This is a genomic window from Pseudomonas kilonensis (assembly GCF_001269885.1).
GTDB classification, from domain to species: Bacteria; Pseudomonadota; Gammaproteobacteria; order Pseudomonadales; family Pseudomonadaceae; genus Aquipseudomonas; species Aquipseudomonas kilonensis.
Genome location: NZ_LHVH01000028.1, coordinates 1 through 56,912, shown reverse-complemented (window position 1 = coordinate 56,912; position 56,912 = coordinate 1). Strand labels below are relative to the sequence as shown.

The window sequence follows — 56,912 nt, the reverse complement described above, 5'->3', positions numbered from 1 at the left end:
ACATGCGCCGGCCACACCGGGGCGCGGTCTTCGCCGATGGCCGGCACGCAGGCCTGGCCGTCGAGCCGCTGCAAGGCCGCCCGGGCGCAGATCCGCCCGGCCAGGAATTCTGCCTGGCGCTTGGCGACCGAGCGCTGGATGCTCGCCGGGGGCTCGATGGCACTGCTTGAGAAGTCGGCGTTCACCAGCAACAACGGGTCGAAGCGGGTGCTCAGCAGCACCGTATCGGGCAGGGCATCGGGCAAGAGCCAATGTTCATCCAAAGGCGAGCAGCAGGCGGGCAGGGTAGGGAGTGTGTTCATGCCGGGCATTTTGCCGGGTTGGCCTGAGGCTGGGTAGTGGGGGGCGTGTGTAGGGAGCAGAAGCCGGCTTTTGTGGCGAGGGAGCTTGCTGTGGGAGCAAGGCTTGCCCGCGATGAAGGCGATGTGGTCTTCCAGAAATCGAGTCGCCTGGGTCGCGAGCAAGCTTTGCTCCCACAATCCCCTCGCCACAGGGGGATGTACTAGAAGATTTTCTTGAAGAACTTCTGCATATCCGCCCACGACTTTTCATCGGCTTCCTTGTTGTAGCCAATGTCCGGCCCGCCATGTTCGCCGTGGCTCAAGCGGTCGGCCTCGGGGTTGCTGAAGCCGTGCTTGGCACCCTCGAGGTTGACGAATTTATAGTCGGCGCCGGCCTTGTCCATCTCGCTCTTGAACGCGGTGACGTTGTCCTGGGTGACCATGCTGTCCAGGGCGCCATGCTCGACCAGTATCTTGGCCTTGACGCTGCCCGGCGTTGCCGGGGTGTTGGTCACCAGCGCACCGTGGAAACTCACCACGCCGGCCAGCGGCACACCCTGGCGCGCCGCATCGAGCACCACCTTGCCGCCGAAGCAGTAGCCGATGGCAGCGAGTTTGTCCGGATCGGTCTGAGGCTGTTTCTTCAGCAGGTCGAGACCGGCCTGGAAGCGGGCACTGGCCGCCTTGCCGTCCTTGAGCGCCGCCTGCATGAAGGCCATGGCGTCCTTGGGGTGTTCGGTGTTCTTGCCGTCGCCGTACATGTCGATGGCCAGGGCGCTATAGCCCAGGCCGGCGAGGTCACGGGCACGGCGCTTGGCGTAGTCGTTCAGCCCCCACCATTCATGCACCACCACCACGCCTGGGCGCGGGCCTTTGACGGCGTCGTCATACGCGTAATAGCCGATCAGCTGGGTGCCGTCGGCACTGGTGTAGGGGAGTTCCTGGGTCTGGATGGCGGCGTGGCTCACGCCGCTCATGGCCAGAAGTACAACAGCAAGCAGCCTGCGCATGACGGATCTCCTTATAAAAGTGGTCCGCACAGATTAGCCGATTCATTCAGCGCAGGTTCAGAGAACGTTCAAGGGGTGTTCAGGGACGGCTGGTTAAGGTGACCACGACTTCACAAAACATCCACGCTGCAAAGGAACTTGACCATGACTGCTATGAAAAAACTGCTGTTGGCTTTCACCGTGCTGGGCGCCAGCGCCATGGCCCACGCCGATGACAACTTCGCCAGCCTGACCCTCGGCCAGACCAGCGACAAGGTGAAGAAATCCGACGCCTTGGACAGCGCCCTGAACCACCCGAACGCCGACGGCATCATCGGCAAGGACACCACGTATGGCCTGCGACTGGGCAAGCAAAACGACCAGGGCCGCTACTACGCTACCTACGACAATGTCTCGGGCAGCCACAACGGCATCAAGTTGCGCCAGGAAAACCTGCTGGGCAGCTACGATGTGTTCTATCCGGTCACCAGCAGCACCAAACTGTTCGGTGGCGGTACGGCGGGCCTGACCAAGCTGACCCAGGATTCTCCTGGCTTCAGCCGCGACAGCGACATCGGCTACGCCGTGGGCTTGCAAGGGGGCGTGCTGCAACAAATTTCGCAAAACACCTCGGTTGAACTGGGTTACCGTTACCTGCGCAGCAACGCCAGCACCGAGATGAGCCCGCACGGTGGCGACAAGGTCGGCTCGCTGGACCTGACCAGCAGCGCCCAGACGTACCTGTCCGCGAACTACACGTTCTAAGCGGTCGATGGTGAGCGTATCCAGCCGGATCGGTCGAAGACGATCCGGCGCCTTTCGTTGAGGTGCGCCGCACTGGATTGTTTGATTTGCCTGGGGAGAGGCTCCATGAAATTACTGGTCGTCGAAGACGAAGCGCTGTTGCGTCACCACCTGCAAACCCGCCTCACCGACAGCGGCCATGTGGTGCAGGCCGTGGCCAATGCCGAAGAGGCCTTGTACCAGGTCCGGGAATTCAACCATGACCTGGCGGTGATCGACCTGGGCCTGCCGGGCATCAGCGGGCTGGAGCTGATCCGCCGGCTGCGCTCACAGGACAAGACGTTTCCGATCCTGATCCTCACCGCCCGCGGCAACTGGCAGGACAAGGTCGAAGGCTTGGCCGCCGGTGCCGATGACTACGTGGTCAAGCCGTTCCAGTTCGAAGAGCTGGAGGCCCGGTTGAACGCCTTGTTGCGTCGTTCCAGCGGCTTTACCCAGTCGACCATCGTCGCCGGCCCGTTGCTGCTCGACCTCAATCGCAAGCAGGCGTCCCTCGATGAGGAACCGCTGGCGTTGACCGCCTACGAATACCGCATCCTCGAATACCTCATGCGCCATCACCAGCAAGTGGTGGCCAAGGACCGCTTGATGGAGCAGCTTTACCCCGATGACGACGAGCGTGATCCCAATGTCATCGAAGTGCTGGTCGGGCGCCTGCGCCGTAAGCTGGAAGCCCCGGCCGGCTTCAAACCCATCGACACCGTGCGTGGCCTGGGCTACCTGTTCAACGAGCGCTGCCAGTGATTCGTTCGCTTCGCCTGCGGCTGATGCTGGCTGCCATGACCCTGGCGGTGCTGTTCATGCTGGCCTTGTTGCCGGCCATGCAAGGCGCGTTCAGCCTGGCGTTGCAGGAATCCATCGAGCAACGCCTGGCTTCGGACGTGACCACGCTGATTTCCGCCGCCCGAGTGGAAAACAACCGCTTGAAGATGCCGGCGCAATTGCCCGATGAGCGTTTCAACCTCGCCGATGCCCGCCTGCTGGGCTACATCTATGATCGCGAGGGGCGATTGGTCTGGCGGTCGAAGGCCACCCAGGAAGAAAACATCAACTACACGCCGCGCTATGACGGCCAGGGCAACCAGTTCGCGCGCATTCGCGAAAACGACGGCCAGGAGTTTTTTGTCTATGACGTCGAGATCAAGTTGCTCGGCGGTCAGAGCGCGGCGTTCAGCATCGTCACCCTGCAACCGGTGCGCGACTACGAAGTGACCCTGCAGGGGCTGCGGGACAATCTCTACCTGGGCTTTGGCGCGGCCCTTTTGGTGTTGCTGGCGCTGTTGTGGATCGGCCTGACCTGGGGGCTTCGGGCGCTGCGGCGCCTGAGCCAGGAGCTCGACGAAATCGAAAGTGGCGCCCGGGAAAGCCTGAGCACCGAGCATCCCCGGGAACTGCTGCGCCTGACCGGTTCCCTCAACCGTTTGCTGTACAGCGAGCGCGAGCAGCGCAGTCGTTATCGCGACTCCCTCGATGACCTGGCCCACAGCTTGAAGACCCCGCTGGCGGTGTTGCAGGGCGTCAGCGAGGACATGGCCCGGCGCCCCGAGGACCGTGGACAGGCCTGGGTGCTGCAATCCCAGATCGAGCGCATGAGTCAGCAGATCGGTTACCAGTTGCAGCGCGCCAGTCTGCGCAAAAGCGGGCTGGTACGCCATCAGGTGCCCTTGCGCCCGGTGCTGCAAAGCCTGTGCGACACCTTGGACAAGGTCTATCGCGACAAACGGGTCAATGTCAGTTTCGATTTGCCGGAGCACTGCCAGGTGCCGATCGAACAGGGTGCCTTGCTGGAGATGCTCGGCAACCTGCTGGAGAACGCCTATCGGCTGTGCCTGGGCGAGTTGCGCATCAGTGTGCACCAGACCCTCGGCGGCACGGAGTTGAGTGTCGAGGACGACGGGCCGGGCGTGCCACCGGATCAACGTGCGCGGATTCTCCAGCGGGGCGAGCGACTGGATCGCCAGCATCCGGGGCAGGGCATCGGCCTGGCGGTGGTGAAAGACATCATCGATAGCTACGGCGCCAAGTTGACCCTGGGGGACTCAGAGTTGGGCGGGGCGGCGTTCCGGATTCATTTTCCGGTGGTCTGACTGGAATATTTTTCGGTATGTGTTTGCGGGCCTTTGTGGCGAGGGGATTTATCCCCGCTGGGCCGCGAAGCGGCCCCCTGCATCCTGTCTGACACACCACCTCCACCCCTTTGGGGCTACTGCGTAGCCCAGCGGGGATAAATCCCCTCGCCACAGGGATAGCACACCTCAGAAGTTGGATGTCACCACTCAGCTCTCCAACTCCCGATAAGCCCCCGGCGTCAGCCCCGTCCACTTCTTGAACGCCCGGTGAAACGCCGACGGCTCTGAGAACCCCAACTGCTCGGCAATCTGCTGCAACGACAAGTCCGCACGCCCCAAGTGGTAGATGGCGATATCCCGCCGCAGCTGATCCTTGAGTTCCTGGAAGCTGGTGCCTTCCTCCCGCAAGTGCCGGCGCAAGGTCTGCGGGCTGATGTGCAAATGGGCGGCGACGGTGTCCAGGTCGGGCCAGCGCGCGGTGTCGCGGCTGAGCAAGCGGCGCAGCTGGCTGCTCAGGCTGTGGCCATCGTCCGGGCGCGACAGCAGGTCGGCGGGGGAGCGTTCGAGGAAATGCTTGAGGGTGCGTTCGTCCTGCAGCGGTGGCATATCCAGGTAACGGCTGTGGAACAACAGGCTGCTGCTGCGCGCTTCGAACATCAGCGGACAGGGAAACAGTAGGTCGTATTCGGCACCGTGGGCGGGTTTGGCGTAGCCGAAGGTCGCCTGTTCCAGGCCGATACGCTGGCCGATCAGCCAACTGGCGAGGCGATGCCAGACCACCAGCAGGCTTTCAGTCAGGAAGTGATCCGGGTCCCGCAGCGTCGAATCGTCCAGCACCAGCCGCACTCGCTCGCCTTCGGCTTCCAGGGTCAGGCGCGGGGCGTCGGCGAACAAACTGTAGAACAGCAAGCCGCGTTGAAGGGCCTTGCCCAGGGTCCGACAGTGGATCAACGCGTGACACATCATGGCAAACGTCCCGGGTTTACTCGCCGCCCTGCCGAACCCCAGGTATTCGTCCCCCAATGCAAGCCACAGCGCCTGCAACAGGCGGGCGAACTGCTCGGGCGCAATCCGCGCGCGCGGCTCATCCAACAGCTCGGGGCTGATGCCCAGCTGTTGCAGCAGAGGAACATAGTCGAAGCCTTGCCGACGCGCGCCGCCCAGGGCTGCGCGGGCGAAGTGGCTGGCGATCGTGCGTTGACGCATGGCTGAAGTCCGTCCGTTTAGCGGGCGATGGTAGCAGGGCACTGCAGCCCGACAAGGCGGATATCCGCCAAATCCCGGAGTGATAAACGCCCCGTGGGCGGAAATCCGCCATATTCCACGTCGGTGTTTAACCCGTGAATAGTTCCAGGACCCTTCTGCAACAGTGCTTGTAGGGTTTTTCTGAAAAATGGCACGAGCCTTGCGATACAGCACACAGGTCTGCCGCGTGCAGCCGACAAAAAACAAATCCCTCCAGTGCAGGAGGGTTCGCAATTGAGGTGCCGTGGACGACAGGTGGATGTCGTCAAACGGGACTCTTGAGGAAGGTTTGCCATGACGACTCGTCAGCCACTGTACAAATCCCTGTATTTCCAGGTGATCGTAGCCATTGCCATCGGTATTTTGCTCGGCCACTTCTACCCGCAGACCGGTGTTGCCCTCAAGCCATTCGGCGACGGGTTCATCAAACTGATCAAAATGGTCATCGCCCCCATCATCTTCTGTACCGTCGTCAGCGGCATCGGCGGCATGCAGAACATGAAGTCGGTCGGCAAGACTGGCGGCTACGCGCTGCTGTACTTTGAAATCGTTTCCACCATCGCCCTGCTGATCGGCCTGGTCGTGGTCAACGTCGTGCAGCCGGGCGTCGGCATGCACATCGACGTGGCAACCCTGGACACCAGCAAGATCGCCGGTTTCATCAATGCCGGTAAAGACCAGAGCATCATCGCCTTCGTCCTCAACGTGATCCCGAACACCATTGTCGGTGCGTTCGCCAACGGCGACATCCTGCAGGTGCTGATGTTCTCGGTGCTCTTCGGTTTCGCCTTGCATCGCCTGGGCGCCTACGGCAAGCCGGTACTGGACTTCATCGATCGCTTCGCCCACGTCATGTTCATCATCATCAACATGATCATGAAACTGGCGCCTATCGGTGCGTTCGGTGCCATGGCCTTCACCATCGGCGCCTACGGTGTCGGTTCGCTGGTGCAGTTGGGCCAGTTGATGATCTGCTTCTACATCACCTGCGTGGTGTTCGTGCTGGTGGTCCTGGGCGCCATCTGCCGTGCCCACGGCTTCAGCGTCGTCAAGCTGATCCGCTACATCCGTGAAGAACTGCTGATCGTGCTGGGTACTTCCTCGTCGGAATCGGCCCTGCCTCGCATGCTGATCAAGATGGAACGCCTGGGTGCCAAGAAGTCGGTCGTAGGCCTGGTGATCCCGACTGGCTACTCGTTCAACCTCGACGGTACTTCGATCTACCTGACCATGGCCGCGGTGTTCATCGCCCAGGCCACCGACACCCCGATGGACCTGACTCACCAGATCACCCTGCTGCTGGTGCTGCTGCTGTCGTCCAAAGGTGCTGCTGGCGTGACCGGTAGTGGTTTCATCGTACTGGCGGCCACCCTGTCGGCCGTGGGCACCTTGCCGGTGGCCGGCCTGGCACTGATCCTGGGTATCGACCGCTTCATGTCCGAAGCCCGCGCCCTGACCAACCTGGTGGGCAACGCCGTCGCCACGATCGTGGTGGCCAAGTGGGTCAAGGAACTGGACGAAGACCAGTTGCAGACCGAGCTGGCTTCCGGTGGTCGTGGTATCTCCGATGTCCGTGAAGATGACGAGCAGATTGCGGCGGCGCAGATTGCAGCGGCTGAATCCTCTGCTCCAGGCGCTGTGAAGTAATCTTCAGGCTGTAATGAAAAACCCGCTTCGGCGGGTTTTTTTTGCACTCAATTTCAAGACGGACATGCTTTTTGTGGCGAGGGGATGTATCCCACACTTTGTGGGAGCAAGGCTTGCCCGCGATGCAGGCGATGCGGTCTTTCAGAAGTCGAGGCGCCTGTTTCGCGAGCAAGCTTTGCTCCCACAGCCCAGCCTCGCCACAAAGGATCTGCGCCAGCCTTGAGCGCAATCGTCATTCGAAGTGACACCTGCGGTAATTGCCCCACCCCCCATCCCTGCCTAGTCTTCAACCATCACCCTCTTGGAGATCGCTCATGCAAGGCCCACTGGCATCGCTCAAGGTTCTGGACTTCTCGACCCTGCTGCCCGGGCCGTTCGCCTCGCTGTTGCTGGCGGACATGGGGGCCGAGGTGTTGCGCATCGAGTCGCCGACCCGCCAGGACCTGCTGCGGGTACTGCCGCCCCATGACCAGGGGGTATCGGCCAGCCACGCCTACCTCAACCGCAACAAACGCAGCCTGGCCCTGGACCTCAAGCAGCCGGAAGCGTTGGCGGTGGTCACGCAGCTGCTGGCGGACTACGACATCCTGCTGGAACAGTTCCGCCCCGGCGTGATGGCGCGACTGGGCCTGGGTTACGAGGCCTTGAAGGCGATCAATCCGCGGCTGATCTATGTGTCGATCACCGGCTACGGCCAGACCGGGCCCTACAAGGACCGCGCCGGTCACGACATCAATTACCTGGCCCTGGCGGGGCTGGCCAGCCACACCGGTCGTGCCGACAGCGGTCCGTTGCCGCTGGGGATCCAGGCGGCGGACATCGCCGGTGGTTCGTTGCACGGGGTGATCGGGCTGTTGGCGGCGGTCATCGCCCGTCAGCAAACCGGGCAGGGTCAGCACCTGGACGTGAGCATGACTGACTGTGTGTTCAGCCTCAACGCCATGGCCGGTGCCGGTTACCTGGCCTGCGGTGTCGAGCCGGGTTGGGAAAAGCAGATGCTCAACGGCGGCAGCTTCTATGACTATTACCGCACCCGCGATGGTCGCTGGATGTCGGTGGGCAGCCTGGAACCGGTGTTCATGCAGGCGTTGTGCGGGGCCTTGGGGCGTCCGGAGCTGGCGGCCCAGGGGTTGTCCCCCAAGCCTGAACAACAACACGCTCTTAAGCAGGCACTGCAGGCCGAGTTCGAGAAACATGACTTTGACGAGCTGTGCAGGGTGTTTGCCGGGATCGATGCGTGCGTCGAGCCGGTGCTGAGCCTGGAGGAGGCTTTGCGGCATCCGCAGTTGCAGGCTCGAGAGCTGGTGACACAGGTGCCCCGGGGCGATGGTTCGAGCCAGGCGCAGATAGCTTGCCCGTTGAGATTTTCCGAAGGGTTGCCCGAGCCACGGCATATTGGCGCGGGGGTGGGGGCGCATACGGATCAGGTGTTGGGGGCGTTGGGGTTTAGTGCGCAGCGGATCGCTCAATTGCGGGATGCCAAGGTGATTTTGTAGTGCCCTTTGGGGCCTCTTCGCGAGCAAGCCCGCTCCCACAGGGATTTGTTAACACCGAAGATCCAGTGTGGGAGCGGGCTTGCTCGCGAAGGGGCCAGCCCAGTTACCACAAAAACCTGCTATTCCACCCTGGTCTCCCCACTGAACACCAAGGTATTACGGCAACTACGGCACAAATACCGCCGCCCCTGGCGCACCAGGCTGTGGCGCTGGGCCGAGAACGGGAAGTCGCTGCCGTCGCAGGGGCATTTGTAGATGTAGCGGGTCACGCTGCGGCGTTTGATTTCGTAGGTGTGGCAGCGGTTGGGCGGCAGTTCGTAGACCCCGCGCATGATCAGTTGCCATTCTTCGCCATGGGGCTGGATGCGTTCGCCAAACAGTTGATGGGCGATCAGGTGCGCGACTTCATGGGCGACGGTCTGCTTGAGGAAGTCTTCGGCGTTTTCCCGGTACAACTGTGGATTGAAGCGCAGCAGGTTTTCATGCAGGTGCGCGACACCAGCCTTCTGGCCACGCAATTTGAAGCTGACCACCGGGCGTTTGAAAGGACGTTTGAAAAAGGATTCGGCTTGTTGGTAACACTCTTCGACGCGGGTATTGAGTTGCTCGAGCATGCTTTACGGGTCTCCAGAAGCCCGAGTATGCCGCAAGCGTCGGCCGTTGCGAATCGTCCAGGCGCTCAGTGGTCGTTTCGCGCGGCTCAAACACAGGAAGGCCGCCTTGCGGCGGCCTGTGTCGGCAGATCCTGCTTTTTTATTGGAGGGTACTATCGGGACGGTTTCAATCCTTCAACTGGTATAGACCGGGCCGACGCCCAGCCCCCAGACGATGACCGTGAACGCCATGATGGCCACCAGCACCACGAGGCCGACGGCGAGTACCGAACTGGAAAACAGAAAACCTTCGTCCTGGGGAATGTTCATGAACGTCGGCAGGCCCACATACAGCAGGTAGACCGTGTAGCAGATCGCCGCCGTGCCGACGATCATTCCCAGCCACATGTGCGGGTAGAGCGCCGCCAGGCCGCCGATGAACAAAGGTGTCGCGGTGTAGGTGGCGAATGCGACGCAGCGGGCCAGGCTCGGGTTGGCGTCGTAGGTACGGGCCATCCAGTGGATGAAGGCGCCCATCACTGCCACCCCGCCCAACATGGCCAGGTACGACATGACGGTCATCCACAGCGCACTTTCCTGGGTGAGCATGACCGGCGGACGATTGCCGATGACCCATCCCACCTGCGTGGTGCCGATGAATGCCGATACCGCGGGAATAGCCGCCAGGATCAGCGTGTGGGTGAGGTACATGTGGCTGATGCTTTCCTCCTGATCGCCACGGATTTCTTTCCATTCTTGATCAGGGTGGGTAAAGAGCCCCACGACATGATGGATCATAGTCAGTCACTCCTTTGTTATTGCCATCGCCCCCCAACGGAGCGCCTACGGGCCAAATGGCCGGGTAAGTGAAGGTCTGTAAGTGTGTGCGACCTTATGTCGCAGTATAGAAAGGAGTCACCCCGAGGGGGATGGGGGGCTTAGAGCAAATCGCGCTGTCGGCCGTGGTGCTAATCGCCGATGGGTCTGTACACAACCCTTGGCAAAGAAATTCACCTTGTAGCGAGGCGATTGTGGGAGCAAGGCTTGCCCGCGATGGAAGCGATGCGGTCTTTCAGAAACCGAGGCGTCTGTTTCGCGAGCAAGCTTTGCTCCCACAAACCCTGACCACAACAGTGGTGCATCAACTCTTCGCCGAAAGCCGGTTTTTGCGTAAAATGCCGGCCTTTCGTCACACCTCACGGATTTCGCGTCATGGGCACTCTTACGGTCAACCAGAACAAACTGCAAAAGCGCCTGCGCCGCCTGGCCGGTGAGGCGGTCGCCGATTTCAACATGATCGAGGACGGCGACAAGGTCATGGTCTGCCTGTCCGGCGGCAAGGACAGCTACACCTTGCTCGATGTGCTGATGCATCTGCAGAAAGTTGCGCCGATCAAGTTCGACATCGTCGCGGTGAACATGGACCAGAAGCAGCCCGGGTTCCCCGAGCATGTGCTGCCGGCCTACCTTGAGTCGCTCGGCGTGGAATATCACATCGTCGAGAAAGACACCTATTCGGTGGTCAAGGAACTGATCCCCGAAGGCAAGACCACCTGTTCGCTGTGCTCACGCCTGCGGCGCGGAACGCTCTACACCTTCGCCGATGAGATCGGCGCAACCAAGATGGCCCTGGGGCACCACCGCGACGATATCGTCGAGACCTTCTTCCTGAACATGTTCTACAACGGCTCGCTCAAGGCCATGCCGCCCAAGCTGCGCGCCGATGACGGGCGCAACGTGGTGATCCGCCCGCTGGCCTATTGCAACGAGAAAGACATCCAGGCCTATTCGGATTTCAAGCAGTTCCCGATCATCCCCTGCAACCTGTGCGGCTCCCAGGAAAACCTGCAACGCCAGGTGGTCAAGGAGATGCTCCAGGAATGGGAACGCAAGACCCCGGGTCGTACCGAGAGCATTTTCCGCGGCTTGCAGAATGTCATTCCGTCGCAACTGGCGGACCGCAACCTGTTCGACTTCACCAACCTGCGCATCGACGAAAACGCCACGCCGCGGTTCGTCAATGTGGTGAACCTCTGACTCTACCGATAGTTATTACGGCGCTTTCAAGCGCCGTTTTCATTTTTAACCCCCAGGAGAGGGCATGCGCGATTACAAGTGGCTGCACGAGTACTGTCTGAACCGCTTCGGTTCGGCGGCTGAGCTGGAAGCCCACCTGCCGGTGCCCAAGACTGCGGCGCAACTGCGCAAGATCGGCGACGACCGTTACCTCTCGACCATGGCGCTGCGGGTGTTCCGCGCCGGGCTCAAGCACAGCCTGGTGGACGCCAAGTGGCCGGCCTTTGAAGAGGTGTTCTTCAAGTTCGACCCGGAGAAAGTCGTGCTGATGAGCGCCGAGCACCTGGAGCGGTTGATGCAGGACGCGCGGATCATCCGCCACCTGGGCAAGCTCAAGAGCGTGCCGCGCAACGCGCAGCTGATATTGGACGTGGCCCATGAAAAGGGCAGCTTCGGCGCGCTGGTCGCCGACTGGCCGGTGACCGACATCGTCGGCCTGTGGACCTACCTGAAAAAGCACGGCCATCAACTGGGCGGCCTCTCAGCGCCGCGCTTTTTGCGGATGATGGGCAAGGACACCTTCGTGCCCAGCTATGACGTCGTGGCCGCGCTCAATGCTCAGGAGATCATCGACAAGGTCCCCACCAGCCTGCGGGACCTGGCGACGGTGCAAAATGCCTTCAACCAGTGGCATGAAGAGAGTGGGGGGCGGCCGATGTCGCAGATTTCGATGATGCTGGCTTACACCGTTAATCATTGAAACCGTGGTGAATTCATCGCGAGCAAGCCCGCTCCCACACTGGATTTGTGAACGCCGAAAATCCAGTGTGGGAGCGAGCTTGCTCGCGATAGCGGCCTATCAGGCAATGGCGGGTTCACCTTCTCCCGCCAACCGCCGATTCAACTGAAACCGCCAACGCACATACAGCAACGCCGAGCAGAACACGGCCACGCTCGCCGCCATTTCCAGCACGCCGAACAGTTGCCGGTTCGGGTCATAGGCCGCCAGCGCGCCCTTGATAAAATACAAATTCACCACGAAGCACATCCACGAGTGTCCGCGGGCGCTGCCGGTGAGCATGCCGGGGGCGAGTAGCAGCAGCGGCACCAGTTCGATCAGCAGAATCACCCAGGGGCGCGCGCCGTGCAGATCGGCGATCAGCAGGTAGTACGCGCTGAGCAACCCCACCAGGCCGAAAAAGCACAGCAGGCTGAGGACGCGGGCGAGGCGTACGCGCGGTTCCAGCCATTGGATGGAAGGCAGGATCTTCGGCTTCTTAGCCACGGCCGTTCTCCAGCAACAGGGCGGTTTTCGCCAGGCGCAAACCCAAGGCGCGGCACAGGGCGACCTCATGTTCGTTCAAGCCGCTTTTGCCGTCGGCCCCGGCGTGATGGCTCGGGCCGTAGGGCGTACCGCCGCCCTGGGTGTCGATCAAGGCCGATTCACTGTAGGGCAGGCCGGTGATCAGCATGCCGTGGTGCAGCAGCGGCAGCATCATCGACAGCAGGGTGGTTTCCTGGCCGCCGTGCAGGCTCGCGGTGGAGGTGAATACCCCGGCCGGTTTGCCCACCAGCGCGCCGGTCAGCCACAGGTTGCTGGTGCCGTCGAGAAAGTACTTGAGCGGCGCGGCCATGTTGCCGAACCGGGTCGGGCTGCCCAAGGCCAGGCCGGCACAGTTCTTCAGGTCATCGAGGCTGGCGTAGAGTGGGCCTTGCTCCGGGATGTCCGGGGAAACCGCTTCGCACTCGGCAGAAATCGCCGGGACCGTACGCAACCTGGCTTCCAGCCCGGCCTGCTCGACACCACGGGCGATCTGCCGGGCCATTTCGTTGGTGGAGCCGCTGCGGCTGTAATACAACACCAGGATGTACGGCGTGGTCACGGCAGGATCTCCAGGATTTTCTCCGGCGGACGGCCGATCATGGCCTTTTCCCCGGCTTCCAGAATCGGCCGTTCCATGAGCTTCGGGTGGGCGGCGATGGCGGCGATCAACTGGGCCTGGCTGAGGCTTTCGTCGGCCAGGTTCAAGTCTTTGTATTCGTCCTCGCCGGTGCGCAGCAATTGCCGGGCGGTGATGCCGAGCTTGCCCAGCAGGCGTTCCAGGTGCGCGGCGTCGAGCGGGGTTTCCAGGTAGCGGACCACGGTGGGCGTCAGGCCACGGGCCTCCAACAGTTCCAGCGCACCGCGGGATTTCGAGCAGCGCGGGTTGTGATAAAGCGTCAGATCGGTCATGAGCGGGTCGCATCTTGCGTAAGGTGGCGGCTATTCTACTGTGCCGCGAAGTCCCTAGCACCTTAGACAGGCGACGGGTCGCAGCAGCGTTCACATTCAGACAAGGATTGGCACATGGCAAGGCGATTGACGGCGGCACTGACATTCATCGGCATTTTGTTGCTCTCCGGTTGTGGGAACGACTACGGCGTGGACCAGAACGGCCAGGCCATTGCCTCGCAGCGGTTGGACAAACAATGGGTGGTGCTCAACTACTGGGCCGAATGGTGTGCGCCGTGCCGTACCGAAATCCCGGAATTCAATGCCTTGGCCGAACAGCTCAAGGGCCGCAACATCGGTGTGTTCGGGGTCAACTTCGACCAGGTACAGGGCGAAGAACTCAAGAGTGCCAGCGACAAGATGGGGATTCGCTTCACGGTGCTGGCCCGGGATCCGGCCGAGATCTTCGACCTGCCTCGCAGCGAAGGGCTACCGGTGACGTACATCATCGATAACCAAGGCAAGGTGCGCGAGCAGTTGCTGGGGGAGCAGACGGCGGCGGGGGTGATGGCCAAGCTTGAGGCGTTGCAGGCGCTGTAGGAGCTGTGATCGTTCCCACGCTCTGCGTGGGAATGCAGCCCGGGACGCTCTGCGTCCCAAAAGCGGAACGCGGAGCGTCCCCAGAGGCGTTCCCACGCGGAGCATGGGAACGATCAAGTGGGGCCGGTGCTCAGCCCTCTTCCAGCCACCAACGCAGCGGCTTGCCCTGGGCCGGCCAGAAGCGCATTTGGTCGATGGGCGAGATGTCCCAGCGTTCGACCTTTTCCAGGGCCTGCAAGAAGCGCGTTTCTTGCTCCATCACCGCCGGGGCACAGCGTTTGCGCGTGCTGCCGATCTTGCCGAAGCTCAAGCGGTGGCCCTCCTGGGTGTAGGGCGCGAACCAGTGGTTGCAGCCGCCGTTGCCATAGGCACGACCGTCATCCCCAAGGGTGATGGTCAGGTGGCTGTAGTCCATCAATGGTCGTTCACCGATCCACTCCAGGATGTAGCTGCGGTTGTGTTGCAACTGCACAGGTTCAGCGGCACACCCCATCAGGCTCATGCCGATCGACGCGGACAGGGCCAGACGTTTCATCAGGCGGCTTCCTGGCATTTCGGGCATAGGTGTTTTTCACCCACGGTGGTCCAGCCCAGTTCGGCGATCCGTGCGGTGGCGGCCGGTTTCTGGGCCTTGACGCCGAGCTTGGCATCAACGGCGAATTCGAAGCTCAATTCTTTGGCGCAGCTATCGCAGTTGACCTGCCAAGTGTGGATCGCCAGTTCGCCGAACACCGGACCGGTGGCCATGGCGGTCCATTGGCCCATGGGCTTGAGCAGGTGCCGCACGGTGTCCACGGTCAGGCGCATGGACAAGTCCTTGCTGCCCTTGAGCGTGACGAGCAACACATCATTGGCCTGGATCGAACCGCCATTGCCGGTGACCTGGTAGCGGCCCGGCGCCAGCGCGCGGACTTCGGTCAAGGTGTGCTGGGGGTTCATCAGGGTGTAGCGGAAATCGTGTTCGGCCATGGGTCCTCCAAATAGGCGCGACATGCTAGCACGGGGCATGGGTTGGGATGGTCAACCACGAATCTTGCCGACGAAACTCCATCCCTAATGTGGGAGCGGGCTTGCTCGCGAAGGCGGTGTGTCAGCAACACATAGGCTAACTGAAACACCGCCTTCGCGAGCAAGCCCGCTCCCACAGGGGGGACTGGGAGGATCAGCTGTCTACCAGGTTTTGCGGCGTGCCGGCCGCCCAGGCGGCGATGTTGTCCAGGGTGGTCATGGCAATCGCTGCCAACGCTTCATGGGTCAGGAACGCCTGGTGGGCGGTGACAATCACATTGGGAAAGGTCAACAGCCGTGCCAGCACGTCATCCTGCAAGGGCAGGTCGGAGCGGTCCTTGAAAAACAACTGGGCCTCTTCCTCGTAGACATCCAGGCCCAGGTAGCCCAACTGGCCGCTTTTCAGCGCCTCGATCAAGGCCGGTGTGTCCACCAGGCCGCCGCGTCCGGTGTTGATCAGCATGGCGCCGCGTTGCATCGCGGCAAGCGATTGAGCGTTGATCAGATGCCGGCTCTGTTCGTTCAGCGGGCAATGCAGGCTGATGATCTGCGCTTGCGCGAGCAGATCGGCCAAGGGCAGGTAGCGGGCGCCCAAGGCTTCGACCTGCGGGTTGGGGTAGGGGTCGTAGGCCAGCAACTGGCAGCCGAAGCCGGCCATGATCCGCGCGAAGGTAGCACCGATCTGCCCGGTGCCGATCACTCCGACGGTCTTGCCCACCAAGTCGAACCCGGTTAGCCCATGGAGGCTGAAATTGCCGTCCCGGGTGCGGTTGTAGGCGCGGTGCAGGCAGCGATTGAGGGCCATGATCAACGCCACGGCATGTTCGGCCACGGCATGGGGCGAGTAGGCCGGCACCCGGACGACGCTCAAGCCCAGGCGATGGGCGGCGAGCAGGTCGACATGGTTGTAGCCGGCCGAACGCAGGGCGATCAGCCGTGTGCCGCCTTCGGCCAGCCGCTCCAGCACCGGGGCACTGAGGTCATCGTTGATGAAGGCGCACACCACTTCATGCCGTTCGGCCAGGGCCACGGTGTCGAGGTTCAGGCGGGCGGGCTGGAATTGCAATTGAAGGCCCGCGGGCGTCGGGGCCTGGGTGAAACTGTCGCGGTCGTAGGTCTGGCTGCTGAAAAAAATCACGCGCATGGCGGCCTCCTGGCAGAAAAAACTAGCCTGTAGGAGCTGTCGAGCGAAGCGAGGCTGCGATCTTTACGCTGACAATTGAGTCGCAAGCGAAAGATCAAAAGATCAAAAGATCGCAGCCTCGCTTCGCTCGGCAGCTCCTACGGTCCGGGGTCGGAGCATGGATTTTCAGCGATTCCGGTTCCAAGGGTATTGCCCTGGATCAGGCGCTGATACGCGCCTCGCTCGCCAGGCGGTTGATGGCCCGCTCCAATTCTTCCAGGGCGGCGGCGGCCTTGGGATCCTGTTGCTTGAGCAGGGTTTCGCTGCGCTGGCAGGCCGCCCGCAATTGCGGTACGCCGCAGTAGCGGGTGGCGCCGTGCAGGCGGTGGACGCGTTCAATCAGCGCGTTGTGATCGTTGGCCTCGCAGGCCTGGCGGATCGCTTCGCGGTCGGCTTCCAGGGACGCCAGCAGCATCGCCAGCATGTCCGCCGCCAGGTCGGCCTTGCCGGCGGCCAGGCGCAGGCCTTCTTCGTGATCGAGCACCAGCAGTTCGCTGCTGCCCTGGGCGTCGCCGCCGCGCTCCGGCGATTGGTTGCGCAGGGCCAGGCCGGTCCATTTGAGCACCACCTGGGCCAGTTGCCGCTCGCTGATGGGTTTGGTCAGGTAATCATCCATGCCACTTTGCAGCAGGGCGCGCTTTTCGTTGGCCATGGCGTGGGCGGTGAGGGCGACGATCGGCAGCGGCGTGCAGTGCCGCTCGCTTTCCCACTGGCGGATCGCCTCGGTGCTCTGGCGCCCGTCCATGCCGGGCATCTGCACGTCCATCAAGACTAGGTCGAAGGTTTCCTTCTGTACGGCCTTGACCGCCGCATAGCCGCTTTCCACCGCCAGCACCTTGGCGCCCATGTCTTCGAGCAGGGTCTGCACCAGCAACAGGTTGGCCGGGTTGTCGTCCACGCACAGCACTTTCGGGGCGCGGCTGGAAACCGGTTCATGGGGTTCGCTGCGGGTCGGGCGTGGGTTGACCAGGTCGGAAAGCGAGCGGCGCAACTTGCGGGTGCAAGCGGGTTTGGCCTGCAACTGACTGTGAGGGTTGGGCACCGAGAGATGGTACAGGGTCTGTTCGGTGGTGGGGCACAGCACGAGCACTTTGCAGCCCAGGTGCTCAAGGTCCCAGATGTGTTGGTTGAGGCGCTCCGGTGGCATGTCGTTGCTGGTGATGCCCAGCACGGCCAGGTCGATGGCCTGATCGGTCTGGTGGGCGACGGTGATGCCGTTGGTCAGGCTTTCCAGGGTGTTGAACGGCGTCACTTGCAGGCCGCAGTCTTCGAGCTGGTGCTGCAACGCCTGGCGGGCCAGTTCGTGGTTCTCCAGCACCGCCACGCGCCGGCCCAGCAGCGGCGGGCCTGGCAGGTCTTCGGCATCGTCACGGGTCTTGGGCAGGCGCAGGCTGATCCAGAACTCCGAACCTTCGCCCGGTGTGCTGTCGACGCCGATTTCCCCGCCCATCTGTTCCACCAGGCGCTTGGAAATCACCAGGCCCAGCCCGGTGCCACCCGGTTGCCGCGACAGCGAGTTGTCGGCCTGGCTGAACGCCTGGAACAGCGCTCGCACATCCTGGTTGGACAGGCCGATACCCGTGTCCTGGATGCTGATGCGCAACTGCACGCTGTCTTCGTGCTCGTCTTCGAGCATGGCCCGGGCGACGATGGTGCCCTCGCGGGTGAACTTGATGGCGTTGCTCACCAGGTTGGTGAGGATCTGCTTGAGGCGCAGCGGATCGCCCACCAGCGACAACGGCGTGTCCCGGTAGACCAGGCTCACCAGTTCCAGCTGCTTGGCGTGGGCGGCGGGGGCGAGGATGGTCAGGGTGTCCTGCAGCAGGTCGCGCAGGTTGAACGGAATGTTGTCGAGCACCAGCTTGCCGGCCTCGATCTTCGAAAAGTCGAGGATCTCGTTGATGATCCCCAGCAGGCTGTCGGCGGATTTCTCGATGGTGCCCAGGTAGTCGAGCTGGCGCGGGGTCAGTTCGCTTTTCTGCAACAGGTGGGTAAAGCCGAGGATACCGTTGAGCGGCGTGCGGATTTCATGGCTCATGTTCGCCAGGAACTCGGATTTGATCCGGCTCGCTTCCAGGGCTTCCTTGCGAGCCAGGTCCAGCTCGATGTTCTGGATCTCGATGGTTTCCAGGTTCTGGCGCACGTCTTCGGTGGCCTGGTCGATGCTGTGCTGCAATTCTTCCTGGGCGTTCTGCAAGGTACTGGCCATGCGGTTGATGCCCGAGGCCAGTTCATCCAGCTCCTGGCTACCCAGCGGCGGCAGGCGGGTTTCCAGATGGCCGTCCTTGAGTTGCGCCACGGCCTGCTTGATCTGGCTCAGTGGACGGTTGATCGTGCGGCCCATGCGCAGGGCCAGCAACGCGGTCAGGCACAGGCCGGCGCCGATCAGCAGCAGGCTGGCGAACAGGCTGCGATAGCCGCGCAGCAACATGCCGCTGTGGGACAACTCCAACTCGACCCAGCCCAACAGGCGGTCGGCTTCTTCGGGAATCAGTTCGCCCGCCAGGTTGCGGTGCTTGCCGAATACCGGCAGCAGGTAGCGCGTGGCGTCGTTGCCGGTGCGTTGCAGTAGCTGCGTGCTGTTGCCCTCCGGCGCCCGGTTGAGCATGGTCGGGCCGGCGTGGGCCAGCGGTATGCGGTCGGGGGCGAGGAAGGTTACGGCGCGCACGTCCGCCTGTTCGAGGGACTGGGTGGCGATGCGCTCCAGCAGATCGGTGTCCTGGCGGCTCATGGCCGGGGCGACCAGCGGGGCCAGTTGTTCGGCGATCATCTCGCCACGTTGCAGCAACTGGGCGTGCAGGTCCGATTGCTGCATCCAGGTGAAATAGCCGCCCAGGACCAGCGCCATCAGGCTGGTCGGCAACAGGGTCAGCAACAGCACGCGGCCTTTGATTCCCAGTTTCTTGAGCACACTTGTCTCCTGCATCCAGCGTCTGATTGAGCGGTGCGCGCATCCGGCACGCATTACCTGCGCAGTGTAGCGATTTGCGGGCGGGGGATCTTTGTAAAATTCGTGTCCGCCGTGCATCACCAGTCTCAACCCTGGAAACCCGTTCGATCCTGCTCTACCTCCCGATGGAGGTCACATGTCCGTTCTCCCTCCCCAATCGCCAGCCAAACTTCACTGACACTCAGCAAGCGCGCCAATTGCGCCATCCGCAACCGAGGCACACCCCGCACGCTCCAGTTCGTCAGGCATTGAGGGCTAACACGTAGTACCTCGGCAAAAGCCGACGGGGCGATGTCGTACTCTTCCAATAGGTTGCGCAAGCGTTGCCCGCAGGCCTGTCGGGCGCTGGTCTGTGGATCTTTTTGTTTCGCGTTGACCATCGTTATTGCTCTGCATCTTGCTCGTACGTTTAGCGGTGCGACTGTAAAGAACACGGTGTAAAGCCAGATAGCCTTGACCGCTTGGTTACCAATACAAAAGGAACGAACCCACAAACAGGCAGGAAGAGTGCTTACAGACGGTGCTTACAACAGATATGCATGCACGATTTGACCGTTCAGATCTGTAGGAAAAGCATTCTGTGGAGTACCGAATCGACTACATGGGCCTGAGTATCAGGCGCTCGCGAGGATCCGGTGGCGAGTAGACAAGCTCCCCCGCAACGCAGCACACGCCTCGCTTATTCCCATAAGCCATAACCCCCTTACTTTGCGTGATATGGCCGCGCCAGGTTTGCCGGTATGATAGGCGCCCCCGCAGTCCGGATTGCGAATACGCCATGACTCTGCAGTACCCAACCATCGCCGATTGCGTCGGCAACACTCCGCTGGTCCGTTTGCAACGCTTGCCCGGCGTGACCACCAATACGCTTTTGCTCAAGCTCGAAGGGAATAACCCGGCGGGTTCGGTCAAGGACCGGCCGGCGCTGTCGATGATCACCCGTGGCGAATTGCGCGGGCAGATCCAGCCCGGCGATACGCTGATCGAGGCGACCTCCGGCAACACCGGTATTGCCCTGGCGATGGCGGCGGCGATCAAGGGCTACAAGATGATCCTGATCATGCCCGACAACTCCAGCGCCGAACGCAAGGCGGCGATGACGGCCTACGGTGCCGAGTTGATCCTGGTGACTCAGGAGGAGGGCATGGAAGGCGCCCGGGACCTGGCCGAGCGCATGCAGGCCGAGGGCCGTGGCAAGGTGCTGGATCAGTTCGCCAACGGCGACAACCCCGAGGCCCACTACACCACCACCGGCCCTGAGATCTGGCGCCAGACCGACGGCACCATCACTCATTTCGTCAGCTCGATGGGCACCACCGGCACCATCATGGGCACCTCGCGCTACCTCAAAGAACAGAACCCGAACGTGCAGATCATCGGCCTGCAGCCGATGGAAGGCTCGGCCATCCCCGGTATTCGTCGCTGGCCCGAAGAGTATCTGCCGAAGATCTACCAGGCCGAGCGCGTGGATCGCATCATTGATATGGCCCAGAGCGAAGCGGAGGACGTGACCCGTCGCCTGGCTCGCGAAGAAGGCATCTTCTGCGGCGTGTCTTCGGGCGGTGCCGTGGCGGGGATGCTGCGCCTGTCCAAGGAAGTTGAAAATGCGGTGATCGTCGCGATCATCTGCGACCGTGGCGACCGTTACCTGTCGACCGGCATTTTCGACGCGCCCAACTGATGGCCAAACAAGAAAGAGGCTTGCGCTTCCAGCCCAGCGGCGGAAGCCGGGCCCCGCAAGTGCCCACCGGTAAAAAGCAGCGCTTGACCATTGAGCGCCTGGCCAACGATGGCCGCGGCATCGCCTTTGTCGAGGGGCGCACCTGGTTTGTCATCGGCGCCCTGGCCGGCGAAGAAGTCGAGGCGCGGGTGCTCGGTGCCCATGGCAAAGTGGTCGAGGCGCGCACCGAGCGGGTGTTCCTGCCCAGTGAGCTGCGGCGTGCGGCGCCGTGTGTTCATGCCGGTCGCTGCGGCGGTTGCAGCGTCCAACATTTGCCCCATGACGAACAACTCGCCCTGAAACAGCGCATGCTCGCCGAGCAGTTGTCGCGGGTGGCCGGGGTGGTGCCAGAGGAATGGGCCGCTCCCCTGAGCGGGCCGGAGTTCGGTTATCGGCGTCGCGCCCGGGTGGCGGTGCGCTGGGACCAGAAGGCGAAAAAACTCGAAGTCGGTTTCCGTGCCGTCGGCAGCCAGGACATCGTTGCCATCGGTGATTGCCCGGTGCTGGTACAGCCCTTGCAGCCGATCATGAGCCGCCTGCCGGAGATGCTGCGTCGCTTGAGCAAACCCCAGGCGCTGGGGCATGTGGAGTTGTTCGCCGGTTCGTCCCTCGCGGTATTGCTGCGCCACATGGCGCCGCTGTCGGAGGCCGACCTGACGATCCTCAAGGACTTCTGCGTTTTCCATGAAGCCCAGTTGTGGTTGCACGGTGAAGGTGAACCGCAACCGGTCGAGCCCGGGCAGGCCCTGGGGTTTCGCCTGGATGCCTGGGACCTTGAGCTGGCGTACCGGCCGGGGGACTTCATCCAGGTGAACGCCGGGGTCAATGAAGCGATGATCGCCCAAGCCTTGCAATGGCTGGCGCCGCGCCCCGAGGAACGGGTGCTGGATCTGTTCTGTGGGCTGGGCAATTTTGCCTTGCCGCTGGCCCAAAGCGTGCGCCAGGTAGTGGCCGTCGAAGGCGTGCAAACCATGGTGGACCGTGCGGCGGCCAATGCCGTCAGCAACAATTTGAATAACACTGCCTTTTTTCAGGCTGATTTATCCCAGCCTCTGGCCGATGCCGAATGGATCGGCGAAGGCTTTTCTGCGGTACTCTTGGACCCACCCCGTGACGGTGCTTTCGAGGTGGTGCGCAAGCTGTCGTCCCTGGGTGCCAAGCGGTTGGTCTATGTATCGTGCAACCCGGCAACTTTGGCCAGGGATACGGTCGAACTGATCAAGCAGGGCTACCGGTTAAAACGTGCCGGGATTCTCGATATGTTTCCTCAAACGGCACATGTCGAGGCCATGGCGTTATTTGAAGCGAGCCAGGATGGCTTGTCCGACTGACCCGTTCGTGCCAACCCGCCACAGTCCTGGGCGCAAACACGGGCATGAAGGTCAGCGAAGTTGACGCATTGAATCTGCGTCGTAGGGAAGGTAAGTAAAGATGGTACAGGTGAGAGCACACCAGCCGATCAACACTGACGGCAGTATCAATCTCGAGGCTTGGCTCGATCATGCGGTCAGCGTCGACATGGCACTGGATCGCGAAGCCTTGAAAGCCGCCTGCGAGTTCGCTCGCGAGGCGGAGCAGCAACACAACGCGGCGAAGAACCTGTGGTCCGAAGGCACCTCGAGTTTCCAGACGGGCCTGGAGATCGCCGAAATTCTCGCTGACCTCAAGCTCGACCAGGACTCCCTGGTGGCGGCGGTGCTGTACCGCGGCGTGCGCGAAGGGCAGATCCAGCTACCGGTGGTCAGCCAGCGTTTCGGCACGGTGGTGGCCAAGCTGATCGACGGCGTGCTGCGCATGGCCGCCATCAGTGCCAGCCTCAGCCCGCGCCAATCGATGGTGCTGGGCACCCAGGGCCAGGTGGAAAACCTGCGCAAGATGCTGGTGGCGATGGTCGACGACGTGCGCGTCGCGCTGATCAAGCTGGCCGAACGCACCTGCGCCATCCGCGCCGTGAAGTCTGCCGATGACGAAAAACGCAATCGCGTCGCCCGGGAGGTGTTCGACATCTATGCACCCCTGGCCCACCGTCTCGGCATCGGTCACATCAAGTGGGAGCTGGAGGACCTGTCCTTCCGCTACCTGGAGCCCGATCAGTACAAGCAGATCGCCAAGCTGTTGCATGAGCGGCGGCTGGATCGCGAGCGCTTCATCACCGATGTGATGACCCAACTGCGCGAAGAGTTGCAGGCCACCGGCGTGGTAGCCGACATCAGTGGCCGGGCCAAGCACATCTACTCGATCTGGCGAAAAATGCAGCGCAAGGGCCTGGAATTCAGCCAGATCTACGACGTTCGCGCCGTTCGCGTACTGGTCCCGGAAATGCGCGACTGCTACACCGCGCTGGGGATCGTCCATACCTTGTGGCGGCACATTCCAAAGGAGTTCGACGACTACATCGCCAACCCCAAGGAAAACGGCTATCGCTCGTTGCACACCGCCGTGATCGGCCCCGAGGGCAAGGTACTGGAAGTGCAGATCCGCACCCATGCCATGCACGAGGAGGCCGAACTGGGCGTCTGCGCCCACTGGAAATACAAGGGCACCGACGTCAAGTCCGGGTCCAACCATTACGAAGAGAAAATCTCCTGGCTGCGCCAGGTGCTCGAGTGGCATGAGGAACTGGGTGACATCGGCGGCCTGGCCGAACAGCTGCGGGTCGATATCGAGCCGGACCGGGTCTATATCTTCACCCCCGACGGCCACGCCATCGACCTGCCCAAGGGCGCGACGCCGCTGGACTTCGCCTACCGGGTCCACACCGAGATCGGCCACAACTGCCGTGGCGCCAAGATCAATGGGCGGATCGTACCGCTCAACTACAGCCTGCAGACCGGTGAACAGGTCGAGATCATCACCAGCAAGCACGGTACGCCGAGCCGCGACTGGCTGAACCCGAACCTGGGCTACATCACCACCTCGCGGGCACGGGCGAAAATCGTCCACTGGTTCAAGTTGCAGGCTCGCGACCAGAACGTCGCCGCCGGCAAGACCTTGCTCGAGCGTGAACTCGGGCGCCTGGGCCTGCCGCAGGTGGATTTCGACAAGCTGGCCGAAAAAGCCAACATGAAAACCGCCGAGGACATGTTCGCCGCCCTCGGTGCCGGCGATCTACGCCTGGCGCAGTTGGTCAACCTGGCCCAGCAACTGGTGGAGCCGGAGCGGGGCAACGAGCAACTGGAGCTGATCCCGCGCAAGGCCACCGGCTACAAGCCAGGCAAGCGCGGCGATATCCAGATCCAGGGCGTGGGCAACCTGATGACCCAGATGGCCGGCTGCTGCCAGCCATTGCCGGGGGATGCGATCGTCGGCTACATCACCCAGGGCCGTGGCGTGAGCATTCACCGCCAGGACTGTGCCTCGGTGCTGCAACTGGCCGGTCGCGAGCCGGAGCGGATCATCCAGGTCAGTTGGGGCCCGGTGCCGGTGCTCACCTACCCGGTGGACATCGTCATCCGCGCCTACGACCGATCCGGTCTGCTGCGTGACGTGTCCCAGGTGTTGCTGAACGAGCGGATCAACGTACTGGCGGTCAACACCCGTTCGAACAAGGAAGACAACACCGCGCTGATGTCCCTGACCATCGAGATTCCGGGGCTGGATGCGCTGGGGCGGTTGCTGGGGCGGATTTCCCAGTTGCCGAACATCATCGAGACCCGGCGTAACCGGACGCCGGGGTGATCCCTAACCACTAATGTGGGAGAAAGCCTGTGGGAGCTGACCTGTGGGAGCAAAGCTTGCTCGCGATAACGGTGGGTCAGCCTCTATATGGGTTGGGTCCACAGCCCCAATCGCGAGCAAGCTTTGCTCCCACAGGCTCTCTCACCACAGGCTGCTCCTATGGATTATTTCCCACAGGGCTTTGTGTGATGAGACGGATTTAATGTACAGCCTTGAAGACCTGCTCCACCTGATGAACCGCCTGCGGGACCCGCAGTACGGCTGCCCGTGGGACATCCAGCAAACCTACGCGACCATCGTCCCTCATACCCTGGAAGAAGCCTACGAAGTGGCCGATGCCATCGAGCGCGGCGACTTCGATCACTTGCAGGGCGAGTTGGGCGACCTGTTGTTCCAAGTGGTGTATTACAGCCAACTGGCCCGGGAAGAAAACCGCTTTGAGTTCGCCGGCGTGGTCGACAGCATCACCCGCAAGCTGATCCGTCGCCATCCCCATGTGTTTCCTACCGGTGACCTGTATGCGCCTGTGGATATCCCGCGCCTGAGCGAAGAACAGGTCAAGCAGCGCTGGGAGGAAATCAAGGCAGAGGAGCGGGCCGAGAAAGTCGCGGCGCCCGAGCAGTTGTCGTTGCTCGACGATGTGCCGGGGGCGCTGCCGGCGTTGTCCCGTTCGGCGAAGTTGCAGAAGCGTGCGGCTCAGGTTGGTTTCGACTGGCCAGGCCCGTTGCCGGTGCTCGACAAAGTCCGGGAGGAATTGGACGAAGTGCTCGAAGCCATGGCCGACAATGATCCGGTGGCCATCAGCGACGAGATCGGTGACCTGCTGTTCAGCGTGGTGAACCTGGCTCGCCACCTCAAGGTCGACCCGGAAACCGCCCTGCGCGACGCCAACGGAAAATTCGAGCGGCGGTTCCGATTTATCGAACAGGCATTGCGCGACACCCACCGTCCCATGGAAGATTGCACCCTCGAAGAGTTGGACGCCTTGTGGGGCGAAGCCAAACGTCAGGAAAAGAATTTGCCCAGCTGTGGCTGAGGCCGTTGCCTAAGTGAGTAAGCACCATGAGCCTTTCCCTTCGCGACCAGTTGCTCAAAGCAGGGCTGGTCAACCAAAAGCAGGCCAAGCAGGTCGGCAAAGAGAAACAGAAGCAGCAACGCCTGGCCCATAAAGGCCAGATCGAACTGGATGACTCCCAGCAGCGTGCCGCCCAGGAGGCGATGGCCGAAAAGGTCAAGCGCGACCAGGAACTCAACCGTCAGCAGCAGGAAAAGGTCGAGCAGAAGGCTCGGGCCGCGCAGATCAAGCAATTGATCGAAGTCTCGCGCCTGCCGAAGCTGACCACTGAGGACTATTACAACTTCGTCGACGACAAGAAGGTCAAGCGCATCTCGGTCAACACGCTGATGCGCAACAAGCTGAGCAGTGGCTCGCTGGCGATTGTCCACCATGCCGGCGGCTACGAAGTGATCCCGCGCGAGGCGGCCCTGAAGATCCAGGAGCGCGACCCCCAGCGCATCGTCCAGCTCAACACCCAGACCGAAGAAGTGGATGCCGATGATCCGTACGCGGCGTATCAGATTCCTGATGATTTGATGTGGTAAGCGGGGCTGTAAGCTAAACGCACAACTTGGAGCATCTGCAGAGGCCTCCAGAAAAACTGTGGGAGCCTGTGGGAGCAAAGCTTGCTCGCGATAGCGCAGTATCAGGCAATATTTTTCTGTCTGACACAGTGCTATCGCGAGCAAGCTTTGCTCCCACAGGCACAAGTCCCATAGGGGTTTGTGTTGTTCAGGATTCTGCTATCTCACGCGAGCGCTGCCGCTCCTCACACTCCAGCTCGGCCTTGTAGCTGTGGGCGTCCGTTTCGGAGTGGAACATCCCCACCAGTAAATCCTGTTGATGCACATCCCAGATCCGGATACCGGCGGCAATGCCTTCGTGGGACATGTGAGCGTCGTCGCGTTCAGTTACTTTCACAGTCATCTTGCAAGCTCCAATCTCTGTTATCTGCAGCAAGGCGTGTGCAGGGCTTTGTTATAGATTTTGGTAGCGTGCTAAGTAAATGCTTCGGCGTGTTAAGAAATTTTCATGGAAAGCGCAGCAATCCTGCAGGCCAGGCAGTGCGCGGCATTCGGTCGCAGGTGTTGTTCATGAAAAAGGTTTCATGTTGCAGCGGCAAGCCTTGAGTGAGCGCAAGCCCCCTGTGGGAGCGGGCTTGCTCGCGAAAGCGGTGTATCAGATGGAGCTGCTTTGTCTGACACACCGCTTTCGCGAGCAAGCCCGCTCCCACAGGGTCATTGGGTGGTCATGAAGTCCTGGCAAATAAAAAGCCCCGCATCGGCGGGGCTTCTTGTTATCGGCGTCAATCAGCTGCCTTTCACAGCCTTGCCGTTGACCGTACCGTCCAGGAGCATGATGTTGTACTCCTTGCCGTCGGTCTCGACCTGTTGCAGGCGCACCAGCAGGTAGTCCCAGTCCTTGGCGAACCAGAGCACGGTGATGCGCTTGCTTTGTGTCGGGTCGCGCACGCGCTCGACCTTGATCGCCTCGATCTGGCCGGCCTTGGTGTCGACCTTTTCCGATCCCAGCACGCGGAAGTCATAGGTATCGATTTCGCCATCATCGACGACCTGATAGCTCATGCTTTTCTTGCCTGCCGCCACGTCGTGCTGCAGGGCCAACTGGTAAGTGGATTTATCGACCATGCCACGGTTGAGCGGCAGCTTGACCGCGTCACCGCGATCGGTGCCGGTGACCATCTTGGTGTTCCAGTCGAAGTCCAGGTCGGCCTTCTTGGCTTTGCCCAGGCCACCGCGTTCGAAGTGGTAGGACTGCGGCAGCAGGGTGTCCTTGTCCAGGGTCAGGGTGCTTTCTTCGGTCAGGCTGGCGATCATCATCGAAGCCTTGAAGCTCAGCTTCCAGGTGCCGTTGGCTTCCTTGGTCAGGCTGCGCTCGGCAGTGCCGCTCATGGGCAACTGTTTCCAGTCGGCGGTGTAGCTGGCGGAGAACGGTTGAAGGTCTGCGGCCTGTGCCAGGGGCAAGGCAAGCAGAGCGCAAGCGAAGAGCAGGGCGCGACGCATAAAATCTCCTAGTATCGAATCAAATGGCCGCTGGCGGCGAGCAACTGGCCGTCCAGTGAGGCACCGCGATCGTCGAGGGTCAGCCTTCCTTCGGCAAACCAACGCACGGCCATCGGGTAGATCTGGTGCTCGCGGGTGTGAACCCGTTGCGCCAGGCTTTGCGGCGTGTCGTGCAACTCTACCGGTATTACTGCCTGTACGACCAGTGGTCCGCCATCGAGTTCCTCGGTGACAAAGTGCACAGAGCAGCCGTGCTCCGTGTCTCCGGCCTCCAGCGCCCGCTGGTGAGTGTGTAACCCTTTGTATTTGGGCAGCAGCGAGGGATGGATATTGAACAGGCGGCCCTGGTAGTGACGCACGAAGCCAGCGCTGAGGATGCGCATGAAGCCAGCGAGGACCACCAGTTGCGGATTGAAGGTGTCGATTTGCTCGATCAGCGCGGCGTCGAAAGCTTCGCGGCCCTCGAACGCCTTGTGATCCAGGACGCGGGTGTCGATACCCGCCTCCTTGGCGCGTTGCAGGCCGTAGGCATCGGCGCGGTTGGAAATCACCGCGCGGATACGGACCGGGCTGTCGCCGGTCCGTGTGCTGTCGATCAAGGCCTGCAAGTTACTGCCGGTGCCGGACAGCAGCACCACCACGTCACAGGTTGCGGACATCAGTGCGCCTTAAGGTTTTTCAGCTCGACCTGTGCAGCGCCTTCGGCCGCGATAGCGATCTGGCCGATGACCCAAGGCTGCTCGCCTGCTTCACGCAATACGTTCAGGGCCGTCTCGACGTGCTCCTGGGCCACGCAGATGACCATGCCCACGCCGCAGTTCAGCACGCGGTGCATTTCGGTTTCATCGACATTGCCTTTCTCTTGCAGCCAGTCGAACACCGCCGGGCGGGTCCAGCTCGCCACGTCGACCACGGCCTGGGCGCCTTTTGGCAGCACGCGCGGGATGTTGTCCAGCAGGCCACCACCGGTGATGTGGGCCATGGCCTTGACGGCGCCGGTGTCCTTGATCAGCTTGAGCAGCGGCTTGACGTAGATGCGGGTCGGGGCCATCAGCAGGTCGGCCAGTGGCTTGCCGTCGAGCTGGGTGTTTTCGATGTCGGCACCCGAAACTTCGATGATCTTGCGGATCAGCGAGTAGCCATTGGAGTGCGGGCCGGAGGACGGCAGGGCGAGCAGGGCATCGCCAGCGGCGACTTTCGAGCCGTCGATGATCTCGGCCTTTTCCACGACGCCGACGCAGAAGCCGGCCAGGTCGTAGTCTTCGCCTTCGTACATGCCAGGCATTTCAGCGGTTTCGCCGCCGACCAGGGAGCAGCCGGACAGCTCACAGCCAGCGCCGATGCCGGTCACGACCTGGGCGGCGGTGTCGACGTTGAGCTTGCCGGTGGCGTAGTAGTCGAGGAAGAACAGCGGCTCGGCGCCGCAGACCACCAGGTCGTTCACGCACATGGCCACCAGGTCGATGCCGATGCTGTCGTGCTTGTTCAGGTTCAGGGCCAGGCGCAGCTTGGTGCCGACGCCGTCGGTGCCCGAGACCAGGACCGGTTGCTTGTAGCCGGCCGGGATCTCGCAGAGGGCGCCGAAACCGCCCAGGCCGCCCATGACTTCCGGACGCGCAGTGCGCTTGGCGACGCTCTTGATGCGTTCGACCAATGCTTCACCGGCGTCGATGTCTACACCGGCGTCCTTGTAGCTCAGGGAGGGTTGCTTGCTCATGATCCAGGCCTTTAGGGGGGGGATTTCTGGGTAACGACCGACGCCGGGGCCATTGAATAACCGTTGTACGAATTATTCCGGGAGCCCAGCCATTGCCGGTCTGCGAAGGCGCGCGATTTTATCAGGCTTGAGGGGCAGCGGCCATCCTCGCGCCGACGGGCAGGGACATATCCACGGAAAAAAACCGATATTTCTTATATTGGTACTGCGTAGCGCGTCTGTATAAGGTGTAGCGGTAACCGGTTATGGTGATGACCGTGCGAAACTTCCACCGGGCGTGTGAATGTTTTGCCGGTTGCTGTGGTCACAGCCATGCTCAATCTTCTTCACACGGCCTGTTCCAGCCGTTATGTCCGGGAATCTTCCATGCGTTTGTTCAAATTCTTGTCCGTGAGCTGCTTATCGCTGATCAGCCTGGCGAGCCATGCCGAAACCGTCAATGGCCTCTATCAAGTGCTCGAACCGGTCACCAGCCAGACGCCGGAGGAGCGCAACCAGGCGACGCTACGCGCCCTGGACACGCTGGTGCTGCGCCTGACCGGCGACGCCAAGGCTGCCCAGAATCCCGGCTTGGCGGCGCTGCGCCAGGACCCGCAGCAGATCATTCTTCAATATGGCTACGACGCCGGCCCGCCGGAAAGCCTCAAGGTGGACTTCGACCCGGCGAGCACCGACCGGGCATTGCGCTCGGCAGGTTTGTCGCTGTGGAGCGCGAACCGGCCATCGATCCTGGGCTGGTGGCTGAACGACTCAGCCGAGGGCTCCAGCCTGGTGGGCGATGGCCAGGCCAGCGCCACGCCATTGCGGCGTGCCGCCCAGCATCGGGGGCTGGCATTGCACCTGCCGCTGGCGGACTTGAGCGAGCAGATCGTTGCCACCGCACCCAACCTGGAAGGCAGCGACCCGGCGCCTTTGCGCGATGCCTCGGAGCGCTACGCGACAGACGCCTTGCTGGCGGTCCATGCCAAGGAAGAGGGTGGACAGTGGCACGGCACCTGGCGCTTGTGGCTGGGCGAGCAGCGTGAGCAGGGCACTGCCCAGGGCGCCGATCCGGCCGCACTGGCTGACGCGGTGATGCTGGCGGTGAACCAGCGCCTGGCGCCACGCTTCGTCGCCAAGCCGGGCGTGGCGACTGAACAGTTGCTGGAGGTGCAGGGCATGAACCTTGAGCGGTATGCGGCGCTTGGGCGTTTGCTCGAACCATTTGGTGGGCAGTTGCAGCGGGTCGAAGGCGACCGGATCGTCTATCGGGTCAACGGCAGTGCCGAACAACTGAAGGCGCAGTTGGCCCTGGCGAAACTGCAGGAGATCCCGCCCGGCGAGGCCGTCGCGCCAGTGCCAGTGGCGCCGCCCGCCGCCGATGGCTCGGCCCCGGTTGCAGCACCTGTGCCGGCGCCGGCAGCCAATCTGCGGTTCCGCTGGTAGGTTTTCTTTCTTTATATAGCTAGGAGTGGTTCATGGGCGATACGCGGCGTTGGTTCTGGTTGGGCGGGGTTGCCCTGCTGATTGCGCTAATCTATTTGCTGCATCCGATCCTTACGCCGTTCCTGGTTGCGCTGCTGCTGGCCTATCTGTTCGACCCGGTGGTGGATCGCCTGGAAAAACTCGGCCTGTCGCGAACCTGGGGCGTTGTGGCGGTGTTTGCGCTGTTCACCTTGATCGTGGGCGCGCTGTTGCTGGTGCTGATCCCGATGCTCGCCAAGCAACTGCTGCGCCTGTACGAATTGGCGCCGCAGATGCTCGATTGGTTGCAGCACAGCGCGGTGCCGTGGGTGCAGTCGAAGCTGGGGTTGGCGGACGGTTTCTGGAAGTTTGACAAGGTCAAGGCGGCCATCAGCGAGCACATGGGCCAGACCACCGATATCGTCGGCGTGGTGTTGAGCCAGGCCACGGCCTCGAGCCTGGCGTTGATCGGCTGGCTGGCGAACCTGGTGCTGATTCCGGTCGTGGCCTTCTATCTGCTGCGGGACTGGGACCTGATGATGGCGAAGATTCGCAGTCTGCTGCCGCGTCACCGTGAAGAACGCATCATGACCCTGACCGGCGAATGCCACGAAGTGTTGGGGGCGTTCGTGCGCGGGCAACTGCTGGTGATGGTGGCCCTGGGTTTCATCTACGCGGCAGGGCTGATGTTGGTGGGCCTGGAGCTGGGCCTGTTGATCGGCCTGATCGCCGGCCTGGCCGCCATCGTGCCGTACATGGGTTTTGTGATTGGTATTGGCGCGGCATTGATCGCCGGATTGTTCCAGTTCGGCGGCGACCTGTACCCGATGGTGGGCATCGTCGCGGTGTTCATGGTCGGTCAGGCCCTGGAGGGCATGGTGCTGACGCCGCTGCTGGTGGGCGACCGCATTGGCCTGCATCCGGTGGCGGTGATCTTCGCGATCCTGGCGGGGGGCGAGTTGTTCGGCTTCACCGGGATCCTGCTGGCGCTGCCGGTGGCGGCGGTGATCATGGTGCTGGTGCGTCATATGCACGATTTGTACAAGGATTCGGACATCTATAGTGGCGCCGAAGACCCTGATCTGTAGGGCGAATGTCGGGCGGAGCGTCAGGGAAACCGCCGCTCCGCTGTCTTACCGCTGCAAACCTTTGATTTTGCTCGTGGTCCGGCGCATTGTGCGGTCCGCGCCACGGGTATAAACTTTGCGCACTTTACACAGAGGCCACTAACGGTTCCTTGGGAACTGTTCAGTCAGCATGAAACCGATTCAGCTGCCCCTAGGTGTGCGTCTGCGTGATGACGCCACCTTTATCAATTACTACCCAGGCGCCAATGCCGCAGCACTCGGCTATGTTGAGCGGCTTTGCGAAGCCGACGCCGGCTGGACCGAAAGCCTGATCTATCTGTGGGGCAAGGACGGGGTAGGGCGCACGCACCTGTTGCAGGCCGCGTGCCTGCGGTTCGAGCAATTGGGCGAACCGGCGGTGTACCTGCCGTTGGCCGAGTTGCTCGATCGCGGCGTTGAAATCCTCGACAACCTCGAACAGTACGAACTGGTCTGCCTGGACGATCTCCAGGCCGTGGCCGGCAAGGCTGACTGGGAAGAAGCGCTGTTTCACCTGTTCAATCGGTTGCGCGACAGCGGTCGGCGCTTGCTGATCGCCGCGTCGACGTCGCCACGGGAGCTGCCGGTGAAGCTGGCGGACCTCAAGTCCCGTCTCACCCTGGCGCTGATTTTCCAGATGCGCCCGCTCTCCGACGAAGACAAACTTCGTGCCTTGCAGCTGCGCGCGTCCCGGCGTGGCCTGCACCTGACCGACGAAGTCGGGCATTTCATCCTCACCCGGGGCACCCGCAGCATGAGCGCGTTGTTCGAGCTGCTCGAACGCCTCGACCAGGCCTCACTCCAGGCCCAGCGCAAGCTGACTATTCCTTTTTTGAAAGAAACTTTGGGCTGGTAGAACCGTTGCAAGTAGTGGCTCTTCGCCTGCTCTGGACGCGGCGAAACCCGCGGTCCTGCTGGGCGGCAGGCCACGAGACGTTCAAAATGGGCTTAAGCGCTTAGATGTAAACGTAAAACCGAGAAGTCACATTTGCATCGATTGAATTTGCAAATGAGGTTGATAGAAGGCATAGTCTCGCCATCTTTACTACTTCAGCCACGGTCGTGCCCATGCTAAATCGCTTCGCACCCCTCGTGCCTCTCGCACTCGTTACCCTGTTGTTTGGTTGCGCTGCCCACTCTCCAGTGACCCAGCAAGCGCCACAACCTCAGGTCAAGAATACCGTTACCGCCCAGTCTTCCTCCGTTGCGTTCCAGGAAGAAATGGCCTCCGACAAAGAGCTCGCAGCCTTCGCCGGCAGCAAGCCTTACCAGCTTCCAGTACTGGCTGACAGCATCCTGGAACGCGGCATGTCGTTGATCGGTACCCGCTACCGTTTTGGTGGTACCTCTGAAGCCGGCTTCGATTGCAGCGGTTTCATTGGTTATCTGTTCCGCGAAGAGGCCGGCATGAACTTGCCGCGTTCCACTCGCGAAATGATCAACGTGAACGCCCCACTGGTGGCTCGCAACCAACTGGAACCCGGTGACCTGCTGTTCTTCAGCACCAACGGTCGTCGCGGTCGTGTCAGCCACGCCGGTATCTACCTGGGCGACAACCAGTTCATCCATTCCAGCAGCCGCCGCAGCGGTGGCGTGCGGATCGACAGCCTGGGCGACAGCTACTGGAACAAGACCTTCATCGAAGCCAAGCGCGCCCTCGCCATGGCACCGACTGTGGTTACTGCCCGCAAGTAAGCACACAGTTTGTAAGGCAAACTTAAAGTCTTACTTGAAGTTTGCCATATAGTCGCTAGAATCCTGATCATTGTTTGATGGCAATCCGCCTGCGTACTCCGCAGGCGGATTTGTTTTCATGCCCACGGCAGAAAAGCCGCATCCAGATCAGGATTGTTCTGCATATGTCGACGTCGGCCCGCCTCGCTCTCATGTTTCTCGCCGTGCTGCTCAGCGCGTGCGCCAGCCGCACTCCACCGCCGCCTGCTCCAGTGCGGGCTCCGATAGTCTTTGCTCCCGCGCAACCCTTTTCTCCGGCCGCCGAAGATGTACTCTTCCGGGCGCTTGGCCTGGTGGGCACGCCTTATCGCTGGGGTGGTAACACGCCGGATTCGGGTTTTGATTGCAGTGGCCTGATTGGCTATGTGTACCGCGACGCTGCGGGTATTGCCCTGCCACGTTCCACACGGGAAATGATCAGCATGCGGGCCCCTGAAGTGGGTAAGGACGCGCTGCAGAGCGGTGACCTGGTGTTCTTCGCCACCAACGGCGGTTCCCAGGTCAGCCATGCCGGGATCTATGTCGGCGAGGGGCGTTTCGTCCACGCGCCGGCCACGGGGGGTACGGTCAAGCTCGATAGCCTGTCCAAGGCTTATTGGCAGAAGGCCTATCTGGGCGCCAAGCGTGTGTTGCAGCCGGAACACCTGGCGCGCAATCCCTGAGTTGTTGTTGCCCTGATCTGTGGGAGCAAAGCTTGCTCGCGAAACAGGCACCTCGATCTCTGAAAGACCGCATCGCCTTCATCGCGGGCAAGCCTTGCTCCCACAGGTCAGGAGTAAATCCCCTCGCCACACAGGTGTGTCGGTCTTATTTACCTGAAACACGCCAGATTTTGTTCCCCACATCATCGGCCACCAACAACCCACCCTGCTTGTCGATCACTACGCCCACTGGCCGCCCCAGGGCTTTTTCGTCGGCGTTGAGGAAGCCGGTGAGCACATCCACGGGTTGTCCCACCGGCTTGCCGCCGTTGAACGGTACGAAAATCACTTTATAACCACTGTGGGGCTTGCGGTTCCACGAGCCGTGCTGGCCGATGAAAGCCCCTTCGGTAAACGGTGCAGGCAAGCTGCTGCCCTCGGCGAAGGTCAGGCCCAATGAGGCGGTGTGAGGGCCGACAGCGTAGTCCGGGGCGATGGCCTTGGCCACCAGGGCCGGGTTCTGTGGTTCGACCCGGACATCGACGTTCTGCCCGTAGTAGCTGTAGGGCCAGCCATAGAAGGCCCCGTCCTTGACCGACGTGATGTAGTCCGGCACCAGGTCGCTGCCGATCTCATCCCGCTCGTTCACCGCTGTCCAGAGCGCACCGCTGCGGGGCTCCCAGGCGAGGCCGTTGGGGTTGCGCAGGCCTGAGGCGAAGATGCGGTGATTGCCGCTGGCACGGTCCACTTCCCAGATGGCGGCGCGACCTTCTTCGGCCTCCATGCCGTTTTCCGCGACGTTGCTGTTCGAACCGGTGGTGACGTACAGCTTGCTGCCGTCGCGGCTGGCAATCACGTTCTTGGTCCAGTGACGGTTGAGTGTGCCCCCGGGCAGATCAACGACCTTGGTCGGCTGCGCCTGGATTTGCGTATCACCGTCCTTGTAGGGGAAGCGGATCAGCCGGTCGGTATCGGCCACGTAGAGGTCATTGCCGACCAGGGTCATGCCGAACGGCGAGTTGAGGTTTTCCAGGAACACCGTGCGGGTTTCGGCGATGCCGTCGTGATTGGCGTCACGCAACAGGGTGATGCGATTGGGGCTGGGCACGCCTGCGCCGGCGCGGTCCATGACTTTTGTCTTCACCCAGCCCCGGATGCCCTTGGCGTCGTCCGGCTTGGGCGGGGCGTTGGTTTCGGCCACCAGCACATCGCCATTGGGCAGTACATAGAGCCAGCGCGGATGGTCCAGTCCTTCAGCGAACGCGCCCACTTGCAGGCCCGGGGCCGGGGTTGGCTTGGCGCCTTGCGGCCAGCCGACGGCTTCGGCGATGTTGAGGGTGGGGATCAGGGTCTTGTTCGGTTCGGGCAGTTTCGGCGCTGGGCCGGTGCCGTCGGAGACTTGCAAGGTGGACGACTCGCCACAAGCGACAAGTCCTGCGGCAACGGTGACGATCAAAAGATGGGTGGGTTTGAGCATGCGGGCTTCCCTATGAATGCATGTAGTTAATCATAGAGGAGCATAGACGCGTGATGGTTCAACCGTGGGTAGGACTGTCAGCCAGGCAGGTCCCTGTGATGCATATGGATTTTGTGTCTGCTGAAAATCCAGTGTGGGAGCGAGCTTGCTCGCGATGGCGGTGCATCAGCCTGCGTTGATGTTGACTGGCACAGCGCTATCGCGAGCAAGCTCGCTCCCACAGTTTCTTCCACAGTTCCCAGTGTGCAATGAATCAACCATGAGCCTGCTTGAACAGCACCGCAATGCCAGGGTGGTAATGCCCGGCTTCGTTGCGCAACTTGCGGTAGGCGTAAGGGAAGTACCAGGCCACGGCGCAGGTGTTTTCCTTCTGCAGGTCGTCGATCATGTCCTGCAATTCTTCGGGCGTGGCGCTTTGCTGGGCTTTTTGCGGCGAGACGAACAGGCAGCCCAGCTTCAGGTCGCTGGCGTAGCTGATGCGCTTGGCATCGCTGGTGGCTTCCAGTAGCGGCTGGGTTAGGTTCAGGTTGCTGACCTTGGGCCAGCGCTGGGTGGCCTGGATGAAGGCGCGCTCCTCGGTGCTGGCGATGAACAGATCGGCGCTGACGTTGCGTTCGCCTTCTTCATTCTGCTTGCGGGTCGGGGCGTTCTGCAGCGTGACCATCTCAGCCATCCAGGCTGCGGCCGACAGCAAGCCGAGGTTGGCTTTTTCATCGAACCAATAAGGCGTGTCGTTATCGCCACGCACCGCGTTGTAGCGGTCGATACAGTCAAACCAGCGTTCCAGCGCCGGGCGCAGGAATTCCAATTTTGGATTGCTGATGATCATGCCTTGCATGCTTTTGCCCTCTTGTTCTTGTGATATCGGGTCGTAATGTCGCTTTGATATCACTTGCCGCAGAATCCCACAAGATTGGCGTCATTTTATTGATCGGCGCCAATGATCGCCCCGACAGGCGGCTTTAATTGACGCTCCACCCCCAACCCTCTAACCTTCGCCGCTTGTTTCAGGTGCTCTGTGGCTGTGGTCGACAGAGTGAAACAGGGAAGCCGGTGAGTGCACACGAACCCGGCGCTGCCCCCGCAACGGTAAATGAGTCAACGCTGCGCTTGTGGCCTGTGTGGTGAGTTCGTCAGTTCAAATTCGGATGTCAGAAGTCCATAGCCAAGGCGCTGCGACGAGTCATAGCCCGCTATGGCGAGGAGCAGCAACGCAGGATATGGACTTCTGACGCCGAAGTTGACTGACAGAACTCGCCACACAGGCCACTCACCACTGTGTCGCAGACATGGGAAGGCGCGCAGCCAGGCACCACGCCGCTCATGAGCCCGGAGACCGGCCTGATTCATCCAACGGCATCACGGTGGGCGATGCCAGGCTTGTTGCCGTCTTTTTTTGTGCCCGCCCGCCGTTATCCAATCCCAAACGGAGGCTTCCCATGACCGACTCCCTCGTCACCGACACGTCCGATCGCGACGAACGCCACCTGGCGCGCATGCTGCGCAAGAAAGCCGTGATCGACGAGCGCATCGCCAACTCGCCGAATGAATGCGGCTTGTTGCTGGTGCTGACGGGCAATGGCAAGGGCAAGAGCAGCTCGGCGTTCGGCATGCTGGCCCGGGCCATGGGGCACGGCATGCAGTGCGGCGTGGTGCAGTTCATCAAGGGGCGCAACAGCACCGGTGAAGAGCTGTTCTTGCGCCGCTTCCCGGAGCAGGTGCGCTTTCACGTCATGGGCGAAGGCTTCACCTGGGAAACCCAGGATCGCCAGCGCGACATCGCTGCCGCCGAAGCCGCCTGGGCGGTATCGCGCCAGTTGCTCAGCGATCCGTCCATCGGCCTGGTGGTGCTCGACGAGTTGAACATTGCCCTCAAGCACGGTTACCTCGACCTCGATCAGGTGCTGAGCGATCTGCAGGCCCGCCCACCGATGCAGCACGTGGTGGTGACCGGTCGTGGGGCCAAGCCCGAGATGATCGAGCTGGCCGACACCGTGACTGAAATGGGCATGATCAAGCACGCGTTCCAAGCGGGTATCAAGGCGCAGAAAGGCGTCGAACTGTGAGCGATCCCGCCATGACTCGCCGCCACTGTCCGGCGGTGCTGATCGCAGCGCCGGCCTCGGGCCAAGGCAAGACCACCGTCACTGCGGCGCTGGCCCGGTTGCATCGCAACCAGGGACGCAAGGTGCGTGTATTCAAATGCGGCCCGGATTTTCTCGACCCGATGATCCTGGAGCGGGCCAGTGGCGCGCCGGTCTATCAATTGGACATGTGGATGGTCGGTGAGCAGGAAAGTCGCCGACTGTTGTGGGAAGCCGCTGCTGAAGCGGACCTGATCCTGATCGAAGGGGTCATGGGGCTGTTCGACGGCACCCCGTCGAGCGCCGACCTGGCGCGGCATTTTGGCGTGCCGGTGTTGGCGGTGATCGATGGCACGGCCATGGCCCAGACTTTCGGCGCCCTGGCCCTGGGCCTGGCCCGTTATCAACCGGACCTGCCATTCGCCGGGGTCTTGGCCAACCGGGTCGGCACCTTGCGCCACGCGCAATTGCTTGAAGGCAGCCTGACCGAAGGCCTGCGCTGGTACGGCGCGCTGTCCCGGGAAACCGGCATCGAATTGCCCAGTCGTCATCTCGGGTTGGTCCAGGCCAGCGAGTTGAACGACTTGGACGCGCGCCTCGACGCGGCCGCCGAGGCCCTGGCCGGCAGTTGCGAAGTGGCGCTGCCGCCAGCGGTGGAGTTCGCCGCGCCTGAGGTGATCGCTGTTGAGCCGTGGCTCGCCGGGGTGCGCATCGCCGTGGCCCGTGACGAAGCGTTTGCCTTCACCTATGGCGCCAGCCTTGATCTGCTGCGGGCCATGGGCGCGCAGTTGTGTTTCTTTTCGCCGATACATGACAGCGAACTGCCCGAGGCGGACAGCCTTTATTTGCCTGGCGGTTATCCGGAACTGCACCACGTTGCCTTGGCTGGGAACGCGCCGATGCTGGCAGCGATCCGTGCTCACCAGGCCGCCGACAAACCGTTGTTCGCCGAATGCGGCGGCATGTTGTATCTGCTCGATTCATTGACCGACGTCGAAGGCGTGCGCGCCGAACTGCTGGGTTTGCTGGCCGGTGATGCGCAGATGCAAAAACGCCTGGCAGCCCTGGCGCTGCAAGCGGTGGATTTGCCGGAAGGCACCTTGCGTGGGCATACCTATCATCATTCGCTGACCAGCACCGAGCTTGAACCGATTGCCCGTGGCCATAGCCCCAATGGCGGGCGTGGGGCGGAAGCGGTGTTCCGGCAGGGGCGGATGACGGCTTCCTATGTTCATTTTTATTTCCCGTCCAATCCCAAGGCGATTGCTGCGTTGTTTGCGCCTGATCCTGAGACCGCTATCGCGAGCAAGCTCGCTCCCACAGGGGACCCCGTGATCTCAAGTGCAACGCTAGCCAATGTGGGAGCGAGCTTGCTCGCGAAGAGGCCATGACCGACACCGCTTTCTCCCAGACCGAACGCGACGCCATCTACCGCGCCATCGCCGAACGCCGCGACATGCGCCACTTCAGCGGTGGCACGGTTGAGCCGGCCTTGCTGCGCCGCTTGCTGGAAGCCGCACACCAGGCCCCCAGCGTCGGCCTCATGCAACCGTGGCGATTCATCCGCATCAGTGACCGCGCCTTGCGTGGACAGATCCGCGAATTGGTGGAGCAAGAGCGCATTCGCACCGCCGAGGCCCTGGGTGAGCGCAGCGATGAATTCATGAAGCTCAAGGTCGAAGGGATCGACGACTGCGCCGAAGTGCTGGTGGCGGCGTTGATGGAGGATCGCGAGCGGCACATTTTCGGTCGGCGGACCTTGCCGGAAATGGACCTGGCCTCGCTGTCCTGCGCGATCCAGAACCTGTGGCTGGCCTCCCGTGCCGAAGGGTTGGGGATGGGCTGGGTGTCGCTGTTCGAACCCCAGGCCCTGGCCGACCTGCTGGGCCTGCCCGCCGGGGCCAAGCCGCTGGCGATCCTCTGCCTGGGCCCGGTCGAGGGTTTTTATCCGGCGCCGATGCTCGCCCTGGAAGGGTGGGCGCAACCGCGTCCGCTCAATGAACTGCTGTATGAAAACCATTGGGGAGTGAGCCCATGAGTGTGGCGTTGCTCAGTGCTGCCGCAGTGGCGCTGGATGCTTTGCTGGGCGAGCCCCGGCGCTGGCATCCGCTGGTGGCGTTCGGCGGCTTTGCCGATCGCATCGAACAGCGCTTCAATTCCGGCGGACGTGGTTGGCGCAGCCATGGGGTGACGGCGTGGATCATCGCCGTGGTGCCGTTGACCTTGCTCGCCACGGCCCTTTCGTGGGCGCCGATGGTGGGCTGGTTGGTGGAGATCCTGGCGCTGTACTGTGCCCTCGGCCTGCGCAGCCTCGGTGAACATGTCGAGCCGGTGGCGCGGGCGTTGCGCAGTGGCGATCTGGAGGAGGCGCGCAAGCGTGTCGGCTATCTGGTCAGCCGCGAAACGGCTGAGCTGGATGAAACCGCCGTGGCCCGCGCCGCCACCGAATCGGTGCTGGAAAATGGCAGCGACGCGGTGTTCGCCGCGTTGTTCTGGTTCGCCGTGGCCGGCGCGCCCGGCGTGGTGTTGTATCGCCTGAGCAATACCCTCGATGCCATGTGGGGTTATCGCAACGAACGCTTCGAGCGCTTCGGCTGGGCGGCGGCAAAAATCGACGATGTGCTCAACTATATTCCGGCGCGCCTGGTGGCATTGACCTACGCGCTGCTCGGCAAAACCCGCCTGGCGCTCAAGTGCTGGCGCACCCAGGGGCCGACCTGGGACAGCCCCAACGCCGGACCAGTGATGGCCGCCGGTGCCGGAGCGCTGGGTGTCGAGCTGGGCGGGGCGGCGGTTTATCACGGCGAGCTGCATCAACGTCCAGCGCTGGGCGAAGGCGTGCCGGCGAGTGCCGACGCCATTGATCGCGGCTGGCAATTGGTCCAGCGCGGCGTATGGTTATGGCTGCTGATTCTCTGCCTGGGAGCTGAGTTTTATGCTTGAGCACGGTGGCCGTTTGCGCAACGCAGCCCGGCAATACGGCATTGCCGAAGCGGATTGGCTCGACTTGTCCAGCGGTCTGGCGCCTTGGCCGTTCAACGTCCCGGCGATTCCCCTGCGGGCCTGGGCGCGTTTACCGGAAACCGATGACGGCTTGGAACAGGCCGCCTGCGATTATTACGGCGCGCTGAATGTGCTACCGGTGGCCGGTTCGCAGATGGCCATCCAGCTGTTGCCGCGCCTGCGCCGGGCCGGCAAGGTCGGTGTCTTGTCGCCGTGTTATGCCGAGCACGCCGAAGCCTGGCGCCGCAGCGGCTACATCGTGCGCGAAGTGCTGGAGTCGGAGGTGGATTTCTTTCTCGACAGCCTCGACGTGCTGGTGGTGGTCAATCCGAACAATCCCACGGGCCTGAGCCTGGCGCCCGAGCGCTTGCTGGACTGGCATGCGCGCCTGGCCCAGCGCGGTGGCTGGCTGGTGGTGGATGAGGCCTTCATGGACGTCACGCCGGCGCTGAGCCTGGCGGCGCACACCCATCTGGTCGGGTTGATCGTGCTGCGCTCGTTCGGCAAGTTCTTTGGTCTGGCCGGGGTTCGCCTGGGGTTTGTATTGGCCGAGCGCCGCTTGCTCAAGTTGCTCGCCGAACAGGTCGGGCCGTGGGTCGTCAGCGGGCCGACCCGGGTGCTGGGCCAGGCGTGCCTGCTGGACACTGATGCCCACGCATACCAGCGCCAACGCTGCGAAGCCACCAGCCAACGCCTGGCGCTGATGCTCGAACGCCACGGCTTCAAGCCGCAGGGCGGCTGCGGGTTGTTCCAATGGCTGGTCACCGAACACGCCCTGGGGCTTCATGATTTCATGGCCCATCGCGGCATTCTCCTGCGCTTGTTTACCAACACCAGCAGCCTGCGCTTCGGGCTGCCGGCCGATGACAGCGAATTCCTGCGCCTCGAACAGGCCTTAGAGGCCTACGCCAAGGACACCCGATGACCACAGTGATGGTGCAGGGCACCACGTCCGATGCCGGCAAAAGTACCTTGGTCACGGCTTTATGCCGCTGGGTCCGACGCCAGGGTGTAAGCGTGGTGCCGTTCAAACCGCAGAACATGGCCCTCAACAGCGCCGTGACGGCCGACGGCGGCGAAATCGGTCGCGCCCAGGCGGTGCAGGCCCAGGCGGCGGGGCTGGAACCGCACACCGACATGAACCCGGTGCTACTCAAGCCCAACAGCGACACTGGCGCCCAGGTGATCATCCATGGCCGTGCCGTGACCACCATGAATGCCGTGGCCTATCACGATTACAAAGCCATCGCGATGCAAGCCGTGCTGGCCTCCCACGCGCGCTTGAGCGCGGCGTATCCGGTGGTGATGGTGGAGGGCGCCGGCTCGCCGGCCGAGATCAACCTGCGTGCCGGCGACATTGCCAACATGGGCTTTGCCGAGGCGGTGGATTGCCCGGTGCTGCTGATCGCCGATATCAATCGTGGCGGCGTGTTCGCTCATCTGGTCGGTACCCTGGAGTTGCTTTCGCCCAGCGAACAGGCGCGGGTCAAGGGCTTCATCATCAACCGTTTTCGCGGTGACATCGCCTTGCTGCAACCGGGCCTGGACTGGCTGGAAGCGCGCACCGGCAAACCGGTGATCGGCGTGTTGCCGTACGTGATGGACCTGCACCTGGAAGCCGAGGACGGCCTCGACCAGCGCCAAACCGACAAGGCTGAACAGGTGCTCAAGGTGGTGGTGCCGGTGTTGCCGCGCATCAGCAACCACACCGATTTCGATCCACTGCGCCTGCACCCGCAGGTCGACTTGCAATTCATCGGCCCCGGCCAGCCCATCCCGGCGGCCGACCTGATCATCCTGCCCGGTTCGAAAAGCGTGCGCAGCGACCTGGCCTACTTGCGCGCCAACGGTTGGGCAGCGGCGATCAATCGTCACCTGCGCTACGGTGGCAAGCTGCTGGGCATCTGCGGTGGTTTGCAGATGCTCGGCCAGCAGGTCCACGACCCGTTGGGCCTCGAAGGTGCGGCCGGTTCCAGTGCCGGGTTGGGCCTGCTGGATTTCGAAACGACGCTGGAACACGAGAAGCAATTGCGCAATGTGCGCGGGCGACTGGCCTTGGAAGAGGCTGAGGTCAGCGGCTACGAGATCCACGCGGGCGTGACCACTGGCTCGGCCCTGGAAAACCCCGCGGTGCATCTGGAGGATGGCCGTTGCGACGGCGCCCAGAGTCTCGACGGGCAGGTGTTCGGCACTTACCTGCATGGGCTCTTTGAATCGCCGGCGGCCAGTAGCGCGTTGTTGCGCTGGGCCGGGTTGCAGGATGTGCAGGCGGTGGATTACCACGGGTTGCGCGAGCGGGACATCGAGCGGTTGGCGGATCTGGTGGAACAGCATTTGGATACTCGGTTGTTGCGTGAACTCTGTGGGATTTGAGGTGGCTGTACCGGCCTCATCGCGAGCAGGCTCGCTCCCACAGGGGATTTGTGTGCTCAGCAGATTTAGTGTGGGTTCTGTGGGATTTAGGGTGGCTGGGCTGGCCTCATCGCGAGCAAGCTCGCTCCCACATTGGATCTCTGATGATCACCGAATTCATGTACACCCTGGATCAACTGTGGGAGCGAGCTTGCTCGCGAAGAGGCCAGGCGCCACACCGCCAAATAAAAGGTAATGACCCATGCTGCAACTGATCCTCGGCGGCGCCCGCTCCGGCAAGAGTCGCCTGGCGGAAAAACTCGCCACAGACACTCAATTGCCAGTGACCTACATCGCCACCAGCCAACCCCTGGACGGCGAGATGACCGCGCGCGTCGCGCAACACCGCGCGCGGCGCCCGACCGAATGGGCGCTAGTGGAAGAACCCCTGGCCCTGGCGCGGGTGCTGCGGGAAAACGCCGCCCCCGGGCAATGCCTGTTGGTGGATTGCCTGACCCTGTGGCTGACCAACCTGTTGATGCTCGACGATCCCGAGCAACTGAACGCCGAGCGCGAAGCGCTGCTGGACTGCCTGGCCGCGTTGCCCGGGGACATCATTTTTGTCAGCAACGAGACCGGCATGGGTGTCGTGCCGCTGGGCGAGCTGACGCGCCGTTACGTCGATGAAGCCGGTTGGCTGCATCAAGCCTTGGCCGAACGTTGTCAGCGCGTCGTGCTGACCGTCGCCGGCCTGCCCCTGACTCTCAAAGGTACTGCGTTATGAATCACTGCTGGTGGCTGGACCCGTGCAAGCCCGTCGATAGCCAGGCCCTGGAGCAGGCCACGGCCCGTCAGCAACAACTGACCAAGCCGGCGGGTTCCCTGGGCCGGCTGGAGTCGGTGGCGGTGCAACTGGCTGGCCTGCAAGGGCAGGTCAAGCCGAGCCTCGATCAGCTATGGATCGCGATTTTTGCCGGTGACCATGGCGTGGTCGCCGAAGGCGTATCCGCCTATCCCCAGGAAGTCACCGGGCAGATGCTGCTCAACTTCGTCAGCGGTGGCGCGGCCATCAGCGTCCTGGCGCGGCAACTGGGCGCGTCGCTGGAAGTGGTCGACCTGGGCACCGTCACGCCTTCGCTGGACCTGCCCGGTGTGCGGCACCTGAACGTTGGGCCGGGCACGGCGAATTTCGCCCAGGGCCCGGCAATGACCGTGAGCCAGGGCGAACTGGCCTTGCACGCCGGCCGCGACAGCGTGGCGCGTGCGGTCGCGGCCGGGACGCACTTGTTCATTGGTGGCGAGATGGGCATCGGCAACACGACGGCCGCCAGCGCCTTGGCCTGCGCCTTGCTCGAATGCCCGGTGGCGCATCTGGTCGGGCCGGGTACCGGGTTGGACGCGGCGGGTGTCAGCCGCAAGGCCCAGGTGATCGAACGGGCCCTGGCGCTGCACGCGGCCCAGGGCCACGACCCGTTGCAGACCCTGTTCAACCTCGGCGGTTTTGAAATCGCCGCGTTGGTCGGTGCGTACCTGGCCTGCGCCCAGCAGGGCGTCGCGGTGTTGGTGGATGGCTTCATCTGCAGCGTTGCGGCCCTGGTGGCGGTGCGGATCAATCCCGCGTGCCGGCCATGGTTGCTGTTCGGCCATCGCGGCGCCGAGCCGGGTCATCGCCACGTGCTGGAAACCCTCGGCGCCGAACCGCTACTGGACCTCGGTCTGCGCCTGGGCGAGGGCAGTGGCGCGGCGTTGGCAGTGCCGCTGTTGCGCCTGGCCTGTGACCTTCATGGGCAAATGGCGACGTTTGCCGAAGCGGCCGTGGCGGATCGTCCGGCATGACCTTGCGCCTGGACCTGCTGCGTCACGGCGAAACCGAACTGGGCGGCGGCTTGCGCGGCAGCCTCGACGATGCCTTGACGGCCAGGGGCTGGGAGCAGATGCACGCGGCTGTCGAGCAAGGTGGCCCCTGGGATCGCCTGGTGAGTTCGCCGTTGCAGCGTTGCGCCCGCTTTGCCGAGCAACTGGGTGCCCGACTCGGCGTGCCAGTGCAACTGGACAAAGACCTGCAAGAGCTGCATTTCGGCGCCTGGGAAGGCCGTAGCGCAGCAGCGCTGATGGGCACCGACGCCGAGGCACTGGGCCAGTTCTGGGCCGATCCCTATGCCTTCACGCCCCCTGAAGGCGAGCCGGTGCTGGCGTTTTCCAGCCGCGTCCTGGCGGCGGTCGAACGCCTGCACGCGGCCTATGCCGGGCAGCGGGTCCTGCTGGTCAGCCATGGCGGCGTGATGCGCCTGCTGCTGGCCCAGGCCCGAGGCTTGCCTCGGGAGCAATTGCTCAATGTCGAAGTCGGCCATGGCGCGCTGTTTTCCCTGACGGTGTCGGCAGGTTCAGTGCTCGAAGAGGCGGATTGACGATGTTGCCCTTCTGGATCGCCTTGCAGTTTCTCAGCAGCCTGCCGGTGCGCCTGCCCGGCATGCCCGAGCCTGAACAGCTGGGCCGTTCGCTGTTGTTCTATCCGGTGGTGGGGCTGTTGTTCGGTGTTTTGCTGTGGCTGCTCAATGCACTGCTGCTGGACACGCCATTGCTGCTGCACGCCGCGCTGTTGCTGAGCGCGTGGGTGTTGCTCAGCGGCGGCCTGCACCTCGATGGCCTGGCCGACAGCGCCGATGCCTGGCTGGGCGGTTTCGGCGACCGCGAGCGTACGTTGCTGATCATGAAAGACCCGCGCAGTGGGCCGATCGCGGTGATCACCCTGGTGCTGGTGCTGCTGCTCAAATTCACCGCGCTGCTGGCGTTGATCGAGCAGGGACAGACGTTGACCTTGATCGTCGTGCCGGTGCTGGGGCGTGCCGCGTTGCTTGGCCTGTTCCTGACCACGCCGTACGTGCGTGCCGGCGGCCTGGGCCAGGCCCTCGCCGATCATCTGCCCCGCCGTGCGGGTTGGCAGGTGTTGTGGGTGTGCGCGCTGGGGGTCTTGCTGGTGGCGGGTTGGGCAGGCGTCGTTGCCCTGTTGGCCGCCTCGGCGGTCTTTATCGGCTTGCGCCAGATGATGCTGCGCAGGCTAGGGGGCTGCACCGGGGATACCGCCGGGGCATTGCTGGAATTGCTTGAGATGGCGATGTTGGTGGGGGTGGTGTTGCGCTGAGTTTGTCCTGATCTTGTCCCGGCGACCTGTCAACTCTGACAGTATCGCGTCATTGAAAACGCGTGCTTAATTCGCTCAAGGCCTCAGCTGCCGCGCAGAGCGATGGGAAGCGTTGTGTCGTGTCCGGTGTTATCGATCTGCCAGAAAAATTGGATGGCCGTTGGCGTCTCAGCGGCTGAACGTTATCAATGGGAGAGCGATAGCATGGCGAATGCGGATATCAAACAGCAGCGGCGTGAGGCGAACAGCGCTTATCTTCGGATGCGTACCGAGCATCAGTCGAAGTTGGGCGACAAATTCATAATCATTAAGAATCCTATGGTAGACATCAACACTGGTCTGCTCAACGGCCCCAGTCTGAAGAGCGGATTGAGTGTAGAGATTCCCAAGTGGGATAACCTGCCACCCCCGGGCGCACCGGAGAAGATCCAGGTAATGTTCGATCGTAGCGGCAATGGCCGTTTTGAGGTTGTGGCAGAACATGAATTTGAAATACCTTTGGGGGGGACTGACTTTCCAGAGACCTTCCCCTACCCAATGCTCATTGAGGCCCGTGACCTTCCGCAAAGCTCTCCATGCCGCGTGAGATATGACCATTACCCCTATAACGCAACAGATGCAGATGAATCTCCGATCACTCCGCTCATTTGCGATCAAGAGCCACCTTATAGACACGACCCGCCAGAGGCGTTGAAGTTTTCGGAGGTGTACCTCGACGACACAAACCTGGCGCCTGGCAGCAAATTGACTGCCACGATTCCTGGTTATGCTGATTGGCAAGCGACGGATAAAATCGCCGTTTACCTGGTGGATGCCGCCGACATTCCCGAGGACCTGGATGGACTCTCCCCGATTTTCTTCAACGATGTTCCCCCCCCGGGCACCTCAGACACTCCGATCGAAATCGACGGCGATCGTATTCGTGCGTTTGGCGATGCCGAATGCGTGTTCATCTACGTCCTGATCGACAAGGCGACCAATCCCAGCGCTCTGTCGCTTTGGCAGAAAATAAGCCTCACCTTCGGGCCGCTACCGACTAATTTACAAGCGCCGGAAGTCCCCCAGGCAAAACCAGGCCCATTGGTGGTTGAGCATGCTTTGTCGGGGGTGAGTGTCTGGATTCCCCGGTATGACAATCACAAGAACAGTGATGAGATTCGATTGAAGTGGGGAAATACGACGCTGGACGACGACTATCCCATAGGGCCTAACCCACCGACCCAAATCGTGGTTCCGGTGGAACCGAAACTCCTCATGCTTGAGGAATACGGTCAAAACACCACTGGCAACAAGACGACCAACGTCAGTTATCACGTCGTGCGTAAAGGTCGGCTATTCGGACCTGAAAACACCGATATCGAGGTCAATTTCGAGGTGCCGATCCCCTGGGTTCCCTGGCCATCTCCCGATTGGCCGGATCCGGTGCATCCAAGCTTGACGGTAGGCGTAGTCAAGAATTGGGATGATAACCGGACCAACCAGTTGACACGGGCCGACAAAGACAAGGACGCGAAATTTACCTTTACCTGGTACGCCGAGGCGGTTGACGGCCATATCATCGATTTTTTCTGGAATGGCACTCGTGTCGTAGAGGCCCAGATAACCTTCGATGATACAAATCCTGAGCACGTACCTGGCCAGGATCAAACCGTCGACATCCCTTGGATCTACATCAAGGACGGCGGCAATGGCCTGAAGGTGCCGGTGCACTATCAATTGAGCGCGACAGGCATTGAGAATGATCTGGAATCCACTCCAACCGAGGTCAATGTCAACGCCATTGCGGTTGAGCTGCCGCCTGCGAGTTTCCCCACCATTGATCCAGTGACGACCCCGTACCCAGGTTGCAGGGTTCTTGATGACGATGGCGCGCTCAGGGTCGACATCCCTGACCTCACCGGAGTGCTCAAGGATGGCGACGAAATCAAGTTCGTCTTCACGCCCATGAGAGGAGAGTATCTGAGCGATCCCGAAGATCCGATCGTCGGGGCGCAGTTTGAGCGGGACTACGTGCTGGGCGCTACCGGTACACCTCTCACCGGTTTCACCATTCGGGTGGAACCTTATACGACTCATATCCTGCCGCTTTATAACGAGACCGCAGCAACGGGTCGCAGGGGCCGGGCGAAGATCCAGTACTTCCATGATGACGGCTCGGAAACACTTGATTCGACACCGTTCACAACCACCACCGCCTTCCACCGACCGAACGAGCCGTGCGAGATCCCAAGGCCACCAACGCCTTGACCTTTGAGCTGGCACCCGGGCGTTTTTCGCCCGGGAGTGCAGGTCGATGCGGGTTCATAGGAAAGGCGCCTACATTGATATTTCATACGGAAGTAATAAGAAAAGTCTCACAAACACAAGGATAAATCCTACATATATCCAGGAAGCGAGTGCTTAGGATTGCCGCCTTTTGATCGTTCGGACCCAGACGGTAAACGCCAGGCTCGACGGTTGCCAGACAGCTTGTTTATCCAGGAGTTATCCATGCCCGTTAGCCACTCATTCTCCATCACACCGCTTGCGCGTTTTCTCAAACTCGTGACCCTCGCGCCATTGTTGTTGCTCAGCCCCACCGGTCTGGCGCAGACACTCATCGAAAATGGTGCGTCCAAGACCATCGACGCCGCCACCACGCCCGACGATTATCTGGTGGAGACCGAAAGCAAGCTGACGGCCAACGGCGCCACGACTTACCAGATCCGTGCGTCCGGCGGGTCGACGATCGATCTGAGTGATACCCAGGTCACCGCCCAAGGCAATGCCAACGGAGTCGATCTAGCCGGCAGTCACGCGACCATCGCCAATGGCAGCAAAGTCGTCAGCAGCAACACCGGGCTGCAACTGGCAACATCAGCCGGCGGCGGATCTACCGCGGTGGTCAGCGACAGTGAGATCATCGGTGGACGAGTGGGGGCAACCCTCAGTGCTCGCAGCCAATTGATACTCGAGGCCGGTTCCACCGTCACTGGCAGCAACGCCGATGGCATTGGCGTGCGTAGCTTCGGCGGCAAGATCTCCGCCACCGACAGCACCATCATCGGTGGGCTCAACGGTGTGTACCTGTTCGCCGACCTCAACCTGTCCGCCGACAACGCGTTGATCCTGGACAATTCCCGTGTCGAAGGGCTGGCCGGCTCGGCGATCATCGTCGACGGCCAGACCCAGACCAACACCGAACGGGTGAATATCCAGGTCAACAACGGCTCTACCCTGGTGGGCGGTAACGGTACGCTGCTGGAAGTCGTCAATGGCTCTTCGGCGAATTTCAGCGCCGATAACAGTCAACTGGTCGGCGACATCATCGTGGAAGATGGCAGCAGCGCCAACGTGGTGTTCGATAACTTCGCCACGCTCACCGGTCGCCTGGAAAACGTCGAGAGCCTGGCCGTCAACAACGAAGCCCGCTGGATCATGGTCGGCGATGGCGAGGTCGAAAAACTCTCCATGAACGGCGGTGGCATCCAGTTCGGCAATCCGGGCGAGTTCTACAAGTTGACGGTGGGCGAGCTGTCGGGCAACGGCACCTTCTTCATGCACACCAACTTCAGCACTGGCCAGGTCGACACCTTGACGGTGACCGGGACAGCCACCGGCAATCACCTGGTGGCGCTCGACAGCAGTGGCTCGGAACCCGGCGCCGCCGCTTCCATCCCGGTGGTTCACATCGGCGGTGGCGATGCCCAGTTTTCCCTGGTGGGTGGTGAGGTGGACTTGGGGGCCTACTCCTACAACCTGATCAAGCAAGGCGACAATGATTGGTACCTGAACACCGCTTCGAAAATCATCAGCCCCGGTACCCAATCGGTGATGGCACTGTTCAATGCCGCACCCACGGTCTGGTACGGCGAACTCAGCACCTTGCGCAGCCGCATGGGCGAAGTGCGCCGGGACCAAGGCAAGGCCGGTGGTTGGATGCGTGCTTATGGTAACAAGTTCGATGTCAGCGCCAGTTCCGGCGTGGCTTATAAGCAAACCCAGCAGGGCTTGTCGTTGGGTGCCGATGCGCCGTTGCCGGTCGGTGACGGGCAGTGGCTGGTGGGGGTGATGGGTGGCTACAGCAAGTCCGACCTGGATTTGAGTCGCGGTACCACCGGTGAAATCGACAGTTTCTACCTTGGTGCCTACACCACGTGGCTGGACGAGGAAAGCGGCTATTACTTCGACGGTGTGCTCAAGTTCAACCGCTTCCAGAACGAATCCGACGTCCGCCTGAGCGATGGCAAAAAGGCCAAGGGCAGCTACGACAGCCACGGCGTCGGTGGCTCCCTGGAGTTCGGTCGTCATATCAAGTTGGAAGACGACTACTTCGTCGAACCTTATACACAGCTTTCGGGCGTGATCATCGAGGGCAAGGACTATCGCCTGGATAATGGCTTGTCCGCCGAAGGCGACCGCACGCACTCGTTGCTGGGCAAGGTCGGTGCGACGGTCGGGCGCAACTTTGACCTGGGTGAAGGCAACGTGCTGCAGCCGTACCTGCGTGCCGCGTATGTGCACGAGTTCGCCAATAACAACGACGTGCAGGTCAACGATAACAAGTTCAGCAATGACCTCTCCGGTTCGCGCGGTGAGCTGGGTGCGGGTGTGGCGATGACGTTGACTGACAAAGTGTCGGTCCACGCCGATTTCGATTACAGCAACGGCAATAAGATCGAGCAACCGTGGGGGGCCAACGTGGGCGTGCGCTATCTCTGGTAATTCAATGGGCTGACGCTGCACGGCACGTTCAATGTTCTTTACACGATGCGAGGATAACGGCTGCGGCCATTGTCCTCGTGCTTCTTTGAGGAGTCTTGTTCATGAGCGAGTCAGCAGATAAGTCGTCTTCCGATAACCCTAGAGAATTACTTCCACCCCGCATAGATGAACTGTTAGATAACATTCCGGGCGGTGAAATCAATCTGCTTCCCGAAGCCGCCACGCATGATGATCTAAAGGTTTGGTTCGTGTTATGGGACAATTCTGATCCGACGTTGGGTGAGGAGTCGGTTGAGCTGTTCCTTGACGGTGCCCCGAATTGGGTAGATCGCCGAACTTGGAACGCTTTCATAGAGCCGTCAGACCGATATGTGACGTTGCCCCAAAGACTACTGCGTGGTAATGACGGGCTTCATCGGTTGCACTACAGGGCGACGGCTTATAACAATGAGTCTGATGACTCTGCCGAGTTGGAGATTACCCTCGATACGACGCCGCCTGTCCTTGCTGCTGACAGCAAGCTGGTTTTCCCTCCCGAAGTCCTTCCGCCCAATAAACTCACTGCCCGCTACCTTGAGCAGAACAATGATGAGGTCAAGGCCAATCTCCCGGGATACACGGACCCCCGACCCTGGGATCGGATCACCTGGTACTGGGGATCTACACCGGGCACCCAGGATGAAGGCGGTGTCATCGAACTTGATGACCAGAATTTTTCTGATCCCGTCGTGGTTACGATCAGCGCTGATTTAATACAGGACAGGGGCGATGGGTCCCGGTATGTGTGGTATGAGGTGCAGGACCGTGCGGGTAATGTCAGCCCTAGGTCTGTGGCGGTTGTATTGGATGTCGATGCCACGCCGATTCCCCGTGATTTGCCTTGGTCCTCTATTGACGGCGCGGTTGGGACGGGGGAGCTACAAACGTTGGATCCGTTGGTGCCTGCTGGCGGCGTTGTTATTGTGCAAGTGCCGGACACCGCCGTTATCTACCCGGAAGAGAAGGTTTGGGTGCAATGGGGGGAGCCTGGCACCCTGGGCGCTACTCGGGTCGAACAGCCCATCAGTTCAGGCTCACGTCGTTTTCGGGTGGAAATGCAGTACCTGGCGGCTCAAATCGGCAGGGTGTTGCCGGTCTCCTATGGTGTCATCGATGCGATGGATCAGGAGCATCTTTCTGTCCCACGTCGGCTCCAGGTACTAACCCTCCCAAGTTACCGGCTCGAAGCCGTCCAGTGCGAGGGCCTTTCCGGCGGATATCTGAGCTATAACTCGGTGGCACCGGAGGGCGCACGACTGACGCTGAAAAAATGGCCGCTCATCACAACCGATCATTGGGTCATGATCACGATGACTGGCGTCAACTCTTCTTCAGGCCAGGACTGGGTATTCCCGGCCGTGAACAAGCGTGCGGTCACTGAGCAGGAGACTTTTGCCGGCATTGGTTTTGGTACTGAGGTCAGGGTGTCTAAGGCGTTTTTGAATACGCTACGACGTAATGCGCCATTGACGGGCAAAGCCTATGTCAGTTTTGACGGAGGGAAAACTTGGCCGCCGTTGGCATCGCCTAATTTCCCTTTGTTGCAATTGACGTTGGTCGAGTGAAAAGCTGGCTGCCATAGGTTTATCCTACACTTTTCAATAGTGGAGCACTGCGCTAGGTGTGGGGTGATTTTATATTTTAATTGATCAAGGAAGAAGGCCAAGTATGCGATCTGGTAGCGATCACATACTTGGTTTGCAGGAGTTGGTATTTAAGCGTTTGTTGCTGGTTTTATAATATATACTTTTCAAGTAGCTGTTTTTTGTTCTCTCGTTCCAGAAAATCCCGATAACTTTGATTGGACTCAAGTAACGCTGAGCTGAATGGCGTAGGTTGGGAGGGGGCATTAGCTGTATTATTAAATATCTGTCTATTTAAATTCGGTTGTTCGTCGTCGCTATAGTCCGGCGGTGGTGTTCGCACTTTATTATTTGATGTATTAATGGTCTCAGTTTGTTCGAAATAGAGAGAGCGATTTGAGCGCTCAGTTCGTAGGTTTGAGTATGAACCTGCCTCATCACCAGTACCAGGTTGATTTCCGGGGTTAATGCTAGTGGTTCTACTCCTCGGGGCATTTGGATATACAGCAGTGCTGCCCCTGGGGGTGCTGGAAGCGCCTGGAGCGCCTGCACCGGGTCTACCTTTAAAATACGAGAAGAGACTTAAAGCCCCACCCACAGTAACCAAAATGCCTCCAATGCTCATCAATGTCTCATTGTTTGTTATAGCGCCCGCTGTGACTAGTATCGCGCCCAATGTCGTTATCACAGCAGCACCAATCGCTAGAGAGCCTCCACCGGTAAAAACGGCTCCTGCTATCGCGGCAGCCGCCGCAACAACTACCCCTACGATGATCCCGAGTTTCGCCCAAAAACCTAACTTAGACTTTTCGGGCTCTGGAATGGGGTCGATATACCCAGGGTTATCATCCGGCCGACGATAGTTGGCCCGATGTCCGGTCGGGTCACGGAACGTAATCGGATTGCCCAGGCAATACGCATAGCGGTTGACCCCGCCCGAACCGAACGGGCTATACGAATCCGGACTATGAAAGCGCATCAGGTTAGGGTTGTACACCCGGTAGCCACGGCCCAGCAGATACCAGTGGCTCGTGTTCTCGCACACCTCGCTGTTGAACGCGATTAAGCTCTGCAAGGCTTCCTCGCTGCTACGAATACCGTAGGCGCTGTAGGCTACTGCGTGCACGTCCGATTGCACGCATTCTCCTATGACGCTGGGGCTGGCGTCTGTCATCAGCAAGAGGGTCTGCTCATGGTTGTCGATTTGCTGCTGCCCCAAAGGGCGTTCTTCATGGAACAAATACTGCGTGCCGATGCCATTGTGCAGCGTGTGGCTCAGGTTGTAGCCCTGATAGAAGCGTAGTGTTTCCGGCTCGTTGCCTTGACGAACGCCCACCAAGTGGTTATGCCCGTCGTAGCGATAGCTCACGACAAGCTGCTCTTGCGCATCCTTTACCGCAACCAGGCGGCCATGATCGTCGTAGATCAAGCGTCGATTGAGTTCGTCATTGAGCATATGGCCATTGGCGTCGTACTCGAACTCAAGCAGCGCTGGATAGCCGCCGGCCGTATAGGTATGGGTAATCTTTTTCAATTGAAAAGGATCGTCGGGATCATAGGTGAATACGGCAATGTCGCTGAGACCGCCATCGAATTGAGTGGTGACTCGCACGATATTATCCAGCTCATCGAACCTGAATAACTGGCTGAGGATGCTATTGCCGTAGGCGTCCTTGGGCAGGGCGCTGCCCGTGCAGGTGTGATGAACGAGTCGGTTGCGCGAGTCGTACACAAACGCCTCATCGAGCAAGCTCTCCTCGTTCAGGAACACGTGTCGGCTCTTGAGTTGGTTGTCGCCTTGCCAGATTTGAGTAATGACTCGTGGGGCTTGACCATTGAGGGTCAGTGTCCGCTCGATTTCCCGGCCCTGCGGGTCGTATTTGACCTCGGCAACCAATGTCGACGTCGGGCTGCGTGTCGTGGTGCGGCACAGTTGGCCGAGTGTGTCGTAGTCGAAGTCGGCACTGAGCGCGCCTTGGACGACTGTTTTGGCCCGTCCGCAATCGTCATAGGTGTAAACGGTATCCAGGCCGTCGGTATGGCTTCGACTGATTTGCCGCCCCTGGAGGGAAGTCTGGTAGGTGGTCTCCATCTTTTTGCCGTCGATATCGGTCCAGCTTTCGTATTCCAGCTCGCCGGTATCGGTATATCGATATTCACGCTGGCCTTGATTATTTTGCGCCCCGGTTATTGCTCCGGTCTTGAGGTCATACACGTAAGTTGTCGATTCATCTTTGGAGGTGGTGATCTTTAAAGGCTGCTGGGTCAGTTCTGGTTTGTATTCATAATCGAAAACTTCTTTGGCCGGGGTGATCCGCTGGCTGAGCTGCATCTGGCTGCCGGTGTATTTGAACTCCTCGATCTGCGGATTGACCATTGAGCCGACACGACGTTCGGTCATGCGCTGGAGGCTGTCGTATGACTGTTGGCCGACAGTGATCGACGGCTTGGCGCTGGGTTTCACGCTCATGCTGGTGGTTTGTTCACCTAAACTGTGCGCGGCAAACTCCCGGCTGGCGACCGTATTGTCGGGGAGGGTGGTGGCGTTCACTCGATCCCACGGGTCATAGGCAAAACGCGTCCTGCGTTCCTGCCCGTCATACAATTCTATTTGTTGTACACAGTTGTTCTTGCCGTCATAGGTGTATTCAACCGCGCCAACGGTCGGCAGCCCTGTCGTTTCAAGCAGGTGGCGCAGATGCTCTGCGACCGGGCGTTCGGGTTGTTGGTGGCACAGATCGATCAAGGGCTGTGCGTCCAATCGTTCGAAGCGGTCAAGCTTGCCGAAATCGTTGTACTTGCCCACAGTCAGGCCGCTGATAAGTGTTGTCGTTTCAGTCTCCGGGGTTTCCAGCCATTGGTGCTCGACCGGCCCTTTGCTGCCAAAAGGCGACCAGAGGTAACGGCTCACAACGCCATCGGGCATTGTCGTGCGATGGGCGATACCCCAGGCGTCGTATTCAAAGCGCTGGCGCAAGGGCATGGATTTATCTTCCAGCCAGTCGTAGCGGATCTCTTCGATCAGGTTGTCCAGTTTGTCGTAACTGGCCGCGTAGACCTGGCGCGGCGCCTTTGCCTTCTCGACCCTCTCTCGATAAACCACTCGTCCCATACCATCGAAGCGGGTATGGGTCGTTACGCCGCTGACCCCCGTCACGCTCTCTGAAGCGTATTGCCCGTCTGTACTGATCAAGGTATAGCGATAAACGCGTTCGGCTCGAACGTCGGGCGATTTAGGTGAGACGATTTCCTTGGTGACTCGACCCAGAACATCGAACTGGCGAAGCAGTTCCACGCCATCGACGTCGGTGGTCAGCACCGCTTCGCCGGTGATCAGCGAATTTTCCTGGGACATCGTTTTTTCGATGCCGTCAAAACCAGTAAATAACTCGCGTGTTTCCAACACGGTTTCACCGGCCAGCGCGCTGGGGCCCTTGTCGTACTCATACAAGGTCGTACTGGTGGTGCCATTGAGCAAGGTTTGCTGGCTGGCCAGGCGGCTATGCAAGAATGGATCGCCGGTCAGTTCATGGTAACTGCGCAAGGTTTGCTGCAAGGTGGTTTCGTTGGCGCCCTCCACCTGCATCAGGGTTTCGCTGTCCATCGCCAGCCAATCGTCCACCCCGCTGCCGTTCAGCGGCTTGTGCGCGCTGTAGCGCAGACGGGTGCGCAGCGTCGGCGCGCCCGGCTCGCCTTGGGATGATGGGTACACCGTGGTGTCTTTGAGGTTGCGTTCGAAACGGTCCGCCGGGCAACCGTCCTCGCCGTTCTTGGAATAGTAGGTGTAGACGGTCCTGATACCGTTGGGCTCAACCTGTTCGGTATGGTTGCCCTGGTCGTTGTAGACACTGCGGGTGATTTCGGCGCGGTATTGGGTCGCGTCGTTGTCCAGCTCCCAACGGGTGGTGACTTCCTTGGGGAACTGGAACTGCGGGACCTGGCGCTCGAACGGCACATCCTCGGCGTAATACTGGGTGCTGACACGCTTGACGCAATGTTCCTGTTTGGTTTTTTCTTCCACCAGCAAGTGAAAACGGTTGTAACTGCGTTCGACTGTGCGCGCCACCTGGCCGCCGACCATCAAGCGGGCGGTGCTGCCGTATTCATAACGGGCCTGCAGTTTGTACAGCGGGTCCATCCCGTCTTCCCAACTGACGGTTTCACCGGCGCCGAGGAAGTTATGGCTGGTGTAGCTGAATTGCACCTCGACCATCGTTTCATCGGCGTTTGGCTGGCCAAAGTCGGGGTAGCTGCGATGGCGGGTGACCCGCGGCAAGTTGGGGCGCACAACGCCGCCCGGATAAGGGTGCCCGGT

General features: G+C 61.3%; 50 protein-coding genes and 1 riboswitch (1 of these 51 running past the window's edge). Of the genes, 31 read left to right on the top strand and 19 right to left on the bottom strand.

Features of this window, described 5'->3' with window-relative positions; translation table 11 throughout:
- Positions 1–302, bottom strand: the start of a protein-coding gene (locus tag AD662_RS21635) for a 4'-phosphopantetheinyl transferase family protein (RefSeq protein ID WP_211264969.1). It extends 424 nt beyond the left edge of the window; 302 of the gene's 726 nt are visible here — the first part of the coding sequence; it begins with the start codon at positions 300–302; its stop codon lies off the left edge, out of view.
- 200 nt (positions 303–502) lie between these two features.
- On the bottom strand, positions 503–1,291 hold the full coding sequence (locus AD662_RS21630) for a dienelactone hydrolase family protein (protein ID WP_053181156.1): 789 nt from the start codon (positions 1,289–1,291) through the stop codon (positions 503–505).
- 144 nt (positions 1,292–1,435) lie between these two features.
- On the opposite strand from AD662_RS21630, the gene AD662_RS21625 reads away from it, so the two are divergent.
- The 3 genes from AD662_RS21625 (at position 1,436) to AD662_RS21615 (ending at position 4,161) form a co-directional block, all read left to right on the top strand.
- Entirely contained in the window at positions 1,436–2,035 is a 600-nt protein-coding gene (locus AD662_RS21625; RefSeq protein ID WP_018610295.1) for an outer membrane beta-barrel protein, read from the top strand.
- 105 nt (positions 2,036–2,140) lie between these two features.
- Positions 2,141–2,818: a response regulator gene (locus tag AD662_RS21620; protein WP_014339772.1), complete on the top strand. Its 678-nt coding sequence runs from the start codon at positions 2,141–2,143 to the stop codon at positions 2,816–2,818.
- Positions 2,815–4,161, top strand: coding sequence for an ATP-binding protein (locus AD662_RS21615; protein WP_018610300.1), 1,347 nt, complete (start codon positions 2,815–2,817; stop codon positions 4,159–4,161). The genes AD662_RS21620 and AD662_RS21615 overlap by 4 nt, the downstream gene beginning before the upstream one ends.
- A 189-nt stretch (positions 4,162–4,350) precedes the next feature.
- On the opposite strand, the gene AD662_RS21610 is transcribed toward AD662_RS21615, so the two are convergent.
- The gene (locus AD662_RS21610) at positions 4,351–5,349 is read right to left on the bottom strand and encodes an AraC family transcriptional regulator (protein ID WP_053189713.1); all 999 of its coding nucleotides are present in this window, start codon (positions 5,347–5,349) and stop codon (positions 4,351–4,353) included.
- Positions 5,350–5,682: 333 nt separating this feature from the next.
- Here AD662_RS21610 and AD662_RS21605 point away from each other — a divergent pair, with 333 nt between their 5' ends.
- Together AD662_RS21605 and AD662_RS21595 are read left to right on the top strand one after the other, a co-directional pair.
- Positions 5,683–7,035 carry a dicarboxylate/amino acid:cation symporter gene (locus AD662_RS21605; RefSeq protein WP_018610304.1) on the top strand — a complete coding sequence of 451 codons (1,353 nt, stop codon included), beginning with the start codon at positions 5,683–5,685 and terminating at the stop codon, positions 7,033–7,035.
- Between the two features lie 314 nt (positions 7,036–7,349).
- Complete coding sequence (locus tag AD662_RS21595; protein ID WP_053189712.1) at positions 7,350–8,531, top strand: CaiB/BaiF CoA transferase family protein; 1,182 nt, start codon at positions 7,350–7,352, stop codon at positions 8,529–8,531.
- 119 nt (positions 8,532–8,650) lie between these two features.
- Here the strand turns inward: AD662_RS21595 and AD662_RS21590 are convergent, their stop codons facing one another.
- Together AD662_RS21590 and AD662_RS21585 are read right to left on the bottom strand one after the other, a co-directional pair.
- The gene (locus AD662_RS21590; protein WP_003204703.1) at positions 8,651–9,145 is read right to left on the bottom strand and encodes a SprT family zinc-dependent metalloprotease; all 495 of its coding nucleotides are present in this window, start codon (positions 9,143–9,145) and stop codon (positions 8,651–8,653) included.
- Between the two features lie 174 nt (positions 9,146–9,319).
- Positions 9,320–9,922, bottom strand: coding sequence for a Yip1 family protein (locus tag AD662_RS21585; RefSeq protein WP_018610315.1), 603 nt, complete (start codon positions 9,920–9,922; stop codon positions 9,320–9,322).
- Between the two features lie 414 nt (positions 9,923–10,336).
- On the opposite strand from AD662_RS21585, the gene ttcA reads away from it, so the two are divergent.
- Both ttcA and AD662_RS21575 read left to right on the top strand, forming a co-directional pair.
- The gene (gene ttcA, locus AD662_RS21580) at positions 10,337–11,161 is read left to right on the top strand and encodes a tRNA 2-thiocytidine(32) synthetase TtcA (RefSeq protein ID WP_003178962.1); all 825 of its coding nucleotides are present in this window, start codon (positions 10,337–10,339) and stop codon (positions 11,159–11,161) included.
- Positions 11,162–11,225: 64 nt separating this feature from the next.
- Positions 11,226–11,900, top strand: coding sequence for a DNA-3-methyladenine glycosylase I (locus AD662_RS21575; RefSeq protein ID WP_018610318.1), 675 nt, complete (start codon positions 11,226–11,228; stop codon positions 11,898–11,900).
- Positions 11,901–11,999: 99 nt separating this feature from the next.
- Here AD662_RS21575 and AD662_RS21570 read toward each other — a convergent pair whose 3' ends face one another.
- The 3 genes from AD662_RS21570 to arsC are packed head-to-tail and all read right to left on the bottom strand — an operon-like array spanning position 12,000 to position 13,373.
- A complete protein-coding gene (locus AD662_RS21570; RefSeq protein WP_053189711.1) occupies positions 12,000–12,425 on the bottom strand; it encodes a DUF2069 domain-containing protein in 426 nt (141 codons plus the stop codon).
- Positions 12,418–13,023 (bottom strand): NAD(P)H:quinone oxidoreductase, encoded by a 606-nt coding sequence (gene wrbA, locus AD662_RS21565; RefSeq protein ID WP_003204695.1) that lies wholly within the window; start codon positions 13,021–13,023, stop codon positions 12,418–12,420. The genes AD662_RS21570 and wrbA overlap by 8 nt, the downstream gene beginning before the upstream one ends.
- On the bottom strand, positions 13,020–13,373 hold the full coding sequence (arsC, locus tag AD662_RS21560) for an arsenate reductase (glutaredoxin) (RefSeq protein WP_018610326.1): 354 nt from the start codon (positions 13,371–13,373) through the stop codon (positions 13,020–13,022). Before arsC ends, wrbA begins: the two co-directional genes overlap by 4 nt.
- A 114-nt stretch (positions 13,374–13,487) precedes the next feature.
- Between arsC and AD662_RS21555 the strand changes: the two genes are divergently transcribed.
- The gene (locus AD662_RS21555; protein WP_053189710.1) at positions 13,488–13,952 is read left to right on the top strand and encodes a TlpA family protein disulfide reductase; all 465 of its coding nucleotides are present in this window, start codon (positions 13,488–13,490) and stop codon (positions 13,950–13,952) included.
- Between the two features lie 130 nt (positions 13,953–14,082).
- Here the strand turns inward: AD662_RS21555 and AD662_RS21550 are convergent, their stop codons facing one another.
- The 4 genes from AD662_RS21550 to AD662_RS21535 form a co-directional block, all read right to left on the bottom strand.
- Positions 14,083–14,487 carry an META domain-containing protein gene (locus tag AD662_RS21550; protein WP_018610330.1) on the bottom strand — a complete coding sequence of 135 codons (405 nt, stop codon included), beginning with the start codon at positions 14,485–14,487 and terminating at the stop codon, positions 14,083–14,085.
- Complete coding sequence (locus tag AD662_RS21545) at positions 14,487–14,921, bottom strand: hypothetical protein (protein ID WP_018610332.1); 435 nt, start codon at positions 14,919–14,921, stop codon at positions 14,487–14,489. Before AD662_RS21545 ends, AD662_RS21550 begins: the two co-directional genes overlap by 1 nt.
- A 193-nt stretch (positions 14,922–15,114) precedes the next feature.
- Complete coding sequence (locus AD662_RS21540; protein WP_053189709.1) at positions 15,115–16,104, bottom strand: 2-hydroxyacid dehydrogenase; 990 nt, start codon at positions 16,102–16,104, stop codon at positions 15,115–15,117.
- A gap of 199 nt (positions 16,105–16,303) precedes the next feature.
- Positions 16,304–19,054 (bottom strand): response regulator, encoded by a 2,751-nt coding sequence (locus AD662_RS21535; protein ID WP_018610335.1) that lies wholly within the window; start codon positions 19,052–19,054, stop codon positions 16,304–16,306.
- A gap of 817 nt (positions 19,055–19,871) precedes the next feature.
- Between AD662_RS21535 and cysM the strand changes: the two genes are divergently transcribed.
- The 5 genes from cysM (at position 19,872) to AD662_RS21505 (ending at position 26,093) form a co-directional block, all read left to right on the top strand.
- A complete protein-coding gene (cysM, locus tag AD662_RS21525; RefSeq protein ID WP_003204682.1) occupies positions 19,872–20,774 on the top strand; it encodes a cysteine synthase CysM in 903 nt (300 codons plus the stop codon).
- On the top strand, positions 20,774–22,144 hold the full coding sequence (gene rlmD / locus AD662_RS21520; RefSeq protein ID WP_053189708.1) for a 23S rRNA (uracil(1939)-C(5))-methyltransferase RlmD: 1,371 nt from the start codon (positions 20,774–20,776) through the stop codon (positions 22,142–22,144). Before cysM ends, rlmD begins: the two co-directional genes overlap by 1 nt.
- A 100-nt stretch (positions 22,145–22,244) precedes the next feature.
- A complete protein-coding gene (gene relA / locus AD662_RS21515; RefSeq protein ID WP_003204671.1) occupies positions 22,245–24,491 on the top strand; it encodes a GTP diphosphokinase in 2,247 nt (748 codons plus the stop codon).
- Between the two features lie 202 nt (positions 24,492–24,693).
- Positions 24,694–25,527, top strand: a complete 834-nt coding sequence (gene mazG / locus AD662_RS21510; RefSeq protein ID WP_053189707.1) for a nucleoside triphosphate pyrophosphohydrolase — start codon at positions 24,694–24,696, stop codon at positions 25,525–25,527.
- A 26-nt stretch (positions 25,528–25,553) separates the two neighbouring features.
- Positions 25,554–26,093: a DUF2058 domain-containing protein gene (locus AD662_RS21505; protein ID WP_003204668.1), complete on the top strand. Its 540-nt coding sequence runs from the start codon at positions 25,554–25,556 to the stop codon at positions 26,091–26,093.
- A gap of 187 nt (positions 26,094–26,280) precedes the next feature.
- Here AD662_RS21505 and AD662_RS21500 read toward each other — a convergent pair whose 3' ends face one another.
- The 4 genes from AD662_RS21500 to purM form a co-directional block, all read right to left on the bottom strand.
- Complete coding sequence (locus AD662_RS21500) at positions 26,281–26,475, bottom strand: hypothetical protein (protein WP_053181103.1); 195 nt, start codon at positions 26,473–26,475, stop codon at positions 26,281–26,283.
- A 383-nt stretch (positions 26,476–26,858) separates the two neighbouring features.
- Positions 26,859–27,572, bottom strand: coding sequence for a DUF3108 domain-containing protein (locus tag AD662_RS21495; protein ID WP_018610347.1), 714 nt, complete (start codon positions 27,570–27,572; stop codon positions 26,859–26,861).
- Positions 27,573–27,580: 8 nt separating this feature from the next.
- A complete protein-coding gene (gene purN, locus AD662_RS21490) occupies positions 27,581–28,231 on the bottom strand; it encodes a phosphoribosylglycinamide formyltransferase (RefSeq protein ID WP_018610350.1) in 651 nt (216 codons plus the stop codon).
- Complete coding sequence (purM, locus tag AD662_RS21485) at positions 28,231–29,289, bottom strand: phosphoribosylformylglycinamidine cyclo-ligase (protein WP_018610352.1); 1,059 nt, start codon at positions 29,287–29,289, stop codon at positions 28,231–28,233. Before purM ends, purN begins: the two co-directional genes overlap by 1 nt.
- 366 nt (positions 29,290–29,655) lie before the next feature.
- Between purM and AD662_RS21480 the strand changes: the two genes are divergently transcribed.
- The 5 genes from AD662_RS21480 (at position 29,656) to AD662_RS21460 (ending at position 34,234) form a co-directional block, all read left to right on the top strand.
- Positions 29,656–30,714 (top strand): DUF2066 domain-containing protein, encoded by a 1,059-nt coding sequence (locus AD662_RS21480; RefSeq protein WP_053189706.1) that lies wholly within the window; start codon positions 29,656–29,658, stop codon positions 30,712–30,714.
- 32 nt (positions 30,715–30,746) lie between these two features.
- Complete coding sequence (locus AD662_RS21475; protein WP_053189705.1) at positions 30,747–31,820, top strand: AI-2E family transporter; 1,074 nt, start codon at positions 30,747–30,749, stop codon at positions 31,818–31,820.
- 169 nt (positions 31,821–31,989) lie between these two features.
- Positions 31,990–32,694: a DnaA regulatory inactivator Hda gene (gene hda, locus AD662_RS21470; RefSeq protein WP_003178999.1), complete on the top strand. Its 705-nt coding sequence runs from the start codon at positions 31,990–31,992 to the stop codon at positions 32,692–32,694.
- Between the two features lie 212 nt (positions 32,695–32,906).
- Positions 32,907–33,533 (top strand): C40 family peptidase, encoded by a 627-nt coding sequence (locus tag AD662_RS21465; RefSeq protein ID WP_053189704.1) that lies wholly within the window; start codon positions 32,907–32,909, stop codon positions 33,531–33,533.
- A gap of 164 nt (positions 33,534–33,697) precedes the next feature.
- A complete protein-coding gene (locus AD662_RS21460) occupies positions 33,698–34,234 on the top strand; it encodes a C40 family peptidase (RefSeq protein ID WP_053189703.1) in 537 nt (178 codons plus the stop codon).
- 145 nt (positions 34,235–34,379) lie between these two features.
- Here AD662_RS21460 and AD662_RS21455 read toward each other — a convergent pair whose 3' ends face one another.
- Positions 34,380–35,690 carry a PQQ-dependent sugar dehydrogenase gene (locus tag AD662_RS21455; protein ID WP_018610394.1) on the bottom strand — a complete coding sequence of 437 codons (1,311 nt, stop codon included), beginning with the start codon at positions 35,688–35,690 and terminating at the stop codon, positions 34,380–34,382.
- 253 nt (positions 35,691–35,943) lie between these two features.
- A complete protein-coding gene (locus AD662_RS21450) occupies positions 35,944–36,528 on the bottom strand; it encodes a hypothetical protein (RefSeq protein WP_018612440.1) in 585 nt (194 codons plus the stop codon).
- A gap of 154 nt (positions 36,529–36,682) precedes the next feature.
- Positions 36,683–37,049: riboswitch (cobalamin riboswitch) on the top strand.
- A gap of 80 nt (positions 37,050–37,129) precedes the next feature.
- On the opposite strand from AD662_RS21450, the gene cobO reads away from it, so the two are divergent.
- The 13 genes from cobO to AD662_RS21385 all read left to right on the top strand — a co-directional run bounded on the left by cobO (position 37,130) and on the right by AD662_RS21385 (position 52,579).
- Positions 37,130–37,756, top strand: coding sequence for a cob(I)yrinic acid a,c-diamide adenosyltransferase (cobO, locus tag AD662_RS21445; RefSeq protein WP_053189702.1), 627 nt, complete (start codon positions 37,130–37,132; stop codon positions 37,754–37,756).
- Between the two features lie 11 nt (positions 37,757–37,767).
- A complete protein-coding gene (locus AD662_RS21440) occupies positions 37,768–39,165 on the top strand; it encodes a cobyrinic acid a,c-diamide synthase CobB (RefSeq protein ID WP_053189720.1) in 1,398 nt (465 codons plus the stop codon).
- Complete coding sequence (bluB, locus tag AD662_RS21435; RefSeq protein WP_053181089.1) at positions 39,162–39,812, top strand: 5,6-dimethylbenzimidazole synthase; 651 nt, start codon at positions 39,162–39,164, stop codon at positions 39,810–39,812. The genes AD662_RS21440 and bluB overlap by 4 nt, the downstream gene beginning before the upstream one ends.
- Entirely contained in the window at positions 39,809–40,717 is a 909-nt protein-coding gene (cbiB, locus tag AD662_RS21430; RefSeq protein ID WP_053189701.1) for an adenosylcobinamide-phosphate synthase CbiB, read from the top strand. Before bluB ends, cbiB begins: the two co-directional genes overlap by 4 nt.
- A complete protein-coding gene (gene cobD, locus AD662_RS21425) occupies positions 40,710–41,702 on the top strand; it encodes a threonine-phosphate decarboxylase CobD (protein WP_018612431.1) in 993 nt (330 codons plus the stop codon). The genes cbiB and cobD overlap by 8 nt, the downstream gene beginning before the upstream one ends.
- Positions 41,699–43,150: a cobyric acid synthase gene (locus tag AD662_RS21420; protein ID WP_018612429.1), complete on the top strand. Its 1,452-nt coding sequence runs from the start codon at positions 41,699–41,701 to the stop codon at positions 43,148–43,150. Before cobD ends, AD662_RS21420 begins: the two co-directional genes overlap by 4 nt.
- Positions 43,151–43,391: 241 nt before the next feature.
- Positions 43,392–43,913: a bifunctional adenosylcobinamide kinase/adenosylcobinamide-phosphate guanylyltransferase gene (cobU, locus tag AD662_RS21415; RefSeq protein WP_053189700.1), complete on the top strand. Its 522-nt coding sequence runs from the start codon at positions 43,392–43,394 to the stop codon at positions 43,911–43,913.
- Positions 43,910–44,965, top strand: coding sequence for a nicotinate-nucleotide--dimethylbenzimidazole phosphoribosyltransferase (cobT, locus tag AD662_RS21410; protein ID WP_053189699.1), 1,056 nt, complete (start codon positions 43,910–43,912; stop codon positions 44,963–44,965). The genes cobU and cobT overlap by 4 nt, the downstream gene beginning before the upstream one ends.
- Positions 44,962–45,537 carry an alpha-ribazole phosphatase family protein gene (gene cobC / locus AD662_RS21405; protein WP_053189698.1) on the top strand — a complete coding sequence of 192 codons (576 nt, stop codon included), beginning with the start codon at positions 44,962–44,964 and terminating at the stop codon, positions 45,535–45,537. The genes cobT and cobC overlap by 4 nt, the downstream gene beginning before the upstream one ends.
- 2 nt (positions 45,538–45,539) lie before the next feature.
- Positions 45,540–46,271, top strand: coding sequence for an adenosylcobinamide-GDP ribazoletransferase (locus AD662_RS21400; RefSeq protein ID WP_053189697.1), 732 nt, complete (start codon positions 45,540–45,542; stop codon positions 46,269–46,271).
- Between the two features lie 153 nt (positions 46,272–46,424).
- Complete coding sequence (locus AD662_RS21395) at positions 46,425–48,518, top strand: hypothetical protein (protein WP_053189696.1); 2,094 nt, start codon at positions 46,425–46,427, stop codon at positions 48,516–48,518.
- Positions 48,519–48,761: 243 nt separating this feature from the next.
- The gene (locus AD662_RS21390; RefSeq protein WP_053189695.1) at positions 48,762–50,975 is read left to right on the top strand and encodes an autotransporter outer membrane beta-barrel domain-containing protein; all 2,214 of its coding nucleotides are present in this window, start codon (positions 48,762–48,764) and stop codon (positions 50,973–50,975) included.
- 101 nt (positions 50,976–51,076) lie between these two features.
- Positions 51,077–52,579 carry a hypothetical protein gene (locus AD662_RS21385; protein WP_053189694.1) on the top strand — a complete coding sequence of 501 codons (1,503 nt, stop codon included), beginning with the start codon at positions 51,077–51,079 and terminating at the stop codon, positions 52,577–52,579.
- Positions 52,580–52,748: 169 nt separating this feature from the next.
- On the opposite strand, the gene AD662_RS21380 is transcribed toward AD662_RS21385, so the two are convergent.
- Positions 52,749–56,873 carry an RHS repeat-associated core domain-containing protein gene (locus AD662_RS21380; protein ID WP_211264968.1) on the bottom strand — a complete coding sequence of 1,375 codons (4,125 nt, stop codon included), beginning with the start codon at positions 56,871–56,873 and terminating at the stop codon, positions 52,749–52,751.
- Between the last annotated feature and the right edge of the window lie 39 nt (positions 56,874–56,912).

Bases quoted from the DNA above. Each gene is read 5' to 3' on its own strand.
- purM (WP_018610352.1), bottom strand. From the start codon at position 29,289: ATGAGCAAGCAACCCTCCCTGAGCTACAAGGACGCCGGTGTAGACATC.
- cobO (WP_053189702.1), top strand. From the start codon at position 37,130: ATGACCGACTCCCTCGTCACCGACACGTCCGATCGCGACGAACGCCAC.
- AD662_RS21460 (WP_053189703.1), top strand. From the start codon at position 33,698: ATGTCGACGTCGGCCCGCCTCGCTCTCATGTTTCTCGCCGTGCTGCTC.
- AD662_RS21400 (WP_053189697.1), top strand. From the start codon at position 45,540: ATGTTGCCCTTCTGGATCGCCTTGCAGTTTCTCAGCAGCCTGCCGGTG.
- AD662_RS21550 (WP_018610330.1), bottom strand. From the start codon at position 14,487: ATGAAACGTCTGGCCCTGTCCGCGTCGATCGGCATGAGCCTGATGGGG.
- AD662_RS21475 (WP_053189705.1), top strand. From the start codon at position 30,747: ATGGGCGATACGCGGCGTTGGTTCTGGTTGGGCGGGGTTGCCCTGCTG.
- AD662_RS21385 (WP_053189694.1), top strand. From the start codon at position 51,077: ATGAGCGAGTCAGCAGATAAGTCGTCTTCCGATAACCCTAGAGAATTA.
- AD662_RS21620 (WP_014339772.1), top strand. From the start codon at position 2,141: ATGAAATTACTGGTCGTCGAAGACGAAGCGCTGTTGCGTCACCACCTG.
- AD662_RS21605 (WP_018610304.1), top strand. From the start codon at position 5,683: ATGACGACTCGTCAGCCACTGTACAAATCCCTGTATTTCCAGGTGATC.
- cobT (WP_053189699.1), top strand. From the start codon at position 43,910: ATGAATCACTGCTGGTGGCTGGACCCGTGCAAGCCCGTCGATAGCCAG.
- AD662_RS21585 (WP_018610315.1), bottom strand. From the start codon at position 9,922: ATGATCCATCATGTCGTGGGGCTCTTTACCCACCCTGATCAAGAATGG.
- AD662_RS21495 (WP_018610347.1), bottom strand. From the start codon at position 27,572: ATGCGTCGCGCCCTGCTCTTCGCTTGCGCTCTGCTTGCCTTGCCCCTG.
- ttcA (WP_003178962.1), top strand. From the start codon at position 10,337: ATGGGCACTCTTACGGTCAACCAGAACAAACTGCAAAAGCGCCTGCGC.
- purN (WP_018610350.1), bottom strand. From the start codon at position 28,231: ATGTCCGCAACCTGTGACGTGGTGGTGCTGCTGTCCGGCACCGGCAGT.
- AD662_RS21540 (WP_053189709.1), bottom strand. From the start codon at position 16,104: ATGCGCGTGATTTTTTTCAGCAGCCAGACCTACGACCGCGACAGTTTC.
- AD662_RS21610 (WP_053189713.1), bottom strand. From the start codon at position 5,349: ATGCGTCAACGCACGATCGCCAGCCACTTCGCCCGCGCAGCCCTGGGC.
- rlmD (WP_053189708.1), top strand. From the start codon at position 20,774: ATGGCCAAACAAGAAAGAGGCTTGCGCTTCCAGCCCAGCGGCGGAAGC.
- AD662_RS21590 (WP_003204703.1), bottom strand. From the start codon at position 9,145: ATGCTCGAGCAACTCAATACCCGCGTCGAAGAGTGTTACCAACAAGCC.
- AD662_RS21395 (WP_053189696.1), top strand. From the start codon at position 46,425: ATGGCCGTTGGCGTCTCAGCGGCTGAACGTTATCAATGGGAGAGCGAT.
- AD662_RS21420 (WP_018612429.1), top strand. From the start codon at position 41,699: ATGACCACAGTGATGGTGCAGGGCACCACGTCCGATGCCGGCAAAAGT.
- AD662_RS21480 (WP_053189706.1), top strand. From the start codon at position 29,656: ATGCGTTTGTTCAAATTCTTGTCCGTGAGCTGCTTATCGCTGATCAGC.
- AD662_RS21625 (WP_018610295.1), top strand. From the start codon at position 1,436: ATGACTGCTATGAAAAAACTGCTGTTGGCTTTCACCGTGCTGGGCGCC.
- relA (WP_003204671.1), top strand. From the start codon at position 22,245: ATGGTACAGGTGAGAGCACACCAGCCGATCAACACTGACGGCAGTATC.
- bluB (WP_053181089.1), top strand. From the start codon at position 39,162: ATGACCGACACCGCTTTCTCCCAGACCGAACGCGACGCCATCTACCGC.
- cobD (WP_018612431.1), top strand. From the start codon at position 40,710: ATGCTTGAGCACGGTGGCCGTTTGCGCAACGCAGCCCGGCAATACGGC.
- mazG (WP_053189707.1), top strand. From the start codon at position 24,694: ATGTACAGCCTTGAAGACCTGCTCCACCTGATGAACCGCCTGCGGGAC.
- AD662_RS21465 (WP_053189704.1), top strand. From the start codon at position 32,907: ATGCTAAATCGCTTCGCACCCCTCGTGCCTCTCGCACTCGTTACCCTG.
- arsC (WP_018610326.1), bottom strand. From the start codon at position 13,373: ATGACCGATCTGACGCTTTATCACAACCCGCGCTGCTCGAAATCCCGC.
- cobC (WP_053189698.1), top strand. From the start codon at position 44,962: ATGACCTTGCGCCTGGACCTGCTGCGTCACGGCGAAACCGAACTGGGC.
- cysM (WP_003204682.1), top strand. From the start codon at position 19,872: ATGACTCTGCAGTACCCAACCATCGCCGATTGCGTCGGCAACACTCCG.
- hda (WP_003178999.1), top strand. From the start codon at position 31,990: ATGAAACCGATTCAGCTGCCCCTAGGTGTGCGTCTGCGTGATGACGCC.
- AD662_RS21505 (WP_003204668.1), top strand. From the start codon at position 25,554: ATGAGCCTTTCCCTTCGCGACCAGTTGCTCAAAGCAGGGCTGGTCAAC.
- AD662_RS21555 (WP_053189710.1), top strand. From the start codon at position 13,488: ATGGCAAGGCGATTGACGGCGGCACTGACATTCATCGGCATTTTGTTG.
- AD662_RS21630 (WP_053181156.1), bottom strand. From the start codon at position 1,291: ATGCGCAGGCTGCTTGCTGTTGTACTTCTGGCCATGAGCGGCGTGAGC.
- AD662_RS21450 (WP_018612440.1), bottom strand. From the start codon at position 36,528: ATGCAAGGCATGATCATCAGCAATCCAAAATTGGAATTCCTGCGCCCG.
- cbiB (WP_053189701.1), top strand. From the start codon at position 39,809: ATGAGTGTGGCGTTGCTCAGTGCTGCCGCAGTGGCGCTGGATGCTTTG.
- cobU (WP_053189700.1), top strand. From the start codon at position 43,392: ATGCTGCAACTGATCCTCGGCGGCGCCCGCTCCGGCAAGAGTCGCCTG.
- AD662_RS21545 (WP_018610332.1), bottom strand. From the start codon at position 14,921: ATGGCCGAACACGATTTCCGCTACACCCTGATGAACCCCCAGCACACC.
- AD662_RS21390 (WP_053189695.1), top strand. From the start codon at position 48,762: ATGCCCGTTAGCCACTCATTCTCCATCACACCGCTTGCGCGTTTTCTC.
- AD662_RS21500 (WP_053181103.1), bottom strand. From the start codon at position 26,475: ATGACTGTGAAAGTAACTGAACGCGACGACGCTCACATGTCCCACGAA.
- AD662_RS21595 (WP_053189712.1), top strand. From the start codon at position 7,350: ATGCAAGGCCCACTGGCATCGCTCAAGGTTCTGGACTTCTCGACCCTG.
- AD662_RS21575 (WP_018610318.1), top strand. From the start codon at position 11,226: ATGCGCGATTACAAGTGGCTGCACGAGTACTGTCTGAACCGCTTCGGT.
- AD662_RS21440 (WP_053189720.1), top strand. From the start codon at position 37,768: ATGACTCGCCGCCACTGTCCGGCGGTGCTGATCGCAGCGCCGGCCTCG.
- AD662_RS21455 (WP_018610394.1), bottom strand. From the start codon at position 35,690: ATGCTCAAACCCACCCATCTTTTGATCGTCACCGTTGCCGCAGGACTT.